Origin of the sequence: Tolypothrix sp. VBCCA 56010, assembly GCF_050875635.1 — a bacterium.
Classification (GTDB): domain Bacteria; phylum Cyanobacteriota; class Cyanobacteriia; order Cyanobacteriales; family Nostocaceae; genus Hassallia.
The window spans coordinates 1-57,671 of the sequence record NZ_JBPAOH010000025.1; the positions used below are offsets into that span (position 1 = coordinate 1).

Sequence of the window (57,671 nt, forward strand, 5' to 3'; positions counted from 1 at the left end):
CTTGCTAGTTCTTGCAGACAGGCTTGTAGACGTGCTTGCTTTTCTTGAGTCATCACTTTGATATGCGGCTTATATATTTCCCTCTATTTTGCCATCACTAGTAAATCTGCCAAAATGGGATGCTCCCGAAAGCTGGGCGTGTAGATGAACGCGATTTAGCGAAAGTACAGCACCTCCGCGAGTTACCCACACGCATTATTCAAACATTTCAAGCTTTAGTTCAGAAACTGATTTTTACCCGTGTTCTCAACTCAGATCAAATTGTCCAGCCTCCGGCTTTTTTGCGTCTACCCATTTTACGCGACTTGCCGGCGCGGTTGATTGCTTTGGGTGTTTTTCCGGTTCATGTGCAAAGTTAGATTTGATGAAAGCTGAGAAACCCGACTTCTTTAAAAAGTCGGGTTTCTACAGGAGGGAATCTGAACCTGATAAATAACGACAACTTCTCTATTTATAACCACAGCTTCAACGTTAGTAACGACAGCTTCAACGTTGGTAACGACAGCTTCAACGTTAGTAACGACAGCTTCAACGTTAGTAACGACAGCTTCTGTTTTCATAAGAAAGCGATTAGCGTTAGTCACGACAGCTTTTATTTTGATAATAAAAACTTATAATTATGTCACCACAACTTCTGCTTGATAACCAAAGTTTATATTGTAGTAGATTGGTTGATTTCTTCTGTGGAGTGAATCAATAACGCGATCGCCAATATTTGTTCAACTTTTGTGGAGGTCAAATTTGTTCAATTGTCCATTAAGTCCTGAAAAGGCAGAGAGGTTATTTAACGTGGGGACATGAAACAATGGGGTTTGTGTTCCTTCTGTTTCAAAAACGCCATATTTAAGCGATCGCCACTTCCACAAACGCCTTTTTTCCCATCTAGGACTTACCTAAAGCTGGTAATTTAATATGGTACAATAGTACTAATATCCATATTTACAATCATAAATGCACAATCGTGAGAAATAACGAATTTATTAATAAATCAAAAAAATTGTCGAAAATAAAACATATATAGCTTGATTGCCAACAAACGGAGTAATTAATGAACAGTTGTATTTTGATGGCGGAAATCGTAGAAAATCCGCAGCTACGCTACACCTCAGAGAACCTAGAAATCAGCGAAATGCTGGTGCGGTTTCCCGGAGTGCGTCCGGATGACCCCCCAGCAACGCTGAAGGTGGTAGGCTGGGGTAACATGGCGAAAGAAATTCAGCAAAACTACCACGAAGGCGATCGCGTTCTCATTGAAGGACGCTTAGGAATGCATACCATCGAACGTCGAGAAGGTTTCAAAGAAAAACGTGCTGAGTTGACAGTGCAACGCATTCATGCATTGGGAGCAGGTTTTGATACTAGTTCCTCACCAAGAATGGAAACCACTCAACGACAATCAGAAGTCCCCGTGGCTGCTGCAACAAACCACCGGCAAGCTTCTACATCGGTGTCGTCTCCTGTGGCAACTCCCCAAAAAACTGTAACCACTTACGAATCGCAGGTTCCCGCATCCACCCAAGCTAAGAATGACTTTGACACTCTTGCTGAGGATGACTTCGACATTGAACCCAAACAAAGCGCGAAAAAGTCCGATCGCAATCCTTATCCCGCACCAGCACAAGACGAACCCAAACAAAGCGCGAAAAATTACGATCGCAATCCTTACCCTGCACCAGCACAGGACGAAGATATAGATGATATTCCGTTTTAAGCGGAAAGTGCTTTTTGGCAATTGTATCTGAGATGAAGAAGTTAGGAGTTAGTTGTTAGGAGTTAGGAGTTAGGAGTTAGTTGTCCCCCTTGTCCCCCTTGTCCTCCTTGTCCCCTTGTCCCCCTGTCCCCCTTGTCCCCTTGTCTCCCTGTTGATAACGGATGTAGCGTCAGGCTAGTGTTACGCAGCCTTATTTGCTACATCCGTTAAAATTTAACAAAAATTGTGATCTAGAATGCCAAATTTCTTATCAAAGGTGTAACAATCAAAAAAATCAGTTCACCTGGTTACAAAACCACTGTTAAAATCCAGATAATTTTAAATTCAGTAAGTCACGATTAATACCCGATTCCTATGAGAGAAACTATCCTAGAGGTTCGCAATCTACAAGTTGAATTTTCCGATGATGGCAACAGCGTTAAAGCTGTAGATGGTATTTCCTTTGAGTTGCATCGCGGGGAGACTCTGGGAATAGTCGGAGAGTCGGGAAGCGGAAAATCAGTAACATCGTTAGCTGTGATGGGTTTGGTGCAGACTCCGGGAAGGATAAGCGGTGGTGAAATTTACTTTCGCCATCAGGAAAATACCGCACCAATCAACTTGGTAGAATTACCTTTGCAGCAAATGCAGCTTTATCGGGGTGGTGAGATCGCCATGATTTTTCAAGAACCGATGAGTTCGCTCAATCCGGTTTATAATATAGGGTTTCAGCTAACCGAAGCGATTATGCGACATCAGAAAGTGTCGCAAGCTGAAGCAAAGCAAAAAGCGATCGCAGGTTTACAAGAAGTAAAACTCCTTCCCAGCGACGAGCAAATTAAACAGCAATATCTCGAAAACTGGAAACAAACTGCTAACTCATCAAATTTAGATGACCGACAACTAACAGAGTTAGTTAAGCAACACAAAGACGCAATGCTGGAACGCTTTCCGCATCAACTTTCTGGAGGACAGTTGCAGCGGGTGATGATTGCAATGGCAATTTCCTGCAATCCCTTACTATTGATTGCAGACGAACCGACAACAGCTTTAGATGTGACAGTCCAAGCGACAATTCTAGAGTTGATGCGGGAATTGCAGCAGCAACGCGACATGGGAATGATTTTTATCACCCACGACTTAGGATTAATTGCGGAAATTGCCGACTCTGTAGCGGTGATGTACAAAGGTAAAATTGTCGAATATGGAGCAGCAGCGCAAATTTTTAGCAATCCCCAGCATCCCTATACTAAAGGTTTGGTAGCTTGTCGCCCCTCACTCAACAGCCATCCCCAAAAACTCCTCACCGTTTCCGACTACATGAGTGTCGAGGAAACACCAACCGGACAAATGGTAATTCAAGCCAAAGAACCGTTAACTCCGATAGAAGTTAGCACAGAAGAGATTGCTGCAAGATTAGCAAACCTCAACGAACAGAAACCGCTGTTACAAGTCCGCGATTTGAAAGTGGGTTTCCCGGTGCGGGGTGTATTTGGAAAAACGACACGCTACACGATGGCAGTTAACGGCGTTTCTTTTGATGTCAAACCAGGGGAAACACTCGGATTAGTGGGAGAATCAGGTTGTGGAAAAACCACCCTTGGTAGAACTTTAATACGATTAATTGAGCCGATGAGCGGTGAGATTATCTTTGAGGGACAAGATATTACTCGCTTAAAAGGTGAACCGTTGCAAAAACTGCGACGAGAAATGCAAATAGTCTTTCAAAATCCCTTTAGTGCGCTTGACCCCCGGATGAAGGTTGGGGACGCAATCATGGAACCGTTGTTAATTCATTCTGTTGGGAAGACATCCAAACAACGGCATGAACGGGTAGCGGAACTTTTGGAGAGAGTGGGATTGAGTGCAGATGCAATTAAGCGCTATCCGCATCAATTTTCTGGTGGTCAACGTCAACGCATTTGTATTGCGCGTTCTTTGGCGTTAAATCCCAAGTTTATTATTTGCGATGAATCGGTTTCCGCGCTGGATGTTTCGGTACAAGCGCAGGTGCTGAATTTGTTGAAGGAATTGCAAGATGACTTTAAGTTGACTTATATATTTATTTCCCACGATTTGAGTGTGGTGAAATTTATGAGCGATCGCATTTTGGTGATGAATCGCGGTCAAATTGTCGAACAAGGTATAGCCGAAAACATCTACCGCGAACCCAAGGAGGAATATACGCAAAGGTTAATTGCTTCGATTCCCACCGGTAGCGCGGAAAGAGTGCAAAAGCGGCAATTACGAGCGTTGTGAGGTTGCGAAAGTAACCGACACCGTGAACGATGCCCTCATCCTTCCAGGATGGGGGCGATTTTTGCCGATAAACGCGATCGCGCTTGCGATGAGTGTCAGTCTTAAGGATTGGCGAATATTTGGCTATCTACAGCTAAAGCAAAAATTTAGGATTCATCTGCTAATAGTGATATCGAGCTTGAAGAAAATCAATGCGGTCGTCGCTAATAAAGTAAATAATGCGATGTTCTTGAGTGAGTCGCCGTGACCATGCATCCGAATCCAAGTATTTCAATGGTTCTGGCTTACCAATACCTATAAATGGATCTCGCATAATTGCTTCAATTAAGTCGAATGCACGCAATGCAGTTTTGCGATTTGTTTTTACCCAATAAGCGAGGTCTTCTCTAAATTCTGGATGAAAAACAGCATCTCGAACTATTATTTCCTGGGGTTGGCTTTCATTCTTCTTTTTCTTCGCCAATACCCAACTCCTGACGTAGTTCGTTAATGCTTTGAGGTTCTAAAGTTCTGGCTTTTGCTCTTTCTAAAGCTGTTAACAAACGAGTAGCATTTTTCGGTGAGCGAAGTAAATAAGCTGTTTCTAGTAAACTGTTTAGTTCCTCAACAGCAATTATGGCAACGCTTTCGCCTTCTTGTCGCGTAATAATTACGACATCGCGATCGCTAACTACTTGTTCGCACAGTTGGGCAAGGCTAGCGCTAGCATTATTTAAGGTTGTCTGATTGGACATGATGAGAGTTTTTTGTTTTGCTGTATGGCTTTTGACTAGATCATAACTTGAGGCGGACAAAAGTAGGCGATCGCGCTTGTGATGAGTGTCAGTCTTAGGGATTGGCGAATATTTGGCGATATATAGCTAAAGCAAATATTTAGGATTCGGATTTGTATCACGCACAGACGCAGAGGCGCAAAGGAAGAGATAGTATATTTAGAAGCAATTGACTCTCGACATGTGGCGATCGTTTGTAACCAAGATTAAACTACGTATTATAGCTGTGGATGCTATTAATACATCTGCATCCTGTATTGGCGTACCTTTTCTTTTTAAATCCGCGTGAATTTCACAAGCTTTTTCAATAATTTTTATATCATCTAAAAACAAAACTTCATAATCTGTACATAACTGAGTAAAATCAGCTAGCTGTCTGACAGCGTTTATAGATATCAATCCTCTTTTTACTTCATAATAAGTTATACAACTTATAAATACTTCTTCACCCGAACGAGTCGCTTCTTTTAAGCGATTGTTGGTATTTACATTTCTTTTTAAAATATAACTATATTTGTATCTAATAAAAAGGTCACTTGATTTATTTTCCTAGCACTGCCTCATCAAAGATTTTGATTTGTTCGGGTGTTAAATCATTTAAAGTCCCAGAAACAGCTTCTAATGTCAATATTTTTTTGATTATACGTGACAATTCGTTATCAGGGATAGCCTTCATTTCTTCAGGGGAAAACTTACCAAACAAGTTTACTAACATTTATACCATTTCTTGTTTATTTAATCTATCTATGTAGAAACTACTATCCGTAAATAAATTTTCAACTACTGGTGAAATGCGGTTGAAAAGTTCTTGGGTATAGTTGGATACTTCTTGCATAATTTCCTCCAAGTTTTTTTGATATTAAATATTTAATCTATTTTATATAAAGTTATAAATTGTAGGTTGGGACTGAAAGGCAAAACCCAACCTACAATTTTTATGGGCAAGCTATATAATTGGAATTTACCCAGCCTTCTAATCCATTAACTCTGTTGTTTGGTCCAAATATGACACGCACGTAAGACCAATTACCTTGAGTTTTGATGGGAAGTACTGTATTTCCATTATTTAGTCCAGCTTTAGATTTTCCATTCGGAGAAAAGCGAAGGGCTAACTGTCCTGTTTGGATGCCTGTTACACTACAATAAGCTTCTACAACTTCACTATCTGGTTGCAGTCTAACTTGGCTTTGATGAATGTAACCACTACGACCGCAAACATCTGTTTTGTACCATCCATTTTTATAATCATAGATAGCTATAGATGTTTGCGATCTGATGGCACAAATAATAGCACCATTCGGTTTAACTCTAACATTTGATGGCGGGTCGATAACAACCGCTGATTCTATAGATTGCGCGTTAGCGTATGGTGCTTTTATAAAGAAGGGAATGACAGCAAGTAATGTAATATTGACACCAGAAAATACTATGTTCTGAATCGTTTTCTTCATCTTCTTAAGTAGGTAGGTTGAATTAAATATAAAACCACCTGCGGGTGGAATGCCGCCATTCATTACGGCATCAAGTACCATTAATGGTGCGTTAAACTACGTTATAACGCACCCTACTGGCTTTATTTATAATAGTAATAAGTAATACTAGACAAGAGTGATTTTACCGAAAATCACTCTGCGTTGATTTTGTAAATTTTTATTGCTGAAGTTGGCGAATTATGTCAAGAATTTGCTGAGAATACTGTGTATTTCCTTCTTGCTGATATAAATCGGCAGCTTTCTGAAAATCAGCGATCGCACTTTCTATATCTCCCAAATTATGGCGGATATCAGCCCGAACTATGTAAGCTGATGCGAAATGCGGTTGTAAATACAAGGCTTGGTTTAAGTCTTCTAAAGCTCGTTGAAAGTCTTTCAACAAACAACGGCTACGACCTCGATTGTACCAGTCTTCGGCAAGGCTGGGGTCGATGGCTATTGCTCGGTCGTAATCGTCGATTGCTGCTTGAAAGTCTTCTAAAGCATAGCGAGCATTAGCGCGATCGCTATAAAATGCAGCGGTATGCGGATTAATTTTTATTGCTAGAGTGTAATCGGCGATCGCTCTTTGATAATCTTCTAAAACAAAGTATGTAGAACCCCGATTGTAATAAGCTTCTATCAAATCGGGATTTTGTTGTAATGCAGAATTATAATTTTCAATCGCGCCTTGAAAGTCTCCTAAATTGCGGTGAGTATTACCTAGATTGCAGTATGCTTGACAAAAGTTGGGATTAAGCTGAATTGCTTTTTGGTTATCTGCAATTGCACCTTGGTAATCTTTTAAAGCATCGCGGACGATCGCTCTACCATAATAAGCTTCTATTAAGTCGGAATTAATGGATAATGCGCGATTGTAATCGGCTTTTGCCTTTTCATAATCTCCCAAACTACGATGAGCCGTAGCCCGATCGCAATATCCTTCTGCTAGATGCGGATGAAGTTGCAATAATTCGTTACAATCGGCGATCGCACCTTGAAAATCCCCCACTTGAGTGCGTGCATTCGCCCGAAAGCCGTAAACTAAAACTAGATACGGATTTTGCTGTAATGCTCGATCGTAATCTTCAATTGCTGCTTGATAATCTCCCAAAGTGGCACGCACAAGACCCCGATTGTAGTATGCTTGGGCATCATCGGGATGCAGTTTTAAAGTTTGATTAAAGTCAGCAATCGCTTTTTGAAAGTCTTTCAGGGAAGTATAAACTAAACCGCGATTGTAGTATGCCAATGCATAATTAGGGTTAATTGTCAATGCGCGGTTGTAATCGGCGATCGCTTCAGTATAATCTGCAAGAGCATAATGAGCATTACCTCGATTATGATAAGCGTCTGTGAAATTGGGATCAAGTCGCAGTGCGAGACTATGATCGGCGATCGCACTTTGATAATCTTTTAATTGATAGCAAACATTACCGCGATTGCTGTAAGCTTCAGCAAAATTAGGATTTAGCTCCAAAGCCGAGTTAAAATCTTCAATTGCTTTTGGATAATCACCTTGTTCGCAAAGCGTCAAAGCTTGATTATAGTAGGCAATTCCCAAGTCAAAATTAATATTAGCAGCTAAGGTAGGATTAATTTTGATTGCTTGCTGATAATCAGCGATCGCTTGATCGTAATCACCCAAAGCAAAGTAAGCATTACCCCGGTTTTGGTAAATTTCGGCAAAATCGGGATTGATTTGCAATGCCGAGTTAAAAGAAGCGATCGCGCTTTGATAATCTCCTTGGGAATTCTGATTTATTCCTTGCTGAAAAAATTCTTCTGCATTCATGTGATTTTTGATTCAAAAAGCTTGAATCCACTCTTTGACAAAATATTCTGTCCAGATATTATTTTGCCAGTAGGGGTCATTTTCAATCAACTCGCGCACAATCGCTTCATCATCGGCTTCGTAAATGCCGAAAACTTTCGTTACATCCTTGGTTGGACCAATTGTGATCAACACACCAGATTCTTTTTGTTTTGCGAGTCCGTCTAAATGCGCTTGACGATGAGGGGCACGTTTTTCGATAACGTCTTCGCAATAACTTCCCCACATTATATATTTTGCCATAAATACACCATCTAAAATTACAAAAGATTTCAATTAAAGACCTGAGTGTAAGTAAACACTCTTAAACGTAGTAAGCACTTCAGTGCTTAAAAACGCTGAAAAACCTCGGAATTGAGCGGTAAACCGCTCACTACCTACATTTTATGTTTAATCACGCCCATTTAGTACAGACGTTCCACCGGAACGTCTCTACCTAACTTCTCAAACTGACACCGAATTTCTCAACTAATGCTTCGCGAACTTTGTTGTGTACTGGTTCGACTTCAGCATCAGTGAGAGTACGATCGCTTGTCTGATAAATTAAACGAAACGCCAAACTGCGTTGTCCTTTTGGTACATTATCACCGCGATATTCATCAAATAATTCCACAGATTTTAATAAATCTTTACCTGCTTTGCTGATCGCTTTTTCAATTTCCGCAACAGTTACCTTAATTGGTGCAAAAAAGGCGATATCGCGATCGGCTGCTGGATAAGTAGAATAAGGTTTAAATTGCGGTATTAGTATTTCATCTCTTTCTAAAGATTCCAACAGCACATCTAAATCCAGTTGAAACACGTAAACTGAATCTGGTAAACCTTTTTCGCGTCGCACTTGCGGATGCAACTGTCCAAAAGTACCGAGTCGATTACCGCGTATCCACAAAGACGCGGTACGTCCGGGATGCAAGCGGGAATTTTGATTATCTGGTTGATATTCTACCTGCAAACCAAGTTGCTGAAATACACTTTCTAAAATGCCTTTGGCTTCAAACCATGTTAAAGGTTGTTCGCCACTTGACCATTTACCGACAGTGCGATCGCCTCCCATAATTCCGGCTATTGCTTCGGCTTCTTGCAAACCGTCTTCTTCTCGCCAAAAAATTCGCCCAATTTCAAAGCCGTTCAGCGAACCGTTTCCTTGCTCTATATTATATTGAAAAGCATCAATCAACCCGGAAATTAACTCAGTTCGCAGCGCCGAATATTCTGTAAATAACGGGTTTGACAGCACTATTTGCGTTTCTTGTTGTGGTTTCACCAAAGAGTAGTGTATTAGTTCTGTCAATCCTTCGGCACGTAGATAAGCTCGCAATTTGCGTATCAGTTCCTGATCTAAAGGCAAATAACCAGCTTCCGATTTTTCTGGTAAAGTATCGCAAAAGTTATCGTAACCGTAAAGACGGGCAATTTCTTCAATTAAATCGATTTCCCGTTCTAAATCGCGGTAACGATAGGGAGGGACAGTTACCGTCCAAGCACCTACACCTTTATAAGTTAGCTGACATCCCAATGCAGTTAGAATGCGTTCAACATCTTGGGCTTGGAGTTCTCCGGTTTTCTCGTTTATCTCAATTGGTCCGAGAACTTGATTAACTCGTTCTAAACGCAGTGCGATCGCCCGACTCCAAGTAGAAGGATCGGGGCGCGTATCGGCAATTTCCTGATTTACAATATTTCCTTGTGCTATCTCCACCATCATCGATAAAGCGCGGCGTGTGGCTTTTTCCAACTCAGCGCGGTTTACACCTCGTTCATATCTTCCAGAAGCTTCTGTTCTCAAGCCGATGCTACGCGAAGAACGGCGAATTGCCACAGAGTCAAATAACGCCGCTTCTAAAAAGATATTTTGCGTACCTTCATAAACTTCGGTTTCTTCTCCACCCATCACCCCCGCCAAAGCAACGGGTTTATTGTTAGCAGTAATTAACAAATTTTGGGTAGTTAGATTCCGCGTTTGTCCATCCAGAGTTTTCAGCGATTCCCCCGCATTAGCGAAACGCACCCCAACCTGTAGGGGCGGGGTCTCCTTGCCCTCCTGGGTCTCCCCGCCCTCCTGAGTTCCCCCACCCAAGCGATCGCCATCAAATGCGTGCAGTGGTTGTCCCCATTCCAACAACACATAATTAGTAATATCCACAACATTATTTATCGGTCGCGTTCCCGCAGCCCGCAAACGTTGTTGCAACCAATCAGGAGAAGGCGCAATTTTTACATTTTCAATTAGCGTACCGATGTAAGCAGGACAAGCTTGTGTCTCATCGATTTTTAAAGTGAAATTTCCTCCACTCGGAACAGACACCTCACCCGGTTCAGGAATTGTCAACTTTCCACCTGTCAGCGCTGCTACTTCCCGCGCTATCCCTACCATACTTAAAGCATCAGCGCGATTAGCAGTAGCAGTGACATCTAAAATCACATCATCCAAACCCAACAAAGGACGGACATCGCTACCCAGTTGGAGATTTTCTTGAGGAAAAATATGAATTCCGTCTACATCAGTGGGTAAACCGAGTTCCTTCAAAGAACAAATCATTCCTTGAGAAGGAACACCTCGCAGTTTAGCCGGCTTGATTTTTAAATCGATATTTGGTAAATAAGTTCCTGTGGTTGCTACTGGTACATAAATATCTGCTCGAACATTCGCAGCACCGCAGACGATATTTAAAGTCTCAGAAGCACCGATATCAACTTGGCAAACACTCAACTTATCAGCGTTAGGGTGAGGTTGGCGTTCAAGCACTTTTCCAACAACAACCCCCGAAGCCCAAGTGCGGCGGTCTTCAATATCTTCTACCTCAAACCCTGCCATTGTCAAGGTTTCGGCTAAATCTTCCGGGCTTATTTTTATCTCAACTAGTTCCCGCAGCCAACTTAGAGAAATACGCATGGAGTGTGCTTGCTAATTCTATGAATCGTATCAATGCTTCAATTTTAGATTGTAAGAGAGGCGATCGCTCAAAGCACTCCCGCAAAGCGTACCCCCCAACTTGAATAATCCTACTACAACGTTGTACTTACCAAAAAACTCTCCTCTTACCTTTCCCCCTTCACTCGTTCTGAGGCTACTGCCTGGGAACGAGGACGAGGATATATCGGTTCTCGGTTGCGTCCAATACACGCAGCGCGATCGCTTCGGGGCAATTCATGAATTGCCCCTACCAACTTTAGCTGTATTTCACTCAATTGAGAACCGCTATAATCCCCAGTCCCCAGTCCCCAGTCTTCAGTCCCCCGTCTTTAACTCAAATGCATAAACACCATTTTCAGCAATTCTGAGCGACTAAACGGCTTAGTTAAATACCCCGATGCTCCCACAAGTCGTGCTTTTATCTTATCTATAATTCCCTTGCTTCCGGTAACAAAAATGATTGGTGTTTCTTTGAACATTGAATTATTGCGTATTAGCCTACACAACTCATAACCATCAATTCCCGCCATATTCAAATCCAGTAATATCAAGTCGGGTTTGTGCCGAACAATTGACATTACCGCTTTTAGCGGATCGATAATTGTCACTACAAAAAAATTTTCATCTTCTAGTAACCGAGTAATTTCTTTCAGCATTGTCGGACTATCATCAACAGAAACTATTTTGTGAACTTTTCGCTCTGTTAAAGTAGCAGTGTTTGTCTGATTTTTTGTTGCTAATTGGTGAAAATTATCACTGATAGAAGATATATCTGGTAATCGCAAACGAGTATCTTTATTTTCGGCAATACTTGGCTTACCGTTGGTAGTAGTGCTGCTGGGCGCTGCGATTTCAGCTAATTCCGCAATATCGCTATGAGATGGTAACTCTTCACAAGTCTTTGGGAATTTATCAAATGGTGGATCTGGTTCGTGTAATAACAGCGCTCCATGTAAGATATATGGATGTAAAATTTGCGCCAGCTTTAATTCATCTTGATTCAGAATTACCGCAAGATGACGCAAGCTAAAACCTTTCATCCAATGAGTTAAATTGGGCTGAAGTTCTGGAAGTTTTTCTGGTTTAACCCTCGAAGAAACGCACAAATAAGGGCGCTGAAATGGAGAAGAAATTTGCGGCGCTAAAGAATGCCAATTTTGCAATCTTTCTTGACAGCATTCGATTACTTTCTCTACATCCTGGTCGCAAATTTTTGGCAGATATGTATCTGTTAAATTATATGAACCTTGCTTGATTAAGAAAAATGATTCAATCACTTCTTTAACCAGTTCTTGGATTAGCACTCCGGCTTGTGCAGAATTTAGATATTTTTGACTGACAAGCCAGCAAATAGCTTGATAATCAGGCGGCTGGTTTGCCAAATCGTATATTTGTTTCAGCTTACCGTGTGAGTCACTTTCAAACATTAAGCGTAACTGAACACGGGTTTCGCTCTTTAGCAGGGGAATTTGGCGGCTGAGACGGCGTAGATGCCGTTCCAGTCGATCAAAAGGTTCAACCGAATCGGTAGCATAAGTAATTTTACCCTGTTCTAGGTAGATCGACCAGGAAACTGAGTTGCTAGATGCTTGTAAACCAGTACTCTCCGAACAATTAGATAACTGTCTTAACAAACTCAGGGGACTCAATTTGGTAAATGTGCCAGAATTATTCATGTTTTTGGATAATTTGCGGTAAATTAGACCGAATACTTGTAAATTCTAAGTATCGGTAAATGAGGCACCCTGAAAGAATTGAATTTTTCTCTACGAACAAATTTTTCAGTTTGGCTATGTATTTATATTACATATCTGCAAAATTTACCATATCTTTAATTTGTTACATTTTGCACTATATATTGAAAGAAAATATTTTCTGCTTCATTTTAATTTTAAGTGTGCATAGTTACACAAGTATAGTGAGAAAGCTGATTAGATTAAATATGATGAATTGCTTTCATCTAAAATCTGACTTACCTACATAGAATCTTTAAAATTCAATATGAGCAGGGCACGCGATCCTTGATATTCTATAAGGGTTATTTATAAATTTGACTAGATGCAGTGCTACAGGTAATGTGAGTCCCTGGTAAATTCCCTTTTACTCAACTACGTTGTAAGTTAAGATTTTATTAAATGCTTAGGGATTTTGCTAGTAGTAATCTGTTTAATAAATAAGAGAGCACTCTGACAAACAACTACAAAAATGTAGGTTTGTTCGGCGCTTTCAATTATATACTTTGAGAAAAGGAAAGAAGGCTTTGGACTTTAACATAACACAACAAGTTATGCCGGATACATTAAAACTGGATGAAGTAGTTGAATTTGCTGAGAACCCAGAACCACGTTGTCCTTGCGTGTTATTACTAGATACCTCAGGTTCGATGCATGGAGAGCCGATTGAGGCTTTAAATCAGGGCTTGCTCAGTTTGAAGGACGAATTAGTAAAAAATTCCCTCGCGGCACGAAGAGTAGAAGTAGCAATTGTTACTTTTGATAGCAACGTAAATGTAGTGCAAGACTTTGTGACTGCCGATCAATTCAATCCGCCGATTTTGACAGCACAAGGATTGACAACTATGGGTTCGGGAATTAATAAAGCCTTGGATTTGATTCAAGAGCGCAAAGTTCAATATCGCACGAATGGCATTGCTTACTATCGTCCTTGGGTATTTATGATTACCGATGGAGAACCGCAAGGCGAATTAGAGCAATCGATAGAGCAAGCGTCCCAGCGTTTGCAAACAGATGAACTGAATAAGCGTGTAGCTTTTTTTACCGTTGGCGTGGAAAATGCTAATATGACACGCTTAAGTAAAATTGCTGTACGTACTCCTCTGAAACTCCAAGGACTGAACTTTATAGAGATGTTTGTTTGGTTATCGGCGAGTATGTCAACGGTTTCACATTCACAGGTAGACGAACAGGTAGCACTACCACCAATCGGCTGGGGATCTGTTTAAGGACGCGATCGCCCGATTGCGGCTGACGCATCGCCTTTGATTATATTTACTATTCTGTTGGCAGAATGAACACATCAAGCAAGATATCTCAATGGCGGGTAGTAGCCGCATCTGTAGGTGGTACAAGCCATTTAAAAAACAAACAGCTCTGTCAAGACGCACATTACTGGCAAATATTGCCAGATAACGTTTTGATAGCAGCGGTAGCAGATGGTGCAGGAAGTGCAGTCAGCGGGAAAGTTGGCGCGATGGTGGCTGTAGAAGCTGCGATCGAAAATATATCTGTAAAACAATTCACCCGACGAAGCTTGGATGATGATGAAGAAGTGCGCCAGCTTTTAAATGATGCGATCGTCGCGGCAAAAATTGCTGTTGAGGATGAAGCGATAGCTTGTGACAAACAGCCACAAGATTTAGCAACAACCTTAATTATTACGATTGCTACACCAGAACTTGTCGCAGTCGTGCAGATCGGTGATGGAATGGCAGTGGCGAAGGATCGCATGGGCAACTTACTTGCTCTAACTATGCCTGATAACGGCGAATACGTCAACGCCACCACATTTTTAACTTCGCCTAATGCCCTAGATACAGCGCAAATGAGATTATGGCGCGAAGCCATAATCAACGTTGGTGTTCTTACCGACGGGTTACAAATGCTGGCATTAAACATAGCACAGGGTGCGCCTCATAAACCGTTCTTTTTTCCTCTATTTGACTTTGCGGCAAATGCCGAGGATAAAGCAGCGGCAAAAGAGCAGTTGGTGAGGTTTTTGCGTTCGGATCGGATTACGCAACGTACTGATGATGACTTAACGCTGATAATTGCTGCCTTAAGCGATTAAAAGCGTAGTTCTTTTTTAACTTAAATAACTCCCGTAAATTGTAATTCTATCATGCAGGTTCTACGTTGTCTTACCAACCAAGAAATCCTCAACCTCACCATTAGTTTAGGGCGAGGCGGAGAAGCTTGTATTTATGCTGTGCCCAGCGATGGCAATTTAGTGGCAAAAGTTTATCACAAGCCAACTGAGCAACACGGGCGGAAAATTTTGGCAATGCTTGCCAACCCACCAGAAAACCCTACAGCAAGTTTAGGGCATATTTCTATTGCTTGGCCCTATGAACCGCTCAAAGCAGCAGACTCCAGCGATCGCATTATTGGCTTTTTAATGCCGCGCATTCGAGGGATGCGTCCGGTGATCGACTTCTACAACCCCAGAACTAGGCGCGAACACTGTCCATTATTTAATTATCAATACTTGCTGCGTACAGCTCGCAATTTGGCGGCAGCTTTTGCGGCATTGCACAACAGCGGTTACTGCGTCGGCGATGTGAATGAGTCGAATATCATGGTCAGCGACACAGCATTAGTGACGCTGGTAGATACAGATTCGTTCCAAGTGCGCGATGCAAAACAAAATGTAGTTTTCCGCTGCCAAGTTGGTAAACCAGAGTTTACTCCACCAGAACTACAAAATAAAATATTTGCTCAATACGATCGCGCGATCGCCCATGACTTATTTGGGTTGGGAGTACTGATATTCCAACTGTTAATGGAAGGTACACATCCATTTTCTGGTATCTATCAAGGTGCAGGCGAACCACCCACCTACGAAGCACGCATTGCCAATGGTCATTTTACTTACAGTCAACAGCGCCGCGTCCCCTACACTCCTACCCCGATAGCACCAGCTTGGGAAATTCTTCCTCCCAGCTTGCAAGAAATGTTTGTCCGCTGTTTTGAGCACGGTCATAACAACCCACAAATGCGTCCCAGCGCTCAAACTTGGCTGTTAGAACTAGCTGAAATCGAAAATGACCTGATTACCTGCACAGTCAACTCCCAGCACCGCTATAGCAGCCACCTGCACAACTGTCCTTGGTGCGAACGTACCTTGCGCTTAGGCGGACGTGACCCCTTTCCATCACAGCAGGCAATACAATCAAAACAACATCTACAACCGCGCAGACAAACTCGACGCAACACAAGTCCGACACGCGGCAACAACGTTTCTCCAATTCCAGTAACCCAGATTAATTATCGGCAAGTAGCACCGCAAAAATTTTCTTATTATCAATCTCGCAAAAAATCAAAATTTTACCCAGTGATTTTGTGCTTGTTGGGTTTTGGAATGTTGGGGTACTTGGACGTAATGATTAAATTTACTCGTCCCTTAGTTTCCCAAAATCAATATGCTCAACAAACTTTGATGTCTCGCAAAGAGCAAAGCAAAAATAATCTCACTTTTGCAGATTATTATAAACAGGGTCATGCCTCTTATAAAGTGCAAGACTACGATCAAGCACTAAGCGATTTTAGCCAAGCAATCAAAAAAAATCCGACACATGCCAAAGCACATATTAACCGTGGCAATACCCGTTACAACCTGAAAGACTATGATGGTGCAGTTACCGACTACAGTCAGGCGATACAAATCAATCCTAATGAAGTAAAGGCTTATGTAAATCGGGGCAATGCCCGCTATATGCTAGCCGAATATAGCAGCGATCCCGATAGAGATTACAACCTTGCCCTAGCAGACTTTAATAATGCTTTGCGTCTTAATCCTAATGAAGCCGAAGCTTATATCAGACGCGGTATAGTCCGTTCCCAACTTGCTAAATATAGCGGCGATTCTCAACAAGATTACCGCAAAGCAATTGGAGACTTTAATCAGGCGATCGCTTTAAATGCAGACAAGTCAGAAGCTTACTTTCAGCGGGGTCTTATTCGTTATCAAATTGGTCAATACAGCAGCGACTTCGATCAAGAATATAAAGAAGCGATCGCCGACTTTGACCAAGCATTACGCATCGATTCTCGAAGTGCGAAAGTTTACCTAAAACGAGGTATAGTCCGCTACGAGCTTTCACAGTATGGCGGCAAGAATTCTAGTACAAATCATACGAAAGCGATCGCCGATTTGCAGACATCTGCCAAAATTTTCCTTGAGCAAGAGGATATGGATAATTACCAACAAGCATTAAGCAGCATTTGCGTTGTTTTGGAAAACAAATGTGACACTTTCTTTGACAATACAACTGGCTTAGTAAAAGGTAGCTAAAAACTGAAAAACATCCTAACTAACAATTAAATACTTTGTAATTAGAAAGAGCCAACCCACGCTTAGGTTAGCTCTTTCTAATAATATCTATTTTTTATTTGTATTCAAAAAAAAACAATTTTTTACATTGATTCATCAGCATTCACAAAGCTTTTTCATTTTTTTACAGATAAAACAAGTTTATTTACCTTGTCTTCATACTTAAGACGGAAAATACGGTTAGATTTATTACTGAGAAAATCGACAATTAACTTTTTCTCATAAGTTAAGTTGATACATTCTCAGTTGAGATAAGTCCAAATACTCATCTACCTAAAAATTCTGAGGTAATTGCATGAAAGCAGTGATTTTGGCTGGAGGACTTGGTACGCGTCTGAGTGAAGAAACTAGCATTAAACCCAAGCCGATGGTCGAGATTGGTGGTAAGCCCATTCTCTGGCACATCATGAAAACTTATTCTGCACACGGTATTGATGACTTTATCATCTGTTGCGGTTATAAAGGGTACGTAATCAAGGAGTATTTTGCCAATTACTTCTTACACATGTCAGACGTGACCTTTGATATGCGGTTTAACCAGATGAACGTGCATCGTGGCAATGCTGAACCCTGGCGTATCACCTTAGTAGATACAGGTGATAGTACCATGACAGGCGGACGCTTGAAGCGAGTCGCAAACCATGTTGGTAATGAAACTTTTTGCTTCACCTACGGTGACGGTGTTAGCAATGTGAATATCACTGAGTTAATTAACTTTCACAAAGAACAAAAAACTTTAGGTACACTCACCGCAGTTCAACCAGCCGGACGCTTTGGTGCCATATCCTTAGGACACGACCAAACTAAAATCAACAGCTTCCGCGAAAAACAAGATGGTGATGGTGCTTGGATTAATGGCGGTTATTTTATCCTAGAACCGGAAGTAATCAACTTGATTGCTGATGATTCCACCGTTTGGGAACAGCAACCATTAGAAAAGCTTGCAGAAATGGATCAGCTATCTGCTTACAGACATGACGGTTTTTGGCAACCGATGGATACTTTGCGCGATAGAAACTACCTCGAAGACCTATGGAAGAATAACAAGGCTCCTTGGAAAGTGTGGTAAGCAAGATTATGAGTTATGTAGAGACGTTTTGCCAAAAGTCTGTACTTATGTACAGACGTTCCGAAGGAACGTCTGTACGGGAGTTATGAATCAATAATTGAATTTAACTTTTAACTCCCCACTCGAAAAATTAAAAAATGACAGACTCAGAAAATTTAAACTTTTGTAATTAAAGGTGCAAAAAATACCAATGTATGATTTTGCGATAATAGGTGGGGGAATAGTTGGACTCTCTACAGCAATGGCTTTGGGCAAACGCTATCCCAATGCAAAAATTTTAGTTTTAGAAAAAGAAAGCAAATGGGCATTTCACCAAACCGGTAATAACAGCGGTGTAATTCATTCTGGTATTTACTACAAGCCAGGAAGTTTCAAAGCTAAATTTTGCCGTGATGGTAGTCGCTCAATGGTGGAATTCTGCCAAGAGCATGATATTGCTCATGAAGTTTGCGGTAAAGTGATTGTCGCCACCGATGAACAAGAGCTACCGCGCTTAGAAAATCTTTACAAGCGCGGCTTGGAAAACGGTCTAGAAGTTAAGCGAATCAGTGCCGAAGAAGTCAAAGAAATTGAACCTCATGTCACTTGCGTAGCCGGCATCCGCGTATATTCAACTGGTATTGCCAATTACAAGCAAGTTTGTTTAAAGTACGCAGAGTTAATTGCAAAGCTTGGTGGCGAACTGCGTCTAAATACAAAAGTTGAGAAAATTTCCCGCAGTGGTAAAAATCAAGTACTGGAAACTAATAACGGTACTTTTGAAACTCGCTTTGTAATTAATTGTGCCGGATTGCATAGCGATCGCCTAGCCAAATTAGCTCAAGTAGATCCGCAAGCCAAAATAGTACCATTCCGGGGCGAATACTATGAACTTATACCAGAAAAACGCTATCTTGTCAAGACTTTAATTTATCCGGTTCCCAACCCAGATTTTCCCTTCTTGGGCGTCCACTTTACCAAGATGATAGATGGTAGCGTCCACGCAGGACCAAATGCAGTTCTCAGCCTCAAGCGCGAAGGATACAAGAAAACAGACTTTGATTTGCGTGATTTTGCAGAAGTCATGACTTACCCAGGTTTCTGGAAATTAGCAGCAAAACACGCTGACGAAGGCATTCAAGAAATCATTCGCTCTTTTAGTAAAGCAGCCTTCACCAGAAGTTTACAAAAATTAATTCCGGAAGTCAAATCAGAGGATTTAGTTCCCTGCCATGCAGGAGTTCGCGCCCAAGCCTTAATGAACGACGGTAAACTAGTAGACGACTTTTTGATTGTTCAAGACCAAAACTCCGTCCATGTTTGCAACGCTCCTTCTCCTGCTGCCACTTCTTCATTGGAAATTGGTAAAGCCATTGTCGCCCAAATTCCCGAACAGTCGCATCTAATGATGGCAGCAGCCAATTAAGTTTTGATTAGTTATTTTGCATCTACTCTAAATTCGCCTACACTAGCCAGGAAGCGCAGGCAGTTTTTAATCAACCGCTAGATAGCACAAACATCTATTTCTAGCGTTGTAGAATAAGCGAATTAGTATCAGGGATTTCCGTTATGTCCATTAGCTCCAATCAGTCGGTTGTTCTAGTTTGTGCTGCTGATAATAACTATGCCATGCCCCTTGCAGTCACAGTTCGTTCAGCACTTGAAAATTTAGGAACTAATCAAAAAATAGCCTTATTTATTCTTGATGGAGGAATTGCTGAATCAAACAAAAATAAGATTATCAAATCACTTAAATCAGAAAAGATAAATATTTCCTGGGTTCAACCAGATAACGCACTATTTACAAATCTGGTATTAACCAGGCATCTGACACCAAGCTGCTATTATCGACTTTTGATTACCGAATTTTTACCGCAGGAATTAAATAAAGCAATTTATTTAGATACCGATATGGTAGTCACGGGAGATTTAGGAGAAATATGGAACATTGAGATTGGCGATGACTATGCACTAGCAGTTCAAGACGACGTGGATATGTATATATCCATGTCTGATGGTTTAAGAAACTACAAAGAAGTCGGACTTGATGGTGATGCTAAATATTTCAATTCTGGACTTTTAGTAATTAATCTCGAAAAGTGGCGAACTGATAACATAGGCGCAAAGGTTCTCGAATATATCCAACAAAACAAAGAATATGTTCGTAACGACCAGGATGGACTAAACGCAGTTCTTGCAGGTAAATGGCGAGAACTTCATCCCAAATGGAATCAAATGCCCAGGATATACGATTATCCATCATGGGAAAATAGCCCTTTTCCAGAAGATGTTTACCAGGATTTGCTCGAGCAACCTTGTATTATTCACTTTACTAATACTCCCAAACCCTGGTATGCAGGAGTGAAATGTGAATGTACGCATCCTAAAAAAGACTTATTCTTCCAATATCTTGATGTCACAGATTGGTCAGGCTGGCGGGATACTATCTGGAGAAGAATCGCGAGAAAATTCATGAAATTAACATCATTAAATACATCCAAATTGTGAAAGTATGGTGATAGTAATTTTGGTGAATTATTTTTCTGGGAAAAAATTGTCAAAATAATCAAATTCATCAATGTATAGGAAATAAAAACAATGAAAATTCTTGTCACCGGCACCGAAGGTTATTTAGGTTCATTATTACCTCCTTTGTTAATTGAACGGGGACACGAAGTTATCGGTGTAGACACCGGATTTTATAAAGTGGGTTGGCTGTACAACGGTACTGAAGTAACGGCAAAAACCCTTAATAAAGATATCCGTAATATCACCGATGAAGATTTGCAAGGTGTCGAGGCGATCGTTCACATGGCGGAACTCTCCAACGACCCCACCGGACAACTATCACCTACTATTACCTACGATATCAACCATAAAGGTTCTGTTCGCCTTGCCAAACTAGCCAAAGAAGCGGGTGTGCGTCGCTTTGTATACATGTCTTCGTGCAGTGTTTACGGTGTAGCCACAGAAGGTGATGTCACCGAAGAATCATCAGTGAATCCGCAAACAGCTTACGCAGAATGCAAAACCTTGGTAGAAAGAGATGTTAAGCCACTGGCTGATGATGACTTCTCTCCTACTTTTATGCGAAATGCTACTGCCTTTGGTGCTTCCCCCAGAATGCGGTTTGATATCGTTTTAAACAACTTGGCAGGCTTGGCATGGACTACCAAAGAAATTAAAATGACCAGCGATGGTACACCTTGGCGTCCGTTAGTTCATGCGTTGGATATTTGTAAAGCAATTGTCTGCGCGGTTGAAGCACCACGCGATATTGTACACAACCAAATTTTTAACGTCGGCGATACTACTAATAACTATCGAGTTAAAGAAATCGCGGAAATTATTGCTGATGTTTTCAAAGGTTGTAAATTATCTTTTGGTGATAGCGGTGCAGACAACCGCAGCTATCGAGTATCTTTTGAGAAAATAAACACAATTTTGCCCGGATTTAAGTGTGATTGGAATGCCCAGCGTGGCGCTCAACAGTTGTTTGATTTGTTCAGCCAAATCGATATGACTGAAGAAACTTTCTTATCTAGAGGTTTCACCCGTTTGAAGCAGCTAGAATATCTAATTCGCACCCAGCAAATTGACCAAGATTTCTTCTGGACGAAGAAATAATCAGATTTTTGGATTTGCAGTTAAAAATTGTTTTAAGCTTTGGAATCAAATTAATTTGATTTCAACTTATTTACAAATATTTTAGCTGCAAATTCAAATCTTGTGTAAATTTTCATTTTCGAGATTATTATCAGGGTTGAAAAATATGATTAATTCCACATATTTCCTTGCACGAAAACTCAACCTTCCACCGTCTTTTATTCAATAAAAACTTAATAATGAACAAATTACTTACAATTGCCATTCCTACATTTAACCGTGCCCAATTTTTAGAAGAACAGTTGAATTGGTTGTCTAAAGCTATTAAAGGATTTGAGTCTGAATGTGAAGTTATTATTTGCGATAACTTTTCATCAGACAATACTCAAGAAATCATTCAAAAATGGCAGCCTTTTTTCAAACATACGACATTTATATCGCATAGAAATACTGAGAACATTGGATTAATGCCTAATCTTGCTTGTTGTATAGAAAAGGCAACAAGCAAATATGTTTGGGTAATTGGTGATGACGATCCTATTCACGAAATCACCCTTGCTTATGTAGTAAATAACCTGAAAAAACACCCGGAGATAGCATTATTAATTTTGAACTTTTGCTGGTTGAATGTAGTAACAGGACAATTAGCTTCTGAGCGCTGCTTTGATATTATAAATGAAGAAGTCAATACTAATGGAAAAGTATTGATCGAGCATTATTTACAAGAAAACTTTAGTTGTCTAGCGTTTATGACTGCTCAAGTGTATAAAACCAAAGCAGCACAGCAAGCTTTAGAAAAGTGGAGAGACAGTGCAAATAATCGAGAAGGACAAATATATTGGACTGCATTTTGTGCCCTTCAAGGAAGTGTAAAAATTACTAAAGATGTCTATGTTCAATACGCTTGCGGAATGAATTCTATTGTCGATACAAAGCTATGGTTCAAAATGCGTTATTCCGATTTGCCGAAAGTTTATGTAAAACTGATGGAGTTAGGATATAGCCAAACAATTTGCAGAAAATTCATTTCCAAGCACTTTGCAGAAACTAATTGGTATGTTATTTTGGGTGCTTTAAGACGATGGCCTTTTTATACAGTAAATATACTAACTCCGTATTTTAGTTTAGTAGGTGTATCGACTTGGAAAAGTTTTTTATCATCTCAGCAAGAAAAAATAAGTCTGTAATTTAATCTCAGGCTCAATGATTCTATCCACTACAAGATTATGAACAAATTACTCATTTTATGATAATTGATCTGAATTTTCACATTAGTGACTCTAAATAATCTATAATTTTGCCAATTAAAGTTCAAACTTATTTTCTTTTGTTGGATAAAAAATGAATAAATTACTCACCATTGCTATCCCTACTTACAACCGCGCCGAGTTACTTGATAAACAATTAGCATGGCTTGCCGAAGCCATAAAAGGCTTTGAATCAGAATGTGAAATTTTTGTTTCTGATAATTGTTCACCAGATAATACTCAGGAAGTAGTCAATAAGTGGCAAAATATTCTTAGCCACGTCACGTTTACTTATCACAAAAATACAGAAAATATAGGCGTGATGCGAAATATCATTCATTGCCTGAAGTCTGCAAAAACTAAATTTGTTTGGGCAATTGGTGATGATGACCCCATTCAAAAAAGAGCAGTCGCCTATACGATAAATAAAATTAAAAACACTAACGATTTATCATTATTGTTTCTCAACTTTTCTGGTCGAAACAAAATCACCGGCGAACCTGTCCATCCACCGACAATAGTTGGTAATCGCTGGTTTGACGCTGACAGTGAAGATGGAAACGCTGACGGCAAAGCAATATTTGAACATTGTTATTCTAAAAGTGTTGGTGCTGTCATTTTTCTGACTGCGACAGTGTACAGAACTGACTTAGTAAAAAGCGCTTTGGAAATTTGGGAAGATGCGGCAAGTAACTGGATATCCTTAGCATATTTAGCAGGATATTGTGCTGCGAATGGCAGTGTAATCGTCACTAAAGATACTTATATGGAATGTATTGTTGGTGTTAGCTATTGGCAGAAAGAGCCAAAATCTGCACTTTTGATGCAATACAAACACATCCCGGAAATTATTAATAAATTTCAGCAGATTGGATATTCTAAGGAATTTTGCAACCGGATGATGTTGCAGAATTTCAGAGAAGTTAACTTGAAAGTGTTTTTAGGCGCTTTGAAAAGATGGCCTGCATTTGCTTTAAATGTAGGAATTAGCTTTTTGACTTTAGTAAGCTTGTCTGCTATTGAAGAAAGTTTTTATCCAAATTTAAGGATAGCTGAGTCAAGGCTTACTACTACTGAAGAATTACGAAGTTCTAAGCAATAAATATCAAAAATGATAGTCAAAACAATGCAAAGAAATTAATGAATAAGGCGCTTTTTGTATGCTTGACACCATCACAAACAAAATATTTGAACTGAAATCAGAGTTAGGTTACAGAACTGCACTGCTGAACCATGCCAAAAATTTGCCTGCACTTGAGTCAGGCGATCGCTATATTGTTAACACTCTCCAAAAAGAAGGGGTTTACGTCACAACACTTGACGAATTAGGATTAACCTCCACCCCACAACTTCTCAATGCTGCTTACAGTCAATTGTCCAGCATGGCAACACCTAGCTACAACAGTGCAGGTAAATTGCTTCCCCAAATTTACACAGTTACAGATTTACCTGAATTTTCCACTTGGGGACAAGAACAAAGACTGCTAAATATCGTTGAAAATTACATTGGGCTTCCCGTTGCTTTTCAAGGTGTACATTTACGCAAAGATTTACCCAACGAAAATCAATTTGGAACGTTGCTATGGCATAAAGATTCAGAAGACCGGAGAATGGTCAAAATAATCATTTATTTGACTGATGTCGAAGAAAAAGACGGTCCTTTTGAATATGTTCCTTTATCTTTAACTTCCTTATATAGCTTGAATTATTATCGAATTTACCACAAGCTTTGGAAGGCAGGATATATAGGTATCAACGATGATGAATTAAAAGAAATTATCCCCAAATCAGCTTGGAAATCTTGTCCGGGACCAGCAGGTACGGTCATTTTTACAGATCCAAAAACTGCTTTACATCACGGAACCCTGCGGACAGAAGAACGGTCAGCGCTGTTTTATGTTTACACTGCCAACCCCCCCAAGCGACCAGAACTTTGTACCCAATACTGGGATGATACTTTTGCTAGACCAGAGTTAAGCAAAGAATCTGATTCGGTTAAAGTGGGCACGTAGTAGTATTTTATCTGCTAAAATACTTTCTCATCAGAGAATTTTCGGAAATTACCCAGTTTCCTTTGTAGTAAATATAAAATCGAGGTTATCTATGATTTTTACCGAAACTGAACTCAAAGGCGCTTTCGTCATTGATTTAGAACAAAAGCCAGATCACCGTGGTTTCTTTGCCCGTACTTTTTGCGCGAAAGAGTTTGAAGAACATGGCTTAAAGCCAACTGTTGCTCAATGCAATTTATCTTACAACTATAAAAAAGGAACGCTGCGGGGAATGCACTATCAAGTTTCCCCAGCAACCGAAACAAAATTAGTCCGCTGTACTCAAGGTGCTATCTACGACGTAATTATTGATATGCGTCCTGAGTCTCCGACCTTTTTATCACATTTTGGCGTGGAACTCAGCGCAGATAACCGTCGCGCTTTATACGTTCCGGAAATGTTTGCCCACGGCTATCAAGCACTTACAGATGATGCTGAAGTTGTCTATCAGGTGGGTGAATTTTATACACCTGGGTATGAACGGGGTCTGCGCTTTGATGACCCATTTTTTAACATTGAATGGCCCGTCGATGTTACCGAAGTTTCTGAGAAAGATTTAAATTGGCCTCTGATGAGAATGATGAGCGTGGGAGGCACATCTTCGAGATAAGAGTATAATTGTTGACAATTCACCACAATGCACCTCATTAATACTTAGTCAAATTGATTAATTTTATTAGAGGTGCAAATTCCAAGTATCTTTCTTGGCGGTGTTAGCGGTACTCTTTATTTTTTCTTAAAAAAATAAAAGTTCGCATCGATTAGATTTTCGGGGTTTAAGGTTGTTTCCCTTTAAGAAAAACAACTTGCGAAAAAATCGCTAACAATAAACACGATCTGATGCAAGGAGTTTAATCAATGATTATTGTAGATCGCGCATTACAAGCACGCGCCGAGGCAGGCAAACCGGTTAAAGTAGCCATGATTGGTGCTGGCTTCATGGGTCGAGGAATTGCCAATCAAATTGCTAATTCAGTTCCAGGTATGGAGTTAGTTGCTATCTTCAACCGTCAAATTGATGCAGCCAAGCGAGCTTATTCGGAAGCTGGAATTGAGAATGTTCAAGTAGTTTCGACTGTAACTGAATTAGAAGACGCGATCGCCCGTGGTGAGTATGCAGTCACCGAAGATGCGATGTTGCTGTGCCAAGCTGAAGGCATCGATGCTTTAATTGAAGTCACAGGGGCAGTGGAATTTGGCGCTCAGGTGGTGATGGAAGCGATCGCCCATCGCAAGCACGTAATTATGATGAACGCCGAACTTGATGGGACGATTGGTCCAATCTTAAAAGTATACGCCGATAAAGCAGGCGTTATTCTCAGCGCTTGCGACGGGGATCAGCCAGGAGTGGAAATGAACCTTTACCGCTTCGTCAAAAGTATTGGTTTAACTCCTTTATTGTGCGGTAATATCAAAGGACTGCAAGACCCTTATCGCAACCCGACCACACAAGAAGCATTTGCCAAACGTTGGGGTCAAAAGGCTCACATGGTAACTAGTTTTGCAGATGGCACAAAAATTTCCTTCGAGCAAGCGATCGTTGCCAACGCTACAGGAATGACAATTGCCAAGCGGGGAATGTTGGGATATGACTTTGCAGGTCATGTCGATGAAATGACCAACATGTATGATGTTGAACAGCTTAAAGAATTGGGTGGTATCGTCGATTATGTAGTTGGAGCAAAACCAGGTCCGGGTGTGTTTGTGTTTGCTACTCACGACGATCCCAAGCAACGTCACTACCTCAACTTGTACAAATTAGGTGAAGGTCCTCTCTACAGCTTCTATACTCCTTATCACCTCTGTCATTTTGAAGTTCCACTATCGGTTGCGCGTGCTGTCTTGTTCCAAGATGCTGTGATGTCTCCAATTGCCGGTCCGCTTGTGGATGTAGTCACCACCGCGAAAATTGACTTAAAGTCCGGAGAAACTCTGGATGGCATTGGCTACTACATGACCTACGGTCAATGTGAGAGTTCCAACATCGTCCAAGAGCAAAACCTCTTACCAATTGGTTTAGCCGAAGGATGTCGCCTGAAACGAGATATTGCGAAGGATCAAGTTCTCACTTACGATGATGTAGAATTGCCATCAGGCAGACTTGGCGATAAACTGCGAGCAGAGCAAAATGCTTACTTCGCTACTGGAAAAACCCTGGCAGCAGTCGGGTAATATCTTGAATTGAAGTGACAGTAGTGACAAGTATTTATGTAAGGCGATCGGAATTGTCAACAATCTGCGATAAAAATCAGTAGAAGTTTATCAATTACCTGGGATGCCAATATGATAAATACAACGTTCACTACTGTCATTCTGACCTGACCTAGAGGTAGGTAGTAGATGGTAGGTGGTATTAGGGCAGGGGGGAAAAGGGACAGAGCAACTTAATTTATTTCTGAAAAAAAAATTATTCCTCAATGCACAAGCACTCCTGAATAAGGGTACAGGCGCTTGAAACCCCAAAAAATGAGTTTGGTGTCCTTAAGGACGGGGTCTTTATGGGGTTCCCCACCTACCCCCAACCTCCCGTCACACCCACCTTCATGGGCATTACTACATATAGATAATTGTTTTTTTCATAAAGTAAAAATGCTTTTTGGAAATATTATTATGAAGAAATAGATATAGCATAGTAAGTTCTACTGATAAATAATAAAATTATTTTAAGGAACCAACTGCCGAGCATTTAAATAAACTTCATATCAACTTCAGGGAAAATTTATGAAAATTGCTCTAGTCCATGATTACTTAACCCAGCGCGGTGGGGCAGAGCGCGTCTTTGAATTGCTGTGTAAGCGATACCCAGAAGCTGACATTTTCACATCTTTGTACGATCGCCAACAAACGATTGATTTAGGCGATCGTATAGTTAACACAACTTTCTTGCAAAGCATTCCAGGTGCAGCTAAGTATTTCCGTTTAATGGCTCCTTTTTATTTTCCTGCCTTTCGAGCCTTAGACCTGCAAGACTACGATCTCATCATCAGTAGTAGTACCAGCTTCGCCAAAGCAGTCAGAAAAAACCCAAATTCCCGCCACATTTGCTTTTGTCATAATGTTACCCGTTTCTTGTGGGATACAGAAACTTATTTACGCGAGTATGGAGACTATCGATATTTTGCACCTTTAATCGAACAAGTCTTTGATGTCATGAGAAAGGTAGACCTGACTTATGCACAAGAACCTGATCTTTACATTGCTAATTCGAGTATTGTAGCTCGTCGCATTCAAAAAATTTACAACAAAAAAGCTATTGTAATTAATTACCCAATTGATACAAAAAAGTTTATTTATTCAGATATAAAAGATGAATATTATCTAGCCTCAGCCCGGATGATCAGCTATAAGCGCCTTGATATAATAGTTGAAGCTTTTAATTGGCTGGGGTGGCGGTTATTAATATCAGGCAACGGTCCAGAACAAGAACGGTTAAAATCCAAAGCATTAGATAATATTGAGTTTTTGGGACATGTAACTGATGCACGACGCACTCAGTTGTTTTCTAGAGCTACATCTGTTATAGTGGCAGCTTTAGAAGATTACGGATTAGTTCCAGTAGAGGCTAATGCTAGTGGAACACCAGTCATAGCTTATGGAGCAGGTGGGGTATTAGATACTCAGGTACCTGGAAAGACAGGAGTCTTTTTTAAGAGACAAACACCCGAATCTCTACAAACCGCACTACTAGAAGCCAGGGAAATCAATTGGGATTATGCCGACATCCGCAATCATGCTGTGACACATTTTTCGGAAGAGGCATTTTTTAATCAAGTAGAGCAAGTTATTGACCAAACTTGTAGCCTACATCCATCATTCATTTAAACTGTTAGCTAAGGGATAGTAAACGTGATTCAAACTAGTAGTCTAAATCCCAATGTAAATCCAATTGCTGAAACAGAACCGGGTTACGGACAACTGTTTGCAGTTTTAATCCGGAGATTTCCTTGGTTTTTAGCAGTATTTATTGCTTCGGTAGGTGTTGCAGGTTATTTAACTTCTAAAACACAGCCTACCTACAAAAGCACGATGCAGTTGCAGATAGAACCTAACTATCAGGGTAAACCAGAAGGAGCTGGAGCAGAAAATAAGTTTACCGAGTCTAGTGTTCAGATAGACGTTGCAACCCAGCTGAACGTGATGAAGAGTTCTGGACTTATTCAAAGAGCGGTTGATAAACTTAAGCCAGAGTATCCAGATATAACTGTAGGTGAAATTAAAGGCTCTTTACTTTTGGAGCAATTAAGAACAAAAGAAGATAATGTTGCTACTAAAATATTTGAAGCAAACTACACTAGCACAAGTCCAGAAAAGACACAAAAAGTTCTAGATGCAATTCAGAAAGTTTATCTAGAATACAACATCAAACAGCAAGATGAGCGTTTAAGAAAGGGTCTGAAAAATGTCAGAGAACAGTTAAAAACGGTACGTGATGATTTGACAGAATCTGAGAGAAAACTACAACAGTTCCGCAGTACTAAGAATTTTATTGACCCAGAACAACAGGCAAAAACTCTAGAAGACGATTTGAACAGAATTGTCCAGGTACGACGCGAAACCCGTTCTCTGTATGAGGAAACTTTGGCTCGGCAAAAATCTTTGGAAGAACAACTAAAGCGTACTCCACAAAACGCTTTAGTTGCTTCTCGTCTGAGTCAGTCTACTCGCTACCAAGGGTTACTTAACGAAATCCAAAAAACCGAACTGGCTTTAGCACAGGAACGCTTGCGTTTCACAGATGAGACTCCCAGCGTACAAAAACTGATAGAACAGCTTCAAAGCCAGAAGCAATTATTGCAACAAGAGGTAGGACGGACTTTAGGGGGTAGCAGTGCTACTGTTAAGGCTGTTGGAGATACTTTATTACAACAAGGACAGCTTGGTCAAATTGACCTCAACCTTGCCGGTCAGCTAGCAGAAACACAAACAAATATAGTTGCTTTAAGTGCTCGCGATCAAACTCTGGCACCAAAAGAGATTCAATTGCGCGAACAGCTCAAACGATACCCAGCTTTGTTGGCTGAGTACAATCGCTTACAACCGCAGATACAACTTAGCCGTGAAACGTTGCAAAACCTTTTGAAATCTGAGCAGGAATTGCGGCAGGAACTTGACAAGGGTGGATTTAATTGGCAAATTTTGGAACCACCCCAAAAAGGTCAACAGATGGGTCCCAACCTTCAGCAAAACCTTCTACTAGGTGCAGTGGTAGGGTTAATGTTGGGAGGAATTGCTGCCTTTGTCCGGGAAGCCGGTGATGATTCTGTTCATACTACTGCTGAGTTGGAGAAGCAGGTTGCCTTGCCGTTGTTGGGAACTACTCCTAAGTTGCCCCCAGCCAAACCCAGAGAATCAGTGATCAAGTTGCCTTTTGGCAAGCCAGAAGTACTAGCTCCCTGGACAATTCAGGTACTGCAATCTCCACCGCGTTGGGAATCGCTGGATTTGATTTATAAAAATATTGAACTGGTAAATACTGTTGCTACGTTCAAATCTTTGATGATCACTTCGGCTTTGCCGGATGAGGGTAAGTCCGCATTAGCGTTGGGTCTAGCGATGAGTGCTGCCCGTTTACACAAAAGAGTATTGCTAATTGATGCAAACTTACGCGATCCCAGCCTGCACAAACAACTCAATCTGCCAAATGAACAGGGGCTTTCATCTCTGCTGTCAAGTGATGTTGCTCTACCCAACCAAATTAGTATTCAATCTTCAGGTTCATCTTACATTGATATTTTGACCGCAGGACCTGCACCAGGCGATCCAGCTAATTTATTGAGTTCCCCGCGCATGACGCAATTGATGAAAGCATTTGAGGAAAACTACGATTTAGTACTCATTGATGCTTCTCCGGTTTTGGGCATGGTGGATGCTCTACTCACAGCATCATCTTGTCGCAGCGTGGTCATGGTGGCAAGTATCGGTAGGGTAACTCGAACTCAACTGGCACAGGCTACAACGATGTTGAGCAAGTTAAACTTGGTTGGGGTTGTCGCAAATGGAGTATCTAATTCTAGCAGTACGTATGTACCCTATGTAAAGCCACAACGATTGGCGTTGAAAGGAACTGTGGAAAAATAGGTAGATATTTGCAAGCGGGCGTTTTGCTGAATATAAGCGACATTCCCAAGCGATCTAACGCACCAAAGATCGTTGATGGTGCGTTGCGTTGGACAACACCATCCTACTGCCGCTTAATTCTTTTCTATAAATATATTGACACTGCAAGGAAGCAACTTTTGCAGTCACGCTAGTAGGGTGCGTTATGGACGTAACGTCCTAACGCACCAAAGATCGTTGATGGTGCGTTGCGTTGGACAACACCACCCTACTGCCGCTTAATTCTTTTCTATAAATATGTTGACACTGCAAGGAAGCAACTTTTGTAGTATGCCTAGCTTTGAGAGAGTGTAATAATATATTGATTCTGTAAATCCACGATGTTCATAATCTGGATAAAATTCTACAGAAAAATTGCATTTTTGAGAAGTTACATACTGTTTGATTTTTGAGAGTACCAATACATCTTCTTCAGCATAAGGATTGCTGTTTACTCGCTTATAAGCCCAGTTATACAAATACTTGGGTGATGTTGGTTCGTGGAGCAATATAATTTTTCCTTGAGGTTTTAGCACCCTTATCATTTCATTAAGAGTTTTACTAAAATCATTTTTTTCGCCGAAGTGATGAAATGCTTCAAAGGCGAAAATCCTATCAAATTGCTCTGCCTCAAATGGAAGTTCACAGCAGTGAAAAACCCACTTCTCATCAAGGTGGGTATTCAAAATTTTTTCAAATTTTTCTGTATATTGCAAATTTGAAAGTATCAGGTCGCTGCCAACTACATAGGTATTTGGATACTCTCTTTTAATTAAGGCACTTGCCCAACAGAAGCCACCTCCCATTTCCAATACAGTTTCATTCCCAGACAGTTGCAGCCGCGACATAAGTTTGCTAAAGGTATTAATAGAAGGCGATCTGAAGGCGATCGCATCGAATATGTCATTTCCTTTATGACTCTGAACTGCTCTAAATTCCTCAAAATTCTTATGGGCTACAATTTCTTTTTGATCGCTTTCTGTAAGAATAGCGTCGTTTAAATAATATAAAATTCCTTCATGTTCGCGAAAATTGTTGTTACGCACAGTAAGCATATCAGCGTCTCCATTAGTTAATATATATATATATACTACCGTATATTTTTTGACCTTATTATTAATATTTATGAAAAAATGCATTAACGTAATTAATAATTATTAATTCATAATTCATAATTAAAAAGGGTTTAATTCCCCTGCCTCCTATAAGCTTTCCTGTTACATCGGGGCTTTAAATCCACATGGTTAACATAATTATGAATTATAAATTATGAATTATAAATTTTTCAATAGCACATTCATTCGCGGTAAATAAGATATGGAAACGCGCACAGAAAATAGACGTGGCGAATTTATTTGAAAGACTTTTCTCACGTCTAATTTGTTTTTGAACGAAGGAAGAAGAAAGAAGGAAGAAGGAAGAAGTTTGGTTTAAGTATTGGTATTCTGACCCCAACCTAAAACGAGCAACGCATAGGCGTTGGGGTTTTGAACCCCCGTGGGTAGAGGTTTGAAGTTTGAATAAATTCACATCGATCTTCTGACTTCAAACCTCACACCGATGGATTAACGCCTGCAAATATGCCTTGTTTTTTGTTTAAGTTAAAGGCAAAGCATTAACTTCAGAAACATTTGACACCGCAGAGTGAAGGGCATTTATAAAGTTTTGGGCGTAACGTTGGGTAGAAAAATCGAGGGCACGTTGTCGCGCTGCGACTGCGGCATTACGGGCAAATTCTTGGTCGTCAAGATAACGGAGAATTGCGATCGCTAATGCATCTGCATCACCATAAGGCGTTAACAGCCCATTTAAGCCGTCGGTAATTATCTCAGTCGGTCCGCCAGCATTGCCAGCAATCACGGGTTTGCCTAACGCCATTGCCTCGATAACCACCAAACCAAACGGTTCGTTATCAGAAGCATGAACAAATACGTCCATTGCTTGCATCCATTCTGGGACATTGCGTTGTAGCCCGACTGCCAGAACGCGATCGCTTAAGTCCAACGCTGTTATTTTCTCTTTTAAAAACTCCCCATAATCCGGTTCCAAATCATGCTTACCCCCAATTACCACACAATGGGCATCGGGATACTTCTGCAAGACTTTCGGCATTGCCTCCACAACAACGTGCATTCCCTTCCAGCGTTGCAATCGCCCGACAATTCCAATTAAAGGTCCATCCAACGGCAAACCCAGCTTTGAGCGCATCGTGGCTGGAGTTGGCAGAACAGCCGGATCGAAACGGTCTAGCGCCACCCCTGGATGCACTAAATATACTGGGGTTTTCGGTAAAATTTTTGACTGCGCCTCTTGAATAGCTTTAGTAATTGTGACTACACCACGCGCTGGCATCAAATTGACCATGCGCTTTAAAAAGCTTTTATTATCTGGAATTTCCTGCTGATACCACAGTGCAGGTATGCCAGCCAGCAGCGCTGCCAGCCCTCCTGTGAGGTGGGATAGCCACATCCAGCTGACGATAACATCTACACCTTCGCGCTTGATTATAGAAGCTATCTTGGCTGCGGTGGCGACTAAACGGTGCAATTCGCGCACGCGACTACCAAGCACAACTATAGCGGAAATACCAAGCGATCGCACTTGCTCTACCAAAGGACCGTCTTCACTGAAAATTACCAACCATTCGACATCCGCATGTCGTCCTTGTTGCAGCAAGTCCCAGAAAGTCATTTCACTTCCGCCGCGTTGTTCAGCCAGTGGCATTAGGATAGCAACTTTCATGTAATTGACCTCTGATTAAGTACAGTCATGCCTTGAGATTGATTTGGCGTAGTAATTCCTTGATGCTGATAGTACTTATGCGCTGCCATAGCCATAGCCAAAAATCCCCAAAGAATCATCCCTGCTATACTTAGCATTCCGCTACCAATAATTAACTGGGCAAAGGCAGTAAAACCAATGGCGCGGGCAGCACTCACAAAACTGTCGAAACGGGACTCTGTATATTTGAAAACTTGATAAATCATCAAGATTAGCCCACCCAGATAAGGGATGGCTCCAAACCAGCCCAGGGTGAAAAACATATCTAAAATGCCGCTGTCAAGGACAATCACTTCTATTTGACCAGTTTTTTCGTTGACTTTCCAAGTATTTCCAAATCCATTACCCAAAGTGTTAGAAAGGGCTATACTCAGGTTTCTGTCATAGCTGCTCGATCTATCCCGAAAGCTGCCATCTTCTTGAAGATTGACAAAAGTTTCAACACGTTTTGATACAACAGAAGAAATTGGCTCAATAGTCAGCAATGGCGCAACACACACTATCATCACCAAAATTATGGTAATTAAGCGCATTTGAATCCGCGCTTTTACCGAACCCATAATCATAATCATTCCGAATAACCAGCCCCCCCAATTGGTACGTGTTTGTGCAAGTAGAAACGACAAGTAGCCAGCTGCTGAGGCAGGAAAAATTAAAGGTCCCGATCTGGTGAACAATAACAGCAAACCAGCCTGCATTGTCGCACCAAACGGACCAATTGAGTGCATTGTACTCCAGACGCGCATTCCAAAAGGTTCAGGGTTTCCAGAACTGCTAGTCTGTAGTGATTTGACGAGCCAGTACCTGTCCCACTCCGGAGCTACCACGAATTGATATATACCGTAAACTCCTAAAATTAATACGCACCAAAGAAATGTGCGCTGAATGTTTTGGCGATAACTAGGATAATCTCGCCAGTTAATAAATAAGTGAAAACCGAAGAGGAGGGGACTCAACCAGTCCAGAAGGCTGCGTGCCACCGGAACCGGTTGGTTGTGAACCAGTCCAATGAGAAAGCCATAGAACACCCCGGCAAAAGCCAAAATAAAAGGTAAGCCACCTAGACGATAGGCACTAGGAAGGTAACGGAATAAGGTGGCTATGGAAACGAACACCACTAAATAAGGTGCTACGAGCATCTGACGAGTAAAGTCCCAGCCAACTTGAAGGTCAACTAAGCGGGTAAATAACGCCGAGAGAAACCACATCCACCACGTAAAGCCTAGATAGAGAATCGGATGCCGCAAATAGAGGAATATGGCTGTTACAAAAGCTGCTATTGGATAGATTAAGCGCAGACTGGCAGTAGGACCAACGTAGCACGCTAAACAAATCAGTAAAAAGCCAAAAATTACTATCCAACCTTGTAGCGATCGCTCTTCTGGAGAATAATTTTTTTTCAAAAAAGTATTAAAAAGTATCTGCTTGGAAGTCACTGTACATCTCCAGGGTGCAGGTAATTTGTTGAGAAGTTTTTCAAATTATAGTGCTGTTGCCATGTCTGCCAACCCTGAATTCGTCCCCGTAGAGATGCCAGCCACTTCTTAGATGCCAATTTTCCTTCACTGGGTAGCAATCGCAACCACTGTACAAAACCGATCGCTTCTCGCGTACCGATTAATATTGCCCAAACCACAAATACAATGCGTTGCACTGAGGAAAAGTATTCTAATAAAGCTAAAGTTTCATTATGTACGGCATTGCTCCAAGCGATATCATTAAAGTTATCTCGCTGATCTTCATCAAAACGCTGTGCGGGATAGTGATCCACTGCGACCAACGGATCGAAAATAATTTTCCACCCCGCTCGTCTCAACGGCAGGGTGAATGCCAATTCAAAATGTACTTGGGCACCAGTACCTAGCATCCGCTCATCATAGCGCACTTTTTTCAGGGCGCAAAAGCGAAAACTCATATTCACTCCCTTGAGTACGTCTACCTCGCGAGCTGGTCCCACACCCAAGTGATGATTGCCAATCACCCGTCCAAACCACTGTACCCGACCGACACAGAAGCGATCGCCTACTTCTTTGATTTGAGTACCTATGTACTGCCAGTCGCGTCCACCCACAGCACCGATGCTGCTATCTGACAAAAAGTAAGCTTCGATACGTTGCAGCCAATCAGCGTGTGGTGCCGCATCGTCGTCGGTTGTGGCAACGATATCTCCCTGCGCTACATCCAAACCTGCATTCATCGCTGCTACTACTCCCGGAACTTTCACGGTTACGGTGCGTAGTGGCAGCGAATCAGAGTTAAAGGTTTGCAAAAATGTCCAAGTTTCCGCATCAATATCACGCACCGTCACCAATACTTCATCTGCTTGCCGAGTTTGCTTTTTCAGCGCTTCCAGGCAACGCATCAGGTCTAGAGGTCGGCGATAGGTGGGTATGAGAACGGTGATACTGGTCATTTACTAACTCCTCAAATAAATCGACATAGCTTTGAGCTTTACTAGTCCAAGTATTTTGTTCTGCTATGGTGCGGGCAGCTTGACCCATTTTTTGCCGGAGATGGCGATCGCTTTTTAAAATACTCAGTGCCTGCGCCAAAGCGTTGGTATCATCGGAGTCTGCCAAAACAAATCCACAATCTGGTGTGACTATTTCTGCACCCCCTGCTGTGGTTGCGGTAATTACAGGTAGTCCTGATGCCATTGCTTCCATCATAACTAGGGTGCAAGCTTCGTAACGTGACGGAAATACGAATAAATCCGCCGTTTGCATAATTTGGGCAATGTCGCGCCGAAATCCCAAAAAGTGTACTCGCTCACTTAAGGATAGCGATGCTGCAAGCTGAGGATAAGGACTACCGGCGGTATCACCGACAACTGCTAAGTGTACCTCCGGAACTTGTACTAAGGCATGTAATACTGTATCTAAGTTCTTGCGATTGGTACGGATATCGCCGGCGAAAAGCGCTAGAGTTACATCTTCTGGTAGACCAAATTTTTGCCGATCTGTAGCACCTGGAACAAACTCTTCCACATCCACACCATTCAAAATCACGCGAATGCGATCGCTTTCGATTCCAACGTCTTCTACCAATTCATTTTTGATTTTCTCAGATACTGCCACCGACACTTTCGCTTGACGAAATGCCTTTTTTTCCCAATAGCTGTTTAAATTTGTGTAGAGCCAATGGTAAACACCATAAATATTGCGGTTTACTCGTGATGTATGTACAGGCGATCGCAACCAAGAAGTGTGTACAAACTGCGATGTATTTACATCTCCTTTCTCCGAAGTAATCGCACCGTACACTTGTACTAAATCAAATTCATGGCGATGTTTACGCAACCAAGCAGCGCTGTGCCGAGAAAACATCATTTCCCGCACAAGTTGCGTTGGAAAATTTTCGACGGGAAAATAAACCCAATTAACCTGGCTGTTTTCCTGTAGTTCTGGAGCTACTTTTCTTGCTACTAAAGTGACGTGGTGTCCGCGACGAATCGCTTCCCAGACAATCTCATAGTTTGCCCGACCTTGACCATCACCTTTAATCACATATGGCGTAACAATACAAAGTTTCACAAACCACCTTCCTTTAAAATTAATTGATGACCGTGCAGTTCTTTTTTCACCAAGTTAGAAATTTATAACTCTAATCAACTTAATTATTTCGCTCCTCCTAATAATTGATTGGCTAAACGTTGCGGAGTAAAGCTAAGAGTAAGTGCTGCTATAGTTCGCAAGTTAAACTTTTGTTCGTTAATTGCACACCAAAGATAAGAACGTGCTTCTGCTACCTGTTTAGTTCGCATCAAACCAATAGCCAAAGTTGTATTAGCTTCTAACCATTTTTGCTTAAAGTATGACTTAAACTCTTTTAGTCTCTCATCTTCCATAAACCGCTTATAACAAAATATTTCATTTTGTGCTTTCCGGATTTTTGCTTGAGCATTTCGACTACCACTTTGCATAGTATCAGTTTGCTCATGAGCACGATAACGAGTTAGTCGTTCTGGATAATAATAAGTTCCATGACCAGAAATACAGCAGATGTATGTTAAATATATATCCCACATACCGCCAACTTCAGGAGGAATACTATCCCAATCAACAAAATCATTGCGAATCACACAAGCTGCGGCAGTGGGTATACTTTTATCTACTAACCCGATTTTGACTAAATTTTGATGAACTCCTTGTGCAAGCTGGTCACGTTTATAACTGCGTGTATTTCCTTGGGTACCAGCATAATCAATTACGCCATTTGCATCTATAATATATTGATCGCAAAAAGCTAAAATTAAATCTGGATGTTCTTCTAACGGCGGAATAAGCTTTTCTAAAAAGTCTTCGTTCCAGATATCATCGTCGTGGAGACTAGCAACGTATTTTCCTCGTGCCATTTTGAATGCGTGCATTTGATTAGCAAACATGCCTTTATTTTCCGGTTGTCTCCAATATCGAATGCGTGAATCATCAAAAGATTCAACTATTGCTTGCGTATTATCCGTACTACAATTATCAGAAATAATAATTTCAATATTTTGGTAACTTTGTTTAATAGCACTAGCAACTGCTTGCTTCAGATAATTTGGTCGATTATAGGTAGGAATAATAACGCTAACTAAAGGTTGTTGGCATTCGTCATTTTTTAACATATTTCCTCCCGGTCTTTTCTTGCTAAAAACAGTATTGAATTTATTATTCTGCACCCAATCGACCTATTTTGCATTTATGTGATAAATTTATTTTTTTACTTTATTTTCTGATAAATAATTTATCCCTATCGCTTTTAACGTTTTTTCCGTTTAATAATTTATTTTTACAATTAAAAATTAAATCATTGCAGCAATTGTTCATAATTAAAATGCAATTAATCTAAATTAATTCAACTTATTTAGAAACAAATAATTCAATTTTATTTGTATCTAGCGCTCGATTTGTAAATGACTGTGGCATAAAAGTTAATAACATTGCCCCCATGCTTCTTAGACTCCGTTTTTTATTCTTTATCACATGCCAAAAATGAGATCGTGCAGCTATTGGTTGTTTAGCTTGCAGCAAACTCATCCCCAAACTGTATCTTGCTTCTAACAATCTGCGGTGAAAATATGGATGCAATTCATGTAACCTTGCATCTTTGATAAATTGCTCGTAGCAAAATATCTGATTATTTGCTTTGCGAATTCTCACTTGTGCATCGTCAGTCCTTGTATCCGATTGCGCGTGTGTGCGAAATCGCGCCAGTTTGTCTGGATAATAGTAAGCTCCTTTTGCAGAACGGCAGCAGAGATAGTTTAGATACAAATCGTAGCAACCCCCAGCCTCAACTGGAAATGCATCCCAGTCCACAACATCTTTACGAATAACGGCAGCAACAACACTTGCTACAGACATATCTACTATTCCCTGCTCATAAAAAGGTTGGTAAACACCTTCTTTTAAATTGTCCCTTTTAAATACCTGCGAACAATATTCTGTGTGAGCATAATCTATTTCGCTATCAGCTTTCATCATGTAGTGATCGCAAAAAGCTAAAGCCAAATTAGAATCAGCTTCTAGAGGAGGAACAAGCTTTTCTAAAAAATCCTTTTCCCAGATATCATCGTCGTGGAGACTGGCAACATATTTTCCTCGTGCCATTTTAAAGCCGTTGATAATATTAGCGACCATTCCTAAGTTTTCAGAATTTCGCCAAAAGCGAATTCGTGAATCACTAAAAGCATCAACTATTGGTTGGGGATTTACGCTGCTACAGTTATCACAAACAATGATTTCAATATTTTGATAAGTTTGTTGAACTGCACTAGCGATCGCTTGCTTAAGATATTCTGGACGATTATATGTTGGGATAATAACACTGACTAAAGGCTGATAATTTTCGGTATTATGTAACATGTTTTACCTACTATTTTTTAATTAGTCAAAGCAATACACTTAATAATGAAGTCTTTTGGTACATACCAAAGCACTATATTCTAATTAAATTAAGTCAAATCATAACTCTAATATAGTATTTTCATAAATTTTTTGCAGATGCTTTACATGAACATCCATTGTAAATTCTTTCATAAACAAAGCATGACCTTGTTCGCCTAGACAAACGCACTTTTGATAATTTGTAGATAAATCAGTAATTGCATCGGAAAGCTTTTTAATATCATTTGCTGTCACAAGAATACCTGTTTTTCCATCTTGTAAATGCTCTGGTATACCTCCTACTGCACTTGCAATTACAGGTCGATAACGAGCATAAGCTTCAAGAGTTACAAGACCAGCAGGCTCGGGCCAGACACTCGGAAAAATTACCGTCAAACATTCTTGATACAGTCTATTTAATTTGTCACTATCACACCAGCCATGCCAAACGATACGGTTAGTTAATCCGAGTTTTTCAGCTAACCTTTCCAAGCGGGGTCTATCCCATCCTTCACCTGCAATATCAAGCTGAATTCGCGGATTTGTATGTACTAAACTTTTCAGCAACCATTCTAGTCCTTTATCAGGAACAATGCGTCCGACAAACAACATTCTCTGATTTTTATGTGTTTCTAAAGTTAGCGGTGTAGTGGCAGTTTGCGGAATGGGTATACCACACCGCAGAGTTACAGTTTGTTCGGTTGGGACACCATTTTTAATTAACTCTTGCCTTACATAGTCACTATTAGCAATGAAAGTAACTTTTATTTTTTTTAAAATATTTTGTAGACGCTGAGTTTCTTTAAATTCATCAATAACTCTTGACGGTTTGCGGCTACCACATTTGTCTATTAGCTTGCCCCAGGTACATCCTAAATAAGAGAAGTTACGCTGACAAATAGTGTTTTGTTCTGCTAAATATTTTGTGCCACTTGGACAGTAGAAAGAGTGATTGTGAACTGTAAATATAACGGGACATTCACCTGTAACATCTAATAGTAAATCTGGACTATGTAGGTGGAGCAATTTTAACTGACTTTGGTCAACATTTTTTAATTCTTTAATTACGCGATCGCTCACACCAGGTATCTGATAATTCATCAGAGAAGTTAAATAAGTTTCTGCTCCTCCTTTGCCACCTACATGAAAACTAGAGCATTGATAAATTAGATTTTTCTCAAAATTTTCCTGGCTCAATTTTTTTTTGTTTGGCTCCGCACTATTAGTTAATACCATCACTTTTAAGCACTTATATTCCCTTAGTTTTCACTAAAACTTACTTTTTTGGACTAGCTATAAATAATTGTCAAATATTTGACATAAATTCTGTTTGTAAAGTTCCTGGGTATATGTAACGGCAGTATTTCTCGCTGCTTTACTCATTTGTATGCGAATCGATTCGTTAGTAGCTAAAAAATCTAGTTTTTCGCTAATAGCTTTTTCGTCTCTGGGTGGTACAATAAATCCATTAACGCCATCTTCAATCAAGTCAGCAGCACCGCAATGAGAAGTGACAATTACAGGAAGTCCGCACGCCATTGCTTCGAGTGCTACCAATCCAAAACCATCTTCAACAGAAGGCAAAATGAATACTGAACACCGACTAAAGACTTGTTGGGGATCTTGGCTATTAAAATTCCAAAACTCTTGTTTAATATGAGAATTTTGACTTAGTGTTTTCTCTACTAAAAGTCGCATTTTACGAGTCGATGTACCTCCAACTAATAACAATTCAGAATTAGGTATTTTAGCTTGCAAAAAGGCAGGAATTAAATACTGAACACCTTTACGCGGTTCAATAGTACCTACATAAAGTGCGCGAAAAGTTGAGTCCGTTTTAGGAGAGGGATAAAACCTTTCAGTATTAATAAATGGAGGAAGAACAGCAATCTTATCTGCCGGAAACCCTGCATCAATAAATGTTTGTTTGGCAACCTTTGAAAGAACGACGATTAAATCAGCTTGTTTGCACTCCTGTGAAAATCGTTGCAGCATCTTTGGATTCATGGTTGCTACAGTAGATTCTCCAAGAAACTGTAGTTCTTGCTGAATTTGTTCCTGCATGAAGGGGAGATAATTATTGAGGCAATATAGCCAAGCCTTCGCACCTTTTGCTTTAGCTGTTTTAAAAGCTAGATGAGTTTGACCTGCTACCCCCATAATTAAATCGCAGGGAAGGAGTTGTAATTTTTTGCTTACTTGTTTGTCAAAATATAAATCGCTCAACAGTACAGCCCAATCATTGCGACGACGCAGCAACGGTGTAGCAAGTAATCGTCTGCTCGATGCAGAATAACCGACGGGATAAACTGAGAAATCGGTTTGAGGTATTTTAACATCTGCACAAATTACAGTTAAATCTGCTAGTTCGCTAAAACCTGCTGCTGCATTTGCTAAACAAACTCCCTGTCCTCCTGTACCTAAGCCTGTGTTGCAAGTGAGAATAACTTTCATGATTAACTTTTTACATTGTCAGTTAGTTAGTAACGGTTGAATTTGAGCAAACTTTGTCTAAAATTTGGAAATAATTTTCAACTAAGTTTATGTAGCTAAGTTCTTGTTGGAGAGCAGTTCGATCGAATGTCAGGGGACTACCTGAAAATTTTGCTGCGGCTACTTGGGCAATTACTTGAGCCATTGCTTCTGTATCTGTTGGTTCAACTAGCCAAACTCCTGGTTTATCCTTTAAATAATCCCAGTTTTCACCTTTAGGTACTGCTGCTAAAATTGGGCGATCGCTCATCAGATATTCGTAAGTTTTACATGAAATCCGTCCTCCAGAAGATCCATCTGTTCGATTGGGCAAAGTTATCAGTAAAAGGTCTGCTTGTCTGGCATTTTGAATTGCTTGGGAGTGGGGTAAAGCACCGAAGACAGAAACAACATCTGTCAGATTTTGATTTTGCAACACCTTTTGTACTACAGATTCCGGGAAGCTGTTTCCGTAGATTTTTACATGAATCTTGTTCTCCCAGTTAGGATTTTGGGACATCGCTTGCTGCGCTGCTTTGCCAATAAAAATCGGACTCGAACTGCGGTAATCGATTTTTATCCTTTCATAGCTGCCTAACTTCATCCAAGCTCTGTAAAGTTTTTTAGGTAGTGTGTGTTCTTCAGGGCGATGATAAAAGTCATACCAGCCATTCATGCCGCCAGTATAAACAATTTTGAACGATTCGCTAACCACCGAATCAACGGGGGTGGAAAAATCCAACGGATCGGCACCGCAACGAATCAAGTGAAACTTTGATTGTTGGGATTGAGGTTGTCGTTTTTTGACAAGTTCCAGATTAAATTGGGAAACGTAAACTATTGCATCAGCTTGACGCACATAAAAATTTTCTAGCCATCGTTCTAGCTGATGATGCAGCCAACTAGCAGAAACTGGATGCATATCAGTGCAACTGAGCGAGTCATCCAAGCTCAACACTAAAGGCAAACCTGTAAGCCACTTCAGGGCAATTCCTACTAAACCGGCTGAGTAAGGCATCATAAATACAAAAATAGCGCTACAGTTCTGCCGCTTAATTAACTGATACCCTTTTATTAATGCCGGAATAAACCAAAAAATTTTGCTATCTGGCCAGATTAAGAACATTAATAATTTATCTAGTTTCAGCTTGCCGATAAATTCAATTAAACGTTTTGGATACCAGCTTTTAACAAATTCGACGCTAGCGGCTTCATTCAAATAACCATTTTCTGTTCCAGTTAATATATGAATTTCCCAATGTTTTTGGAATTGTCCTAACAATTTTTTTGCTCTGATGGCAATCGGTTCCCTCAAGGGTGGTAGGTCATGGGCTATACAGAAAAGTGTTTTAGCATGTGGCGATTTCGAGGGGACATTGGATGTAGTAAAATAAGTATTGTTTTTAGAAGAAATTGATTTTGTCATAACTATTATTACTAATTTTTGATAAATATAATAACACCCTGTTTTGGGGAATGCGATCTACTCCCTTCCCGCTACAAAATTACCTATCTTCTTTTTCTTCTTCCTTCTCCTTCACCAGACGCCAAGGGCGAACGTGTCCTTCTCCTAAGGGAGACGCTGCGCGAAGGTGCCTAGCCTGCGGCTTCTGCGTACTCCGTTGGAGAAGCCGAAGGCTAGCAGTACGCGGTTCGTTAAATAGGTATTCTTCGAGCGGGAGGGGAGTAAGTATTATTTAAATTTATTCGCTTGGGGACGAGGATTTTGGGAAATGCAGAACCTTGTTTAATAAAGGTTCTGCATTTTAGAGAACTGAGGAATGCGATCGCCAATTTCCAGATTTGGCAGGCTGCCCAAAGAGCTGTTAGGTAGCTACTCTACTTGACCCATTTCATATTGTGTTTTGTGATATTCCCAAAGCTTGCCGTGTCGCTGTAGTAATTCTTGATAATTGCCTTGCTCTACTATACGTCCTCCTTCGAGTACTACGACTTTATCTGCTTGAGCGATGGTGGAGAGACGGTGAGCGATCGCAATTACTGTTCGACCTAGAGAAAGTTTTTCTAAAGACTCCTGAATCAAGCGCTCGGTCATAGAATCTAAGGCACTGGTTGCTTCGTCCAAAATGAGAATTTCTGGATCGCGCAATAAAGCACGAGCGATCGCAATCCGCTGTCGTTGTCCTCCAGATAATCGAACTCCGCGATCGCCAAGTTGTGTTTCAAAACCTTCTCGCATCTCTTCAATAAATTCCAGTGCATTCGCTAGTCGAGCTGCTTCTTTGATTTCAGCTTGAGTTGCCCCTTGTGTACCGTAAGCAATATTATTCCAGACAGAAGTGTTGAAAATAAATGTATCCTGACTTACCACAGCCATTTTGCTCCGCAGTGAGTTGATTTCAAACTGCCGCAAATCAACTCCATCAATTAGCACATGACCTTCTGTAGGATCGTAAAATCGGGGAATTAAATCAATCAGCGTACTTTTACCAGCACCGGTCGCTCCTACCAACGCTGTGGTTTTTCCCTGTTCAATGGTAAGGGTAACATTGTTCAACACTAGATGACTGGGATCGTAGCCAAAATCCACAGATACTACGTCAATGGAATGCTTTAAGCCAGCAAATTGAATTGTACCGTTTTGCAAATAATGTTTATTGTCAGTTCTCAATAGCTCTTTAATATTATCTGCTGAACCTTGCAGTGTACTAAGACCCGCTCTGACTCCATTAAAATCCTGGACGATTGGCACGATCCGAAACAATACAAAGAAGAAAGTCAGTAATGAAGCAACTTGTAGTGTTCCATTAACAACAAAAATAGTAAACGCAAAAATAATCATACCGATGAGAATCGTGCTGGCTATACCTTCTGCCAGAGGTCTCACCATTGCAAAAGTTAATACAACTTTCGTTGAGGCACTTACTACATTATCACTAGCTTTCTGGAAGCGCCGACGCTCAAATTCTTGAGTAGCAAATGCATTCACGGTGCGAATACCGTTAATAAATTCCATTGCTGTTGAAGTAAATTGACCGTTAGCAGCCGAAACTGCAAAACTTGTTTCTCGCGCTCTGGCATTCAGGGTTGACAATCCCACTCCCACCAAGGTAAATAGTAACAATGAAATAATAGAAAGCTGCCAGGACAGCATAAACATTGAGATAAAGTAGACAGTAGCTGTCATTGCTCTGGTTAGCAGAAAAGCTGCACCACTAAACCACTGCTTTATCCTCTCAATTTCTGTTGTAATGGTATTAAGAAGTTCGCCAGTACGAGTTTTAGAAAAGTAACTGAGTGGCAAGGATTGCAGCTGTTCAAAAATTCGCCTCCGCAAGCGATCGCTCAGATGTAACTGTACTAACTCAGTGTATACCTGTGCCAAATAATTGAATCCTGCCCGAATCCAGGTACTTAATAAAATTAAAATAGATATTTGGTATAGACGATGAATTGGCGATGCATTAGAAGCTAGAACCCAGATATCAAACCAGGCAACTCCTGTCTGAATTGGCTTGGCATTTGGAGTCGTTAACCCTTGCAAAAACTGCAACAGAAAGCCGATAGTAAAACCCTCGAATGTTGCACCCAAAAATGAAAAAACTAAAGCCAGAATGGGGATTTTACGAAAGTATTTAAACTCTCGCAAGATTAAATAATTTTTCTCCCAAAACTTGGTAGTCTTAAAAAAATTGCGAAATGATTGCGAAACTTTTAGATGCATAAGTATTTTTTCTACGAGATTTTATCAAGGTAGACAAAGCGATCTCAGTACTATACAAAAACTTTGCTTAGGCAATAGCGCGGCAAATGAAGTCATCAATTACCGCACATTGGTACAGAAAGCTTTAAAGATGTCAGGGTGCGAATTTGTAGAAGCAACCAGTATAACTGCCATCAATTAATTTTTGACACATTTGCTTTACGATCCGACCCGCATGGATTGAAAACTTTACACATTGAATAACTAGTATCCTACTACGTAAACGCCTTACATCATAAGTAAATCACGATGTTTGACTATCCAGATGCAACTTGTTTGATGTCTCTACCTCCCAAGAACCTGTAATTCCTGGTACTTTATTGAGTTCTCGTTGTTTTTCCGAACTTAACCGCACAGCTTCTTCCAAAGTCCAGCAACGCGGTCCGACTAAACTCATTTCGCCCTGTAGAACATTAAATAACTGTGGTAGATTATCTATATTGTATTTACGCATCCAATGCCCTAGGCGTGTGACGTTTTGCTCATCTTCTGTGAGAGAGAAATTGTTGGCGCAAGCGTAGACGCAAAGCGGACTTGAGTCAGACATCGCTTTATCTTCTAGGGTTTTTTTGTTTACCGCAGTTGTGCGAAACTTGATCGCCCGAAACAGTTTACCGCGTTTTCCTACGCGCCACTCACGCTCAAAAAATGTTCCTGGGGAGTAAACACGCATTAGCAAAACTAATATCAGCATTACGGGACTGACTGCAAGCAAAAATACTAAGGCAACAATCCAATCAAATAGCCGTTGCAACGATCTCCACAAACTACCTTGTTTGGATAGCTGTTCGGCAGAGGGTATGCGTAAAAATATTGGCTTCGACGCTTGTTCACACGCACTTGCCCAAACTTTTAGCCAGTACTCACCCAACTTTGGATCTATGCGAACCAAACTTACTGGCGAATGTTCTAAGCATTTTACCAAGGATTGCTCTTTATCCAGTGAAGGCAGATATGGCTGCAAAACTTGTCCGGGAGCTTTCACCAACAATTGACCCCTTCGCCACTGGAGTGTGCAGTATGAACTACGATCCTGGTCTTGCTTGGTAACAGTATAGTAATTCTCTAAAGGTGGAATTATGGAAATTGTCATATGTTTTTGGGCTTATACAGTGGTAGATTGCCGACCTGACATCATAGGCTATCAATGCCAAAGACTCTTGCCAAATCTTGCTTTCTGCTCCAAAAAGGTGATGTTAATTAGGTGGAAAACATGAAACTATAACTTGCTTTATAGGCAAATGCACATCTTTCAAAACTTTTTATAAAAGATGTACAAAAAAGTAACAATGCTAGTTCTTAGATAAATCTAAAAAAATAACTCCACTTTTTTGTTCTAGCTTTTTGGAGGAGGATTCAATATCTAGAATATAAGATACTGTAAAAATGACCATTGTTTAGATAGATTCTTTATTTACTCTTTAAATAGCCCGTCTGTTTCTCAGAGAATTATTAAGTTCATATGAATCACTATCGTAGATCTACCCAATAAGCCTTTTCTTAATATCGGTAAGTAATTCTAACATGATTGTATGAATGACTATCAAACATAAGCTTAATTAACACGCACCAATACAATCTATAACACTCAATCAACCAGAAAATACACAAAAACTTTATATATTCATCTGATTTGATTTTCGCTCTTTTACAAAGCCGATACCAGGAGCATTAGAAAAAAGAAGAATTCTCAAGAGAAGACGCGCTTAATTACGTTTACTCCTGTTTTACTCTTCCCTACTGTGGTCTACTTGACAGTAGGATTGCAAGCAAGCAATACCCAGCCTTTTTTACCCAAACAATACCAAGTAAGTAGCAATAAACGAAGGAGGTTTCCAGCCCCCTACACATCAAAATGTTTTTCTGGCTGAAATATTCTTTGTAAAATTATTAACATTCAGCCTATACATGAAAAAAAGCTGATATTGCTCATATTAAAGGTATCATTGCTTTCGCTCCCTAAATTACTAACTTTTGTATCGCTTTTTCTGGCACTTGCGCGATCGCTTGAAGGAATCAGCGGAAAAACAGTTATATTTTATACTTTTATTTACGAGTTAACCTACCCTAAGGCAAAATTTCCTTACTTGAGCAGCTCTCAAAAGAAAACTAAGTATAATGGGTATTTTATTATCTACCTTGCTAAAAACACCTATAACTAGTAAATTAGGTTATTTAAGTTACTGCATTTTCTCCAAGTAATAGTATAAAAATAGCATGTTATACTGACTTATTTGTATCTTATTTGGTTATAGACGTGCAACGAAAGCAATTATTAAAAATGCCACCAATCAAAAGTTGCACAATCGCCACTGACAATTCAGAATGGTATTGATTGCCAATGTCAAGGCAGTATTAGCAGCTCATTAATTACGTATAATTAAGTAACAAATGAAACAAGTAAACTTTTTAATAATTTTTATCTTTTGTTTAGCTTTGGCTTTATTTACTATAGAGAACACCAAACTAGCAACAATTTATATTGTTCCTGGAGTACAGGTACAAGCACCGATAGCAGTTGAATTGCTATTAGCGACTGGCTTAGGCGCAGTTTTTGCGTGGCTATTTAGTATGTGGACACAATTGCAGCGACAACTATTGTCTAGTCCACAACGCAAACAAAATGTCCGAATTCAAGAACTAGAGTCCAAAATTGAACAGTACCAAGCCGAAGTTCAATCTTTACAACTTGCGCTACCCCCTTCCTCTGATTCCTCAACAAAAGAAACAGAGACGAATGTGCCGAACACACACTCTAGCAACGTCCAATAAGTCTACAGGGACTATTTATCCACTAAAACACGGAAATACTTAGGACTTGTTGATGGATCTACGCGAGCTATTGGAAACAATTGCACACCTGATTCACCAAGCCGAACAGGGGGAAATTGACCCTTGGGATGTGCAGGTAATTGAGGTAATTGACCGTTACTTAGAATTAATGGCACCGGAGACAACACGCATAGGCTATGAAGCTGATTTATCGCAATCCGGGCAGGCTTTTTTGTCAGCATCGATGCTGGTGTTGTTCAAGGCAAACACCTTGATGCAAATGCAAGCAGCAGCAGATGAACCAGACGTTGTACTAGATGATGTACAAGCAGACAACGATCCGGGGTTAGTATATTCTCTTCATCGGTTGCCATTAGAACGGGCATTGCGCCGTCGTCCGGCAGCGATGCCACCGCCAAAACGCCGCGTGACTCTGCAAGAGTTGATCGAGCAATTGCAGATCATGGAGAATCAACTCAAACTTGTACAAAAAGTCAGCAAACCTATCCGTCCCCGGCGTCAGCCCAGCATCCAAAGTATGCGGGCAGCACTAGAGTTAGCTCACCAGGAAAATCTGACGGAAGTGGCACAAGAACTGGAGGAAGTATTGCATCTGTCAGCCACAAAATTGTGCTTGTCAGAAAATTGGTTGAATTTGGAACAGCTAGTAGAATTGTGGACTCAGACAAAGAAACCATATCACAACAGTTCGGCACATAAATCAAAACACAGTCATCTAGTCAGCGTTTTCTGGGCATTACTATTGCTGTCGGCTCAATCTAAGGTAGAGCTATGTCAAGAAGAATTCTACCAGGAAATTAAAATTCGCTTACTCTGTTGATTCTTCCAATACCCGATCGAATGTACCTGACTTGAAAGAGGGGGAAAGGGGAAAGGGAAAAGGAAAAAGGGGAAGAAGAGATTTTCATTTGTACGACTTACGCACTCAGATCCCCCAACAGAGTTAAAAAGGGGGCTTGAAGGGTTCCCCCCTTTTTAAGGGGAGCCAGCCGTGTGGGCGGGTTTCCCGCGCCACATGCGCGGCTGTCGGCAGAGCCGCGATAGCGCAGTGGCTTGACTTGAGCGGTAGCCGCGTGGGCTAGTTCCGATCAAGGTTTCAGGCTTCGGTGCGTAAGTCCTAATTTGTACAGGTGTACGCAGTTCTTTCAGGGCTAGTTGGTGCAAGTGTAACGGGAGGAACATAGATGATTTACAGATTTTTAGGACTTACGCAAAAATAATTGAAAAGCCTATTATCCCGTAGCGGTAATTCATGAATTACCGCTACTTACGACATCGGATTGCGTAAGTCCTGATTTTGATAAATGCAAACCCCAAAATCCGAGTAAATTGAAAAGATAACCGATCGCTTGTCATCTTGCGAGAGCCTATGCTTACACGTAAAGCGAACATTCGTGTTATCCGTGCTTTTAAGGATGACTTAGAGCAAAAATAAACTGATGATTAAGTATCATTCGATGAAAGTAAACTGGCTTGTGGTTGAGGAATAAATTTTTATGAAGGCGATGATTCTCGCTGCGGGTAAAGGTACTCGCGTGCGTCCAATTACCTACACAACTCCCAAACCGATGATTCCCATCCTGCAAAAGCCAGTGATGGAATTTTTACTAGAACTGTTACGTCAGCACGGCTTTGACCAAATTATGGTTAACGTTAGCCATTTGGCTGAAGAAATTGAAAACTATTTCCGTGATGGTCAGCGGTTTGGCGTGCAGATTGCATATTCTTTTGAAGGGCGAATTGATGACGAAGGTAAACTGGTAGGGGAAGCTATTGGTTCTGCTGGCGGAATGCGGCGTATCCAAGACTTTTCGCCGTTTTTTGATGATACCTTTGTGGTGTTGTGCGGCGACGCTTTGATTGACCTAGATTTATCAGCTGCGGTTAAGTGGCATAAATCCAAAGGGTCGATCGCTACCATCATTACTAAATCTGTCCCACTTGAAGAAGTTTCTAGTTACGGTGTGGTCGTCACCGATGAAGATGGTCGCGTCAAAGCATTCCAAGAAAAACCGTCAGTAGAAGAAGCTAAGAGTACCAATATCAATACTGGTATTTACATCTTTGAGCCAGAGGTATTTAATTATATCCCCTCCGGCGTAGAGTACGACATCGGTGGCGAATTGTTTCCCAAACTGGTAGAAATAGCTGCCCCCTTTTACGCCATTCCGATGGACTTTGAATGGGTAGATATTGGTAAAGTACCAGATTATTGGCGGGCGATTCGCGGTGTGCTGCTACGCGAAATAAAAAATGTACAAATTCCCGGTCACGAAGTTGCTCCAGGAATCTACACTGGCTTAAATGTTGCCGTGAATTGGGACAAAGTGGATATCACAGGTCCTGTTTACATCGGTGGCATGACCAGGATAGAAGACGGCGCAAAAATTGTTGGTCCGACGATGATTGGTCCTAATTGCTGGGTATGTAGTGGTGCGACTGTAGACAATAGCGTGATTTTTGAATACTCGCGCCTGGGTCCTGGGGTAAGCTTGGTTGATAAGTTGGTGTATGGGCGTTACTGCGTTGATAAAACTGGCGCCTCGATAGATGTCAAAGCTGCTGCTTTAGACTGGTTAATTACCGATGCTCGTCAAGCACTACCATCTCATACCCCAGCTGAACGGCAAGCGATCGCTGAGTTGTTGGGAACAAACGGCAGTTAGGGAATGGGGAATGGGGCATAGGGCATGGGGCATGGGGCATGGAAAGAAATTTGGCTTTATTCCCATTGCCCATTGCCCATTGCCCATTGCCCATTGCCCTTTCCTAACCATTAAGATATGTGTACCGCCGCAAACTTTGTTCGTAAGTTTGTAGCAGTCGCTGAGATTCCGCTAGGGTGATGCGATTTTCTTCTAAAGCTTGTTCGCAACGCTGGCGGATTTTTTCTACCAGATCCTCGGAGTCGTACTGCACGTAGCTGACTACTTCGCTCATGGTGTCACCTTTGACGACGTGTTCAATCTGATAACCTTTAGGAGTTAGTTGGATATGAACGGCGTTGGTGTCGCCAAATAAGTTATGCAAATTGCCCATGATTTCCTGGTAAGCTCCATTCAGGAACATCCCTAAATAATAAGGTTCTCCTGGTTTAAAGGTGTGCAGTTCTAAAACTGACTTGACATCGCGCAGGTCAATAAAGCGATCAATTTTGCCGTCACTGTCGCAGGTAAGATCCGCCAAAATTCCTCGCCGCGTCGGTTCTTCTCCCAAGCGGTGTATCGGCATAATTGGGAATAGTTGGTCAATCGCCCAACAATCTGGTGCTGATTGAAACACTGAAAGATTGATGTAGTAGATGGAAGCCATGATTTTTTCTAAGTCTTCCAACTCGTCGGGTACGTATTCTTCCTGCCTGGTGATGTCAAGAATTTTATGACAACAAGCCCAGTAGAGCCGCTCTGCTTTGGCTCGTTCTCTGAGGCGCAAAATTCCCAAGTTGAAGCGGCTGATGGCTTCTTCTTTGAATTGAGCGGCATCGTGGTAAAATTCTTGGAAATTCTCTTTGTTGATGCCTTGGTAAGTTTCCCAAAGGTAATTAATAACCGGGGATTCTCCCTCTTGTGGGGGTTCTGGTGGATCGAGGGGAATCTCGCTGGTACTGAGAACGTCAAAAATCAGTACCGATTGATGGGAGGCGATCGCTCGTCCACTTTCGCTAATCAGTGTTGGTACGGGTATTTCCCGTTCTGCACAGGTATCTTTTAACTCTGCCACGATGTCGTTGGCATAGTTTTGCATGTTGTAATTTTTCGAGGCATAGAAGTTGGTTTGCGAGCCGTCGTAATCTACACCCAAGCCACCGCCAACATCAAGATATTTCATATCAGCTCCCAGCATCGCCAATTCTACGTAGATGCGGCTGGCTTCTTGAATGGCATCTTTAATTACATTAATGGCGGAGATTTGCGAACCGATGTGGAAGTGCAACAACTGCAAAGAATCGAGCAAATCAGCTTGGCGCAACTTGTCAACTGCATCGATAATTTCCGGCATTGTCAAACCAAATTTAGCGCGATCGCCGCTAGATGTTCCCCAGCGTCCCATGCCTTGGGTACTGAGTTTAGCGCGAACCCCTAAAATTGGCTTAATCCCCAACTGGCGATTGGCATCAATTACCAAATCGACCTCTTCAATTTGTTCTAAGACGATTATCGGGGTCTGTCCTAGTCTTTGGGCTAACATCGCCGTTTCGATGTATTCCCGGTCTTTGTAGCCATTGCAAGTTAACAATGCTCCCGGTGTATCCAGCATAGCTAAAGCAATCATTAACTCTGGCTTGGAACCGGCTTCTAAGCCAAATTGATGCGGTTTGCCAAATTTGACCAAATCTTCAATTAAGTGCCGCTGCTGGTTGCACTTGACGGGAAACACGCCACGATAAATGCCAGGGTAGTTGTAACGGGCGATCGCTTTGGCGAAACATGCATTTAATCGCTCAATCCGGTCTGACAAAATATCGGAAAATCGAATTAATAAAGGTAAGCCTAAATTACGCTGCTTCAGGGCATTGACTAATTCAAATAAATCTAGAGAACCTCCGCGATCGCCTTTAGGAGAAACCGTGATATGACCAGCCGCGCTAATCGAAAAATAAGGCTGTCCCCAACCTTCGATGCGGTAAAGGGCTTCACTATCCTCAATTTTCCAGTTTCCGCGAGGCGCCTCGCTAGTGGTACTTGGTGGTAGCAGCTTTTTTTGCTTTTGATTCTTCACTTCAGCTTTATGTCCATTAGCCGGAGGTTGCACCACCTCTTCCGATGCACCAACAGAATAAACACGCATTTCTTCCTGACCTCTGTGTGTCACCCACAAGTAATCAATTTAACGCATTAAGAAAGCAACGCATATGCACCCAGAGATGATTTCTAAGATAAACTCTGATTGGTCATTGGTTGAGAGTTAGTTGTTGGTGGTTGGTGGTTAGTTGTAACTACTAACGACCAACAACTAACAAAGAACAAATTTACTAAGTTTGAGGAGATGACGATGGAACGCACATTTTTAGCAATTAAGCCTGATGGGGTGCAGCGCGGACTAGTAGGTGAAATTATCCGTCGCTTTGAAACTAAAGGCTTTACTCTGGTTGGCTTGAAGTTTCTCAAACCCAGTCGGGAATTAGCCCAAGCGCACTACGATGTTCACCGCGAAAGACCCTTTTTTGCTGGGTTGGTGGAGTTTATTACCTCTGGACCGGTGGTAGCGATGGTTTGGGAAGGTGATGGCGTAATCGCCTCTGCGAGAAAGATAATTGGCGCTACAAACCCTCTGAATGCGGAACCAGGGACAATTCGGGGCGATTTAGGCGTAAATATTGGTCGCAACATCATACACGGTTCCGATGCTCCGGAAACCGCTCAAAAGGAAGTTTCCCTGTGGTTTAAGGAAGATGAATTAGTCGGTTGGCAACCCGATATTATGCGTTGGTTGCACGAGTAATTTAGGAGGGGGGAAGGGGGATGGGGAGACAAGGAGAGGGGGGGATGGGGAGAGTGGGGGATGGGGAGAATGGGAGAAAGAATTGTCCCCTTGTCTCCTTGTCTCCTTGTCCCCTTGTCTCCCCACTCCGCCACTCCTCATTTTGAAGCTTCGCTCTTTTCCGGTTCTTCTGATAGTTCTGGGGTAGTGCGCTTAGAAAAGCCCCAAGCGAAAATGAGGGCGATCGCACCAATCATCGCCCATTCTGGCGGGACAAAGCTATCGTTGACGACTTTTAACAGTAAACGCAAACCGACTAACGCTACAGTGATATAGCCTGCGTCTGCTAAATAGACATATTCATCCAACCACTTGATAAACAAACCCGCCATATATCGCAGGGTGATAATACCAATTGTTGCGCCTGTGAGTACCAGCCACCTTTCTTGAGAAACTGCGATCGCTGTTGTCACACTATCCAAAGAAAATGCTAAATCCGTGAAAGCAATCACCGGGATCGCTTGCAATAATGAGTTAAAGCGGGGACCGTGATGCTGGTTATCTTCGCCTTCTTCTGAGGTAAAATGTTGGAATACCAGCCATAGCAGGTAAGCACCACCCAATACGTTAAATTGCCAAAATTGTTGCACCCAGGTTGCGGTGAGAATTAGGGTGATGCGTAGCACGTAGGCAACGACTAAGCCGAAATTGAGGGCTTTACGTTCGAGTTCTTTGTCATTGAGTCCTTGGGCGATCGCAGCGAGGGCGATCGCGTTGTCAGCAGATAGTACAGCCTCTAGAAAAATCAGGATGAGCAGGACTAGAGGTGCTTCGATGCTGAAGTGAAAGTGAAGATAATCAAAAATTTGGTCTAACATTCAGATTTTTTTTAAACCGCACCTTGAAAAAGTCAGTATAAGAGGAAGTGTAAATTGAAAATAAAGATTAATTTCCCTCTTTAATACAGCTTAACAGGCAAGGGGGTGATTTCTATTTCTGCTGTTAATTTTTTGAGACTCCCAAAAATCAACCTCTAAAACTAGCGATCGCATAAAACCTACATCCCTAATTCTGTGCGATCGCCTACAGCTTACCTTAACAATATGAGCGAGTGCGATCGCTTCTGCCATAGGATTATTTATAAATCATTAAGCTTTATTGCTTTTTTTTCTCTAAAGAAGGATTTTGACGATATTTTTCAGCTAAATGATCACTACGAAATTGAAAGCGAAAAACTACCTTGCGATCGCCTGGGTTATCGCGAGTCTTATCAGCTTCTATTTCTCCACGACCGGCGGCTAATATTTTTTGGCTTAAAGGTACTTGCGTTTGAAAATTCATTTCCGAGAAAATGTACCGATAAACTGAAGCCGAACGCAGTAAGCTAAGTTGTAAGTTAGTTTGGTAGTCTCCTTCAGAACTTGTGTGACCTTCTATAACTACGCGGCTAACTTCTTTCTCAAATTCAGGTTTGGAGAAAATCACCCTGCTGTAAACAGGAATAAAGCCGCGCAGAAAGTCTTTACCTTCGGGTTTCAGTTCGGTACTTCCCTTAGCAAACAAAATCGATTCTTGGATACTTACATCTCCTGTTTCGGGGTTTACTTTGACATTAATGTTGTTGCTTTTCATTTGTCCCACAACATTGCCAATTACCACTCTTTTTGGTGCATCTTTCTCTGCTAGCTGGAGTAGCGCAGTGATAAAAAGTAGCATAAAAAACATCAGTAAACCTGACATCAAATCGCCAATAGATAAATAGATGCTAGAATCATCATCCTCAGCAATTTCTGATTCCAAAAAATCGCCTTTGGTGAAATCATTCATGATGGTTATTCTCGTTAACTATATGTTAGTCTGCTGTTGAAAGGTTGTATTTGCTTGTGCGATAATGTGGATAATTCCAGTCCGAGTAGCTTGAAGCATTTGCTTTTCTACTTCTGCTCGTCTTTGCAACGCTGTTTCCAATTCCTCTCTAATTCCTCGGAATGTATCAGCCGCATTTTCTGCACTTGTTTCAAAAGCACTTTGTTGAATTGTCATTCCTTGAATACTTTGCTCGATAGCTCGATTAATATCGTGAGCGGTTTGTTCTAAAACACCTTTTGTATCTGTTTGAAATTGACTCAAAGTTTGTTTGAGATTGTTAGCGAAGTCCTGGAGGCTAACTAAAGTCTCTTTTTGAAAGTTTTGAATTGTGACGATAGAACTTGCCAAATCTTTGTGGAGAGTTAGCACAGCTTCGGAAGCTTGCTGAGTTAATTCTGCACTTTTATCTAAGCGATCGCCTATCGGTTCAAATACCTCAATTCGCAAATTTTTAATAAGTTCTTCTAAAACTCTTTGTCCCTGGTTTTCTTGGAGTTCTCTGAGTTTTTGCTGCTCTTGTAATATTCCTCGCAGTGCTGGTAAAATAACTGACTGCATCTGCTGTCCTACAGCTTCACCAATAGCTTCAGCACTCAAGTTTATCCCTGTAAACTTGTCTGCTACAAGGCTAAGAACTTGTGCTACTTCATAGTTAGCGTTGTCTGTTGTTTCTATGGCGATCGCTTTCAACTTCTGTCTTAAATCATTACGTCGTTTCTGACGTAGCGAATCACATATAAACAAAATTATCGTGAACAAGCTACCAGAACCAAGTCCCATTAAGGAAGTAGAAAAAGCTGTTTTCATTCCCACCAATAATTCCTTACTGGAATTCATTAGCTGCTGGGGACTTGTTGTATCTAAATTGATTCCTTGTAATCCTTGTTGAATACCATAAAACGTTCCCATAAGACCAATCGCAGTACACAAGGTAGTCACAAAGCGCAGGGAACTGCGAGGTATTGGACGCGCTAAAACAGATGGATACTTTATAAGTATGAATTTGCCATTTTTAATTTGTAGATGTTCGTCTTTCCACTGGTGAAGCTTTAAATTATCCTGTTTTTGAATTTTTTTCGGATTTCTCAAACTCTGAATTGCAGCTGCTGTTTCTCCGCATTCTGAATACCAATACTGCCATAATGTATAAAGCTCAAGAAGAGTTGCCACAAATAATACAATGGCAGCTGTCCAGTGAAAAGGCTCGCTCTTCCAAACTATGTCCCAAATTTGTGCTAAATTCACGCAACACCCCTTGTGATTACTGTAGTTTCAGCCATTAATGCTTTTGCCTTATTTGCTATGTTGCTTTCAACAAACTTATTTTTCCCACAAATAAGGCTGATCTAACTTTTGCGATCAAATAGCAATTTTTGACGCTGTGAGTGGGTGCGATCGCTTCTCAATACTCAAGTGTAAATAAATGCTCCTAAACGTAGTAATTCATATCTTGCACCAACGTGTTAATACTGCTTGAGGTAGTTATAATAAAAACATTTTTTATAGACTGAGCGCACGAATAAACAAGGATTTGCAGCCTGCGTAGGCAGCCTTTGTTTGTATAGCCTCACCCTTCTAGGGTGTAGGCGCAAGATGTGAGTTCATGAAGAAAGAAGGCGATCGGATCGATGTGAAGAAGTACCCACCTTTAAGCATAGGTGGGATTGAAATAAGGACGCTGT

The 57,671-nt window shown here is 41.1% G+C and carries 48 protein-coding genes and 2 pseudogenes; 21 read left to right on the forward strand and 29 right to left on the reverse strand.

The window, feature by feature from the left end; translation table 11 throughout:
- Positions 1 to 140: 140 nt before the first annotated feature.
- Positions 141 to 359, forward strand: a pseudogene (locus AABK37_RS11160) (FAD-dependent oxidoreductase); the annotation flags it as partial.
- 30 nt (positions 360 to 389) lie between these two features.
- Here the strand turns inward: AABK37_RS11160 and AABK37_RS11165 are convergent.
- Entirely contained in the window at positions 390 to 584 is a 195-nt protein-coding gene (locus tag AABK37_RS11165; protein ID WP_432551641.1) for a hypothetical protein, read from the reverse strand.
- 464 nt (positions 585 to 1,048) lie between these two features.
- Between AABK37_RS11165 and AABK37_RS11170 the strand changes: the two genes are divergently transcribed.
- Together AABK37_RS11170 and AABK37_RS11175 are read left to right on the forward strand one after the other, a co-directional pair.
- Positions 1,049 to 1,711, forward strand: coding sequence for a single-stranded DNA-binding protein (locus AABK37_RS11170; RefSeq protein WP_432551642.1), 663 nt, complete (start codon positions 1,049 to 1,051; stop codon positions 1,709 to 1,711).
- A 354-nt stretch (positions 1,712 to 2,065) separates the two neighbouring features.
- Entirely contained in the window at positions 2,066 to 3,949 is a 1,884-nt protein-coding gene (locus AABK37_RS11175) for an ABC transporter ATP-binding protein (RefSeq protein WP_432551643.1), read from the forward strand.
- A gap of 160 nt (positions 3,950 to 4,109) precedes the next feature.
- On the opposite strand, the gene AABK37_RS11180 is transcribed toward AABK37_RS11175, so the two are convergent.
- From AABK37_RS11180 to AABK37_RS11225, 10 genes and pseudogenes are all read right to left on the reverse strand, one after another.
- The gene (locus tag AABK37_RS11180) at positions 4,110 to 4,412 is read right to left on the reverse strand and encodes a Txe/YoeB family addiction module toxin (RefSeq protein ID WP_432551644.1); all 303 of its coding nucleotides are present in this window, start codon (positions 4,410 to 4,412) and stop codon (positions 4,110 to 4,112) included.
- Positions 4,390 to 4,683, reverse strand: coding sequence for a type II toxin-antitoxin system Phd/YefM family antitoxin (locus AABK37_RS11185; RefSeq protein ID WP_432551645.1), 294 nt, complete (start codon positions 4,681 to 4,683; stop codon positions 4,390 to 4,392). Before AABK37_RS11185 ends, AABK37_RS11180 begins: the two co-directional genes overlap by 23 nt.
- Before the next feature lie 198 nt (positions 4,684 to 4,881).
- A pseudogene (locus tag AABK37_RS11190) lies at positions 4,882 to 5,258 on the reverse strand (PIN domain-containing protein).
- A gap of 5 nt (positions 5,259 to 5,263) precedes the next feature.
- Positions 5,264 to 5,437, reverse strand: a complete 174-nt coding sequence (locus tag AABK37_RS11195; protein ID WP_432551646.1) for a hypothetical protein — start codon at positions 5,435 to 5,437, stop codon at positions 5,264 to 5,266.
- 220 nt (positions 5,438 to 5,657) lie between these two features.
- Positions 5,658 to 6,254, reverse strand: a complete 597-nt coding sequence (locus tag AABK37_RS11200) for a hypothetical protein (RefSeq protein WP_432551647.1) — start codon at positions 6,252 to 6,254, stop codon at positions 5,658 to 5,660.
- Between the two features lie 118 nt (positions 6,255 to 6,372).
- Complete coding sequence (locus AABK37_RS11205) at positions 6,373 to 7,989, reverse strand: tetratricopeptide repeat protein (RefSeq protein WP_432551648.1); 1,617 nt, start codon at positions 7,987 to 7,989, stop codon at positions 6,373 to 6,375.
- A gap of 12 nt (positions 7,990 to 8,001) precedes the next feature.
- Positions 8,002 to 8,271 carry a YciI family protein gene (locus AABK37_RS11210; RefSeq protein ID WP_432551695.1) on the reverse strand — a complete coding sequence of 90 codons (270 nt, stop codon included), beginning with the start codon at positions 8,269 to 8,271 and terminating at the stop codon, positions 8,002 to 8,004.
- A 193-nt stretch (positions 8,272 to 8,464) separates the two neighbouring features.
- A complete protein-coding gene (gene pheT, locus AABK37_RS11215) occupies positions 8,465 to 10,921 on the reverse strand; it encodes a phenylalanine--tRNA ligase subunit beta (protein ID WP_432551649.1) in 2,457 nt (818 codons plus the stop codon).
- A gap of 146 nt (positions 10,922 to 11,067) precedes the next feature.
- Positions 11,068 to 11,217 carry a hypothetical protein gene (locus AABK37_RS11220; protein WP_432551650.1) on the reverse strand — a complete coding sequence of 50 codons (150 nt, stop codon included), beginning with the start codon at positions 11,215 to 11,217 and terminating at the stop codon, positions 11,068 to 11,070.
- A gap of 54 nt (positions 11,218 to 11,271) precedes the next feature.
- Positions 11,272 to 12,618 (reverse strand): response regulator, encoded by a 1,347-nt coding sequence (locus AABK37_RS11225; RefSeq protein ID WP_432551651.1) that lies wholly within the window; start codon positions 12,616 to 12,618, stop codon positions 11,272 to 11,274.
- A 611-nt stretch (positions 12,619 to 13,229) separates the two neighbouring features.
- Here AABK37_RS11225 and AABK37_RS11230 point away from each other — a divergent pair.
- The 14 genes from AABK37_RS11230 (at position 13,230) to AABK37_RS11295 (ending at position 31,041) form a co-directional block, all read left to right on the forward strand.
- Positions 13,230 to 13,904, forward strand: coding sequence for a vWA domain-containing protein (locus tag AABK37_RS11230; RefSeq protein ID WP_432551696.1), 675 nt, complete (start codon positions 13,230 to 13,232; stop codon positions 13,902 to 13,904).
- A gap of 65 nt (positions 13,905 to 13,969) precedes the next feature.
- Entirely contained in the window at positions 13,970 to 14,749 is a 780-nt protein-coding gene (locus tag AABK37_RS11235) for a PP2C family serine/threonine-protein phosphatase (RefSeq protein WP_432551652.1), read from the forward strand.
- Between the two features lie 51 nt (positions 14,750 to 14,800).
- Complete coding sequence (locus tag AABK37_RS11240) at positions 14,801 to 16,972, forward strand: tetratricopeptide repeat protein (RefSeq protein WP_432551653.1); 2,172 nt, start codon at positions 14,801 to 14,803, stop codon at positions 16,970 to 16,972.
- A 334-nt stretch (positions 16,973 to 17,306) separates the two neighbouring features.
- Positions 17,307 to 18,080 (forward strand): glucose-1-phosphate cytidylyltransferase, encoded by a 774-nt coding sequence (gene rfbF, locus AABK37_RS11245; RefSeq protein WP_432551654.1) that lies wholly within the window; start codon positions 17,307 to 17,309, stop codon positions 18,078 to 18,080.
- A gap of 190 nt (positions 18,081 to 18,270) precedes the next feature.
- Positions 18,271 to 19,485, forward strand: a complete 1,215-nt coding sequence (lhgO, locus tag AABK37_RS11250; RefSeq protein WP_432551655.1) for an L-2-hydroxyglutarate oxidase — start codon at positions 18,271 to 18,273, stop codon at positions 19,483 to 19,485.
- 143 nt (positions 19,486 to 19,628) lie between these two features.
- Positions 19,629 to 20,567: a glycosyltransferase family 8 protein gene (locus AABK37_RS11255; RefSeq protein WP_432551656.1), complete on the forward strand. Its 939-nt coding sequence runs from the start codon at positions 19,629 to 19,631 to the stop codon at positions 20,565 to 20,567.
- Between the two features lie 90 nt (positions 20,568 to 20,657).
- Positions 20,658 to 21,686, forward strand: coding sequence for an NAD-dependent epimerase/dehydratase family protein (locus AABK37_RS11260; protein WP_432551657.1), 1,029 nt, complete (start codon positions 20,658 to 20,660; stop codon positions 21,684 to 21,686).
- Positions 21,687 to 21,904: 218 nt separating this feature from the next.
- Positions 21,905 to 22,852: a glycosyltransferase family 2 protein gene (locus AABK37_RS11265; RefSeq protein ID WP_432551658.1), complete on the forward strand. Its 948-nt coding sequence runs from the start codon at positions 21,905 to 21,907 to the stop codon at positions 22,850 to 22,852.
- Between the two features lie 154 nt (positions 22,853 to 23,006).
- Positions 23,007 to 24,014, forward strand: coding sequence for a glycosyltransferase family 2 protein (locus AABK37_RS11270; RefSeq protein ID WP_432551659.1), 1,008 nt, complete (start codon positions 23,007 to 23,009; stop codon positions 24,012 to 24,014).
- 58 nt (positions 24,015 to 24,072) lie between these two features.
- Positions 24,073 to 24,924: a phytanoyl-CoA dioxygenase family protein gene (locus tag AABK37_RS11275; RefSeq protein ID WP_432551660.1), complete on the forward strand. Its 852-nt coding sequence runs from the start codon at positions 24,073 to 24,075 to the stop codon at positions 24,922 to 24,924.
- A 91-nt stretch (positions 24,925 to 25,015) separates the two neighbouring features.
- Positions 25,016 to 25,573 carry a dTDP-4-dehydrorhamnose 3,5-epimerase gene (rfbC, locus tag AABK37_RS11280; protein WP_432551661.1) on the forward strand — a complete coding sequence of 186 codons (558 nt, stop codon included), beginning with the start codon at positions 25,016 to 25,018 and terminating at the stop codon, positions 25,571 to 25,573.
- A 248-nt stretch (positions 25,574 to 25,821) separates the two neighbouring features.
- Positions 25,822 to 27,135, forward strand: a complete 1,314-nt coding sequence (locus AABK37_RS11285) for an NAD(P)H-dependent oxidoreductase (RefSeq protein ID WP_432551662.1) — start codon at positions 25,822 to 25,824, stop codon at positions 27,133 to 27,135.
- A 549-nt stretch (positions 27,136 to 27,684) separates the two neighbouring features.
- A complete protein-coding gene (locus AABK37_RS11290; protein WP_089130151.1) occupies positions 27,685 to 28,785 on the forward strand; it encodes a glycosyltransferase in 1,101 nt (366 codons plus the stop codon).
- A gap of 24 nt (positions 28,786 to 28,809) precedes the next feature.
- Positions 28,810 to 31,041, forward strand: a complete 2,232-nt coding sequence (locus tag AABK37_RS11295) for a GumC family protein (protein ID WP_432551663.1) — start codon at positions 28,810 to 28,812, stop codon at positions 31,039 to 31,041.
- A 257-nt stretch (positions 31,042 to 31,298) separates the two neighbouring features.
- Here the strand turns inward: AABK37_RS11295 and AABK37_RS11300 are convergent, their stop codons facing one another.
- From AABK37_RS11300 to hepC, 12 genes are all read right to left on the reverse strand, one after another.
- On the reverse strand, positions 31,299 to 32,198 hold the full coding sequence (locus AABK37_RS11300) for a class I SAM-dependent methyltransferase (protein ID WP_432551664.1): 900 nt from the start codon (positions 32,196 to 32,198) through the stop codon (positions 31,299 to 31,301).
- Positions 32,199 to 32,655: 457 nt separating this feature from the next.
- Positions 32,656 to 33,801 (reverse strand): glycosyltransferase family 4 protein, encoded by a 1,146-nt coding sequence (locus AABK37_RS11305; protein ID WP_432551665.1) that lies wholly within the window; start codon positions 33,799 to 33,801, stop codon positions 32,656 to 32,658.
- The gene (locus AABK37_RS11310) at positions 33,798 to 35,276 is read right to left on the reverse strand and encodes an O-antigen ligase domain-containing protein (RefSeq protein ID WP_432551666.1); all 1,479 of its coding nucleotides are present in this window, start codon (positions 35,274 to 35,276) and stop codon (positions 33,798 to 33,800) included. The genes AABK37_RS11305 and AABK37_RS11310 overlap by 4 nt, the downstream gene beginning before the upstream one ends.
- Positions 35,273 to 36,253 (reverse strand): glycosyltransferase, encoded by a 981-nt coding sequence (locus tag AABK37_RS11315; RefSeq protein ID WP_432551667.1) that lies wholly within the window; start codon positions 36,251 to 36,253, stop codon positions 35,273 to 35,275. Before AABK37_RS11315 ends, AABK37_RS11310 begins: the two co-directional genes overlap by 4 nt.
- Positions 36,156 to 37,373, reverse strand: coding sequence for a glycosyltransferase family 4 protein (locus AABK37_RS11320; RefSeq protein WP_432551668.1), 1,218 nt, complete (start codon positions 37,371 to 37,373; stop codon positions 36,156 to 36,158). The genes AABK37_RS11315 and AABK37_RS11320 overlap by 98 nt, the downstream gene beginning before the upstream one ends.
- Before the next feature lie 83 nt (positions 37,374 to 37,456).
- Positions 37,457 to 38,449, reverse strand: a complete 993-nt coding sequence (locus AABK37_RS11325; RefSeq protein ID WP_432551669.1) for a glycosyltransferase family 2 protein — start codon at positions 38,447 to 38,449, stop codon at positions 37,457 to 37,459.
- A gap of 235 nt (positions 38,450 to 38,684) precedes the next feature.
- Positions 38,685 to 39,689, reverse strand: coding sequence for a glycosyltransferase family 2 protein (locus AABK37_RS11330; RefSeq protein WP_432551670.1), 1,005 nt, complete (start codon positions 39,687 to 39,689; stop codon positions 38,685 to 38,687).
- Between the two features lie 99 nt (positions 39,690 to 39,788).
- Positions 39,789 to 40,907 (reverse strand): glycosyltransferase family 4 protein, encoded by a 1,119-nt coding sequence (locus tag AABK37_RS11335; RefSeq protein WP_432551671.1) that lies wholly within the window; start codon positions 40,905 to 40,907, stop codon positions 39,789 to 39,791.
- A gap of 96 nt (positions 40,908 to 41,003) precedes the next feature.
- Positions 41,004 to 42,164: a glycosyltransferase family 4 protein gene (locus AABK37_RS11340; RefSeq protein ID WP_432551672.1), complete on the reverse strand. Its 1,161-nt coding sequence runs from the start codon at positions 42,162 to 42,164 to the stop codon at positions 41,004 to 41,006.
- A gap of 22 nt (positions 42,165 to 42,186) precedes the next feature.
- The gene (locus AABK37_RS11345; RefSeq protein ID WP_432551673.1) at positions 42,187 to 43,608 is read right to left on the reverse strand and encodes a glycosyltransferase; all 1,422 of its coding nucleotides are present in this window, start codon (positions 43,606 to 43,608) and stop codon (positions 42,187 to 42,189) included.
- 408 nt (positions 43,609 to 44,016) lie between these two features.
- Positions 44,017 to 45,867: a heterocyst formation ABC transporter subunit HepA gene (gene hepA, locus AABK37_RS11350; RefSeq protein ID WP_432551674.1), complete on the reverse strand. Its 1,851-nt coding sequence runs from the start codon at positions 45,865 to 45,867 to the stop codon at positions 44,017 to 44,019.
- A 283-nt stretch (positions 45,868 to 46,150) separates the two neighbouring features.
- Positions 46,151 to 46,999, reverse strand: a complete 849-nt coding sequence (gene hepC / locus AABK37_RS11355; protein WP_432551675.1) for a heterocyst development glycosyltransferase HepC — start codon at positions 46,997 to 46,999, stop codon at positions 46,151 to 46,153.
- Between the two features lie 1,298 nt (positions 47,000 to 48,297).
- Here hepC and AABK37_RS11360 point away from each other — a divergent pair.
- From AABK37_RS11360 to AABK37_RS11370, 3 genes are all read left to right on the forward strand, one after another.
- On the forward strand, positions 48,298 to 48,678 hold the full coding sequence (locus AABK37_RS11360; RefSeq protein ID WP_432551676.1) for a lipopolysaccharide assembly protein LapA domain-containing protein: 381 nt from the start codon (positions 48,298 to 48,300) through the stop codon (positions 48,676 to 48,678).
- A gap of 52 nt (positions 48,679 to 48,730) precedes the next feature.
- A complete protein-coding gene (locus AABK37_RS11365) occupies positions 48,731 to 49,519 on the forward strand; it encodes a segregation/condensation protein A (protein WP_432551677.1) in 789 nt (262 codons plus the stop codon).
- A gap of 676 nt (positions 49,520 to 50,195) precedes the next feature.
- Positions 50,196 to 51,365, forward strand: coding sequence for a sugar phosphate nucleotidyltransferase (locus AABK37_RS11370; protein ID WP_039752972.1), 1,170 nt, complete (start codon positions 50,196 to 50,198; stop codon positions 51,363 to 51,365).
- Between the two features lie 103 nt (positions 51,366 to 51,468).
- Here AABK37_RS11370 and speA read toward each other — a convergent pair whose 3' ends face one another.
- The gene (gene speA / locus AABK37_RS11375) at positions 51,469 to 53,487 is read right to left on the reverse strand and encodes a biosynthetic arginine decarboxylase (protein ID WP_432551678.1); all 2,019 of its coding nucleotides are present in this window, start codon (positions 53,485 to 53,487) and stop codon (positions 51,469 to 51,471) included.
- 204 nt (positions 53,488 to 53,691) lie between these two features.
- Between speA and ndk the strand changes: the two genes are divergently transcribed.
- On the forward strand, positions 53,692 to 54,141 hold the full coding sequence (gene ndk / locus AABK37_RS11380) for a nucleoside-diphosphate kinase (protein ID WP_432551679.1): 450 nt from the start codon (positions 53,692 to 53,694) through the stop codon (positions 54,139 to 54,141).
- Here ndk and AABK37_RS11385 read toward each other — a convergent pair.
- The 5 genes from AABK37_RS11385 to AABK37_RS11405 all read right to left on the reverse strand — a co-directional run bounded on the left by AABK37_RS11385 (position 54,097) and on the right by AABK37_RS11405 (position 57,234).
- Positions 54,097 to 54,282: a hypothetical protein gene (locus AABK37_RS11385; RefSeq protein WP_432551680.1), complete on the reverse strand. Its 186-nt coding sequence runs from the start codon at positions 54,280 to 54,282 to the stop codon at positions 54,097 to 54,099. The genes ndk and AABK37_RS11385 overlap by 45 nt on opposite strands.
- Complete coding sequence (locus AABK37_RS11390; protein WP_432551681.1) at positions 54,279 to 54,998, reverse strand: TerC family protein; 720 nt, start codon at positions 54,996 to 54,998, stop codon at positions 54,279 to 54,281. The genes AABK37_RS11385 and AABK37_RS11390 overlap by 4 nt, the downstream gene beginning before the upstream one ends.
- A gap of 90 nt (positions 54,999 to 55,088) precedes the next feature.
- Positions 55,089 to 55,250 carry a hypothetical protein gene (locus AABK37_RS11395; protein ID WP_432551682.1) on the reverse strand — a complete coding sequence of 54 codons (162 nt, stop codon included), beginning with the start codon at positions 55,248 to 55,250 and terminating at the stop codon, positions 55,089 to 55,091.
- A gap of 25 nt (positions 55,251 to 55,275) precedes the next feature.
- Positions 55,276 to 55,947: an OmpA/MotB family protein gene (locus AABK37_RS11400; protein ID WP_432551683.1), complete on the reverse strand. Its 672-nt coding sequence runs from the start codon at positions 55,945 to 55,947 to the stop codon at positions 55,276 to 55,278.
- 18 nt (positions 55,948 to 55,965) lie between these two features.
- On the reverse strand, positions 55,966 to 57,234 hold the full coding sequence (locus tag AABK37_RS11405; RefSeq protein ID WP_432551684.1) for a hypothetical protein: 1,269 nt from the start codon (positions 57,232 to 57,234) through the stop codon (positions 55,966 to 55,968).
- Positions 57,235 to 57,671: the final 437 nt, after the last annotated feature.

Bases quoted from the DNA above. Each gene is read 5' to 3' on its own strand.
- AABK37_RS11200 (WP_432551647.1), bottom strand. From the start codon at position 6,254: ATGGTACTTGATGCCGTAATGAATGGCGGCATTCCACCCGCAGGTGGT.
- AABK37_RS11260 (WP_432551657.1), top strand. From the start codon at position 20,658: ATGAAAATTCTTGTCACCGGCACCGAAGGTTATTTAGGTTCATTATTA.
- pheT (WP_432551649.1), bottom strand. From the start codon at position 10,921: ATGCGTATTTCTCTAAGTTGGCTGCGGGAACTAGTTGAGATAAAAATA.
- AABK37_RS11225 (WP_432551651.1), bottom strand. From the start codon at position 12,618: ATGAATAATTCTGGCACATTTACCAAATTGAGTCCCCTGAGTTTGTTA.
- ndk (WP_432551679.1), top strand. From the start codon at position 53,692: ATGGAACGCACATTTTTAGCAATTAAGCCTGATGGGGTGCAGCGCGGA.
- AABK37_RS11315 (WP_432551667.1), bottom strand. From the start codon at position 36,253: ATGACCAGTATCACCGTTCTCATACCCACCTATCGCCGACCTCTAGAC.
- AABK37_RS11240 (WP_432551653.1), top strand. From the start codon at position 14,801: ATGCAGGTTCTACGTTGTCTTACCAACCAAGAAATCCTCAACCTCACC.
- AABK37_RS11300 (WP_432551664.1), bottom strand. From the start codon at position 32,198: ATGCATTTTTTCATAAATATTAATAATAAGGTCAAAAAATATACGGTA.
- AABK37_RS11365 (WP_432551677.1), top strand. From the start codon at position 48,731: ATGGATCTACGCGAGCTATTGGAAACAATTGCACACCTGATTCACCAA.
- AABK37_RS11370 (WP_039752972.1), top strand. From the start codon at position 50,196: ATGAAGGCGATGATTCTCGCTGCGGGTAAAGGTACTCGCGTGCGTCCA.
- AABK37_RS11275 (WP_432551660.1), top strand. From the start codon at position 24,073: ATGCTTGACACCATCACAAACAAAATATTTGAACTGAAATCAGAGTTA.
- AABK37_RS11390 (WP_432551681.1), bottom strand. From the start codon at position 54,998: ATGTTAGACCAAATTTTTGATTATCTTCACTTTCACTTCAGCATCGAA.
- hepA (WP_432551674.1), bottom strand. From the start codon at position 45,867: ATGCATCTAAAAGTTTCGCAATCATTTCGCAATTTTTTTAAGACTACC.
- AABK37_RS11235 (WP_432551652.1), top strand. From the start codon at position 13,970: ATGAACACATCAAGCAAGATATCTCAATGGCGGGTAGTAGCCGCATCT.
- lhgO (WP_432551655.1), top strand. From the start codon at position 18,271: ATGTATGATTTTGCGATAATAGGTGGGGGAATAGTTGGACTCTCTACA.
- AABK37_RS11325 (WP_432551669.1), bottom strand. From the start codon at position 38,449: ATGTTAAAAAATGACGAATGCCAACAACCTTTAGTTAGCGTTATTATT.
- AABK37_RS11305 (WP_432551665.1), bottom strand. From the start codon at position 33,801: ATGAAAGTTGCTATCCTAATGCCACTGGCTGAACAACGCGGCGGAAGT.
- AABK37_RS11255 (WP_432551656.1), top strand. From the start codon at position 19,629: ATGTCCATTAGCTCCAATCAGTCGGTTGTTCTAGTTTGTGCTGCTGAT.
- AABK37_RS11210 (WP_432551695.1), bottom strand. From the start codon at position 8,271: ATGGCAAAATATATAATGTGGGGAAGTTATTGCGAAGACGTTATCGAA.
- AABK37_RS11175 (WP_432551643.1), top strand. From the start codon at position 2,066: ATGAGAGAAACTATCCTAGAGGTTCGCAATCTACAAGTTGAATTTTCC.
- AABK37_RS11185 (WP_432551645.1), bottom strand. From the start codon at position 4,683: ATGTCCAATCAGACAACCTTAAATAATGCTAGCGCTAGCCTTGCCCAA.
- AABK37_RS11395 (WP_432551682.1), bottom strand. From the start codon at position 55,250: ATGGCAGAAGCGATCGCACTCGCTCATATTGTTAAGGTAAGCTGTAGG.
- rfbF (WP_432551654.1), top strand. From the start codon at position 17,307: ATGAAAGCAGTGATTTTGGCTGGAGGACTTGGTACGCGTCTGAGTGAA.
- rfbC (WP_432551661.1), top strand. From the start codon at position 25,016: ATGATTTTTACCGAAACTGAACTCAAAGGCGCTTTCGTCATTGATTTA.
- AABK37_RS11345 (WP_432551673.1), bottom strand. From the start codon at position 43,608: ATGACAAAATCAATTTCTTCTAAAAACAATACTTATTTTACTACATCC.
- AABK37_RS11170 (WP_432551642.1), top strand. From the start codon at position 1,049: ATGAACAGTTGTATTTTGATGGCGGAAATCGTAGAAAATCCGCAGCTA.
- AABK37_RS11270 (WP_432551659.1), top strand. From the start codon at position 23,007: ATGAATAAATTACTCACCATTGCTATCCCTACTTACAACCGCGCCGAG.
- AABK37_RS11290 (WP_089130151.1), top strand. From the start codon at position 27,685: ATGAAAATTGCTCTAGTCCATGATTACTTAACCCAGCGCGGTGGGGCA.
- AABK37_RS11265 (WP_432551658.1), top strand. From the start codon at position 21,905: ATGAACAAATTACTTACAATTGCCATTCCTACATTTAACCGTGCCCAA.
- AABK37_RS11195 (WP_432551646.1), bottom strand. From the start codon at position 5,437: ATGTTAGTAAACTTGTTTGGTAAGTTTTCCCCTGAAGAAATGAAGGCT.
- AABK37_RS11285 (WP_432551662.1), top strand. From the start codon at position 25,822: ATGATTATTGTAGATCGCGCATTACAAGCACGCGCCGAGGCAGGCAAA.
- AABK37_RS11230 (WP_432551696.1), top strand. From the start codon at position 13,230: ATGCCGGATACATTAAAACTGGATGAAGTAGTTGAATTTGCTGAGAAC.
- speA (WP_432551678.1), bottom strand. From the start codon at position 53,487: ATGCGTGTTTATTCTGTTGGTGCATCGGAAGAGGTGGTGCAACCTCCG.
- hepC (WP_432551675.1), bottom strand. From the start codon at position 46,999: ATGACAATTTCCATAATTCCACCTTTAGAGAATTACTATACTGTTACC.
- AABK37_RS11205 (WP_432551648.1), bottom strand. From the start codon at position 7,989: ATGAATGCAGAAGAATTTTTTCAGCAAGGAATAAATCAGAATTCCCAA.
- AABK37_RS11385 (WP_432551680.1), bottom strand. From the start codon at position 54,282: ATGAGGAGTGGCGGAGTGGGGAGACAAGGGGACAAGGAGACAAGGAGA.
- AABK37_RS11360 (WP_432551676.1), top strand. From the start codon at position 48,298: ATGAAACAAGTAAACTTTTTAATAATTTTTATCTTTTGTTTAGCTTTG.
- AABK37_RS11330 (WP_432551670.1), bottom strand. From the start codon at position 39,689: ATGTTACATAATACCGAAAATTATCAGCCTTTAGTCAGTGTTATTATC.
- AABK37_RS11340 (WP_432551672.1), bottom strand. From the start codon at position 42,164: ATGAAAGTTATTCTCACTTGCAACACAGGCTTAGGTACAGGAGGACAG.
- AABK37_RS11400 (WP_432551683.1), bottom strand. From the start codon at position 55,947: ATGAATGATTTCACCAAAGGCGATTTTTTGGAATCAGAAATTGCTGAG.